The sequence below is a fragment of the Rhizobium sp. 62_C5_N11_2 genome, assembly GCF_051811185.1.
GTDB lineage: Bacteria > Pseudomonadota > Alphaproteobacteria > Rhizobiales > Rhizobiaceae > Rhizobium > Rhizobium leguminosarum.
Genome location: NZ_JBPWPW010000002.1, coordinates 632,034 through 687,060, shown reverse-complemented (window position 1 = coordinate 687,060; position 55,027 = coordinate 632,034). Strand labels below are relative to the sequence as shown.

Sequence of the window (55,027 nt, the reverse complement as noted above, 5' to 3'; positions counted from 1 at the left end):
TCATCTTACCCCTTGCGCCTTAAGGCGCATACTATCGGCGAAGACCCGGTGCCAGGCGAGTATACGTACGTCACGGCGAAGACCGGTTGGCCAGAAAGGATCATCTAGTACCAGTTGTTCAACGTGCTCACGACGGGCGACTTCCACCAGCCACAGCCCTCCGGCTGGAATGCCGTGGGTGGTACAGATGGCCTGCCTGCAATATAATTTAGATCGATAACAGGTAACCGCCTTGAATGGACTCGAACCTACGACCCTTACGTCTTTCGCGCGTAAGGCATCGAAAAGGCGAACTCCAAAGCGTGGCGTCGGCTTGGTTAGCAATGCGCGAACTCGTTGCCCTCTCCGCCGTTCGCTTGAACTGTTCGTCACGATCAGCAGAGCGGCCAAATCGCTTGACACCAGTCGAACAACTGCTGGGCAACAAGATGGACGACCTTCCCTTCCCGTTGGATCCGGCCATTGATCGCCATCATCGACGATCCGAGAACGATCCGCCGGCGTTTTTCGAAGAGTGTCGGCCCGCCCTGTCTCGTCCTCGATGGTGATGAACATGACGCCGTTGGCCGATCCCGGCTTTTGCCGCACGAGCACAAGTCCGGCGGTATAGACCCAATGCCCTTGCGTTCATTGCCTCTGCACAATCACCGCCCCTTCAGACAGTATCATTCCGGCGCGACCTTCTGCCCGGCGCCGATAGTAGTCAGCACTCGCTGACCCCGGCGGCGCAAAAAGGTGGGTCATCGGCGCCATAACTATGCGATTTTTGAGTTCAAGCGATCGGTTGGCGATGGGGCGGAAAAGACTGCTTGTATCGGGACTGGCCCTCAGTAGAACTCCGTTGCGTTTAACGGACCCACCGGTATATTAGGTAAACCTAGCGTCAATCAGGCACTTCAAGTCGCCTAGGTATATCGAAGGAAACCATCATGCTCGAACTTGAACCGCTCTGCTTTTCTTCTGAATGCCCGAGCCGGGCCTTGTTCGATCAGATTGCTGATAAGTGGTCAATGATGGTGCTTGCCGTACTCGACGACGAACCGCAGCGCTTCAACGCCATTCGCCGTCGGCTGCAAGGTGTCACGCAAAAGGCACTCACTCAGTGCCTCCGCCGGCTCGAACGCAACGGCCTAATAGCGAGAGAGGTGATTTCACTCTCGCCGGTCGCCGTTCAGTATCAGGTGACGCCGCTGGGCCGCACGTTACGGGAGCCACTCCAGGAACTTCACAAATGGACACTGGTAAAACTGCCGGAGGTCACCGCAGCAAGAGAGGCTTTCGACAGCATCGATGGCGGGCAGAAGGGCGCGGACAGATCGCTAATCCAGTTACGTCTTTAACGCGACGAGAGCGACTGCAGGAGGTCCGATACTGGCTCGCGGCGGTTCGGGAAAGAGAACTCGGACCAAGTATACTGTGCCCTACCAGGGCTACTTTAAGTGCCTAATTGACGCCAGGTGTACAAAATATACTTGTGTTTCCGTCAACAATGATGGAGCATTTTCATGCGCAACAATCTTCAATTCTATATCAACGGAGCCTGGGTACAGCCCAAAAGCACGGCCGTGATCGATGTTATCAACCCCGCGGACGAAAGCGTCGTTGGTCAAGTCGCGCTAGGCGATGCAAGTGATGTGGACGACGCGGTTTCAGCCGCGCGAAAGGCATTTGAACCGTATTCACTCACCTCGATTGAGGAGCGAATTTCGCTCTTCGACCGGATTATAGCTGCCTACGACAAGCGAGTGAGCGACCTAGCCCTCGCGGTAACGGATGAAATGGGCGCGCCGCAATGGCTTTCAGAGCAATTGCAGGTGACCGTCGGCGTTGCCCATTTCAAGATTGCACGAGCAGCGCTTGAGACCTACCGATTTGATGAGCCTCTTGGCACAAGTGAAGTCGTGCGCGAGCCGATCGGCGTTTGTGCGCTGATCACGCCATGGAATTGGCCCTTGATGCTGATGGCCGCAAAGGTGGCACCTGCACTTGCTGCGGGTTGCACCGTGGTGTTGAAGCCGTCTGAAATCGCGCCGTTCTCAGGTACGATCCTTGCCGAAATCCTCCATGACGCCGGAATACCCAAGGGCGTGTTCAACCTTGTTCATGGAAATGGCCGCGTTGTCGGCAATGCTTTGACGAGCCATCCCGAGGTGGACCTTGTCTCCTTCACCGGCTCAACTGCGGCTGGGATCGAGGTGGCTCGCACCGGTGCGCTCACAGTCAAAAGGGTACATCAGGAACTGGGGGGGAAGTCACCCAACATCGTTCTCCGTAGCGCGGACCTCGCTTCTGCTGTCGAAGGGGGCGTGGCCCAGATGATGCTGAACAGCGGACAGAACTGCAGCGCACCATCTCGGATGCTGGTCCATGTCGATCAGGTTGCCGAAGCAATCAGCTATGCCAAGGCGGCCGCCGAAACGTGGTCGGTCGGCCATCCTTCTTCTAATGCAAAGATGGGACCGGTGGCCTCGGAAGCGCAATGGAACAAAATCCAGCGTCTGATCCAGTCGGGTCTCGATGAAGGCGCCACGCTTGTGACTGGAGGGCTCGGCCGTCCCGACGGACTTGATGCTGGCGTTTACGTCCGGCCCACGATCTTCGCTGACGTTCGCAACGACATGACGATCGCGCGCGAAGAAATCTTCGGGCCAGTCCTGGTCATCATCGCCTATTCCGACGAGGAGGAAGCGGTGAGGATCGCCAACGACACGACCTACGGCCTTGCTGCCTATGTCCAGGGTGAGCGGGTTGCGGCCGAAGCTGTCGCGCGTCGCCTGCGTGCCGGCCAAGTCTACCTGAACAATGTTAATCTTGATCTGGCTGCGCCCTTCGGCGGCTACAAGCAGTCCGGCAACGGACGTGAATGGGGTCCGATGGCGATCGCTGAATTCCTTGAGACCAAGGCCATCATCGGTTTCCGTGAGGCAGCTTGACAGCCTAATCTGATTATGGATGCCCGGAACTCAATTGATCCGGGCATTCTGCTGTTTCTTCCCACCGCCGGCGGAGGAACCGTGATCTGTCAGTACTTCTCGAAAGCGCGATGCGTTCTTGCAGCCCCATCTGTTCTCGATCTTTCACCCCGGCGCGAAAGAAAATAGAAGGGGCGCTGGCGGATGGAGCGCCCTGCCGATTTCAGAACAGCATGAAGTAAGAACTCACCTGACGGAATCGCCGGGTTGCACGCACCTACCCGCAAAGACCGATTGGCAGGATCTCGAAAGCATTCGTACGGATTGTGCAATGGCATTGCCTGCGGATCCGATAGCTTACAAAAGCAAGCGGTCTCCTCGACAGCATCCCTTTTCATCTTCCGAAGTTTCCGCCCCAAGAGACTTCGCGAATGGCATCCGGAGATGTCCCTACAGTCCGGATGCTGCCCATAAAGGCTGCGCATTCTCCCGATCACCTTTGCGCGCAAATACGAAAATTGCCACCTTGGGAAACTTCATCTTATCGAACATTAGCTTCGGGGCCTTTCTGGCCCGCGCGTCGCCATTTCTAGCTGCATTCCGTGCTTCGTCGATCTCCTTGTCGTAAAGTTCGCCAGGAAACTCCGCCGATCAACGCCGATGGGGCCGCAGAAATCGCGGATCTTCAGCGATGACCAGCGGCAGTGCTGCAGAGATCTTCTCTTATTATCACACGAAGCTCGCCGAAACTTTGGAATCCAATGTGCCGGACAAGCCGATGGACCGTTGTTGGAGAAACGCGGCACCTGCGCGCCACCGCGGCAGCACTTTCAAAGGCCGTTATTTCCGGCCTTTCCAGGATCTCCCTTGCGACCCGTTCGAGACCGACGGGAAATACCAGCTGCCGGCTGGCGATCAGGCGCTTCAGCTCCTGCAGTGTTGAGGGAGGAGGAGAGTTCCGATCCTGTAGCATTGCGCTCACTTTCAAAAGAGCTGACTTCACGCAACTCAGCCGAAGCCCGCACACAGGCGGCGCCACACATAAGATATGCAAAGTGAAGTCGGGCGCGTTTCGCTCCGACTAGATCGCCTGCGGCTTGAAATCGCTGGCTTCGACCGGCATCACGCCCTGCAACAGAGCGACGGACTTCTCCAGCCCTTCGAGGCTGTTCAGAAGCACATCCTCATGCTCTATCGAGAGCCAGCCATCGTAACCGGCCATCTTCAGCCTGTAGCAGAACTGCCGCCACCATTCTTCGCCGTGGCCAAATCCCAGCGTTATATAGGACCAGCTACGCGCCGGGATATCCATTAGGCTGCCGTTCTCCAAAAGGCTGGTGACGGCCTGCTTCGGAGTGTTGAGGAGGGTATCTTTGGCATGAACGTGGTATACGGCTCCGCCGAGCGCTTCTGCGGCGACAAGAGGATCGGCACCCATCCAGAAGAGATGCGACGGGTCCAGGTTTGCTCCGACGACCGGGCCAACGGCTTCGCGAAGCTTCAGCAGCGAAGGGACGTTATAGACGCACTGATTGCCATGCAGTTCCAGCGCAATGCGTTCCACACCGTGCTCTCTCGCTAGTGCCACGATCCTGGTCCAGTACGGGAGGAGCTTCTCCTCCCACTGGTAGCGAAGGATAGCCTGCGTTTCCGGCGGCCATGAGGAGACCACCCAGTTCGGCATGGTGTCGGTGGCATTCCCGGCTGGAAGTCCCGACATCGCGCAGACGGTCTTGATACCCAGCTCGCCGGCTGCGCGGATCGTATCCTCAAGACCCTGCCCCTGGCCATGATCGGTCGGATGCAGGGGATTTCCGTTGGCGTTCAAGCCTACCACTTCCAGTTCCCGGTCGGCGAAAGCTCTGAGGAATGCCTTCTGCGCGTTCTTGTCCCGCAGGATCGTCGATAGATCGAAATGCGGCGCCGTCGACCAGCCACAGGTGTTGACCTCGACGCCAGAGACGCCCAGCCTTTGCGCGTGATCCAGCATTGCCTCGAAGGGCAGGCCGCCGAGGCTGTCTGATACGAATCCAAGCTTCATGCGTAAAACTCCGGTTTGGAAATCATTTCGACGGGAACCTTGCAGCCGTCGTTCAAGGCCGTGACGCCGGCTTCGGCGACCCTTGCGGCGCAGTATCCGTCCCAACTGCTCGACGCGATGTGCGGGAACACTCCGGTCTCCACGAACCGAATGAAAGCGCGGTTCTGGCGGCGATAGGCTTCGGCATAGCGGCCGCGCCAATCCGCTTCGTAGCTTGTGCTCTGGCCGAGCTCCCGGTCGACGCGGGTGTAGTTGACGGCGTTCATGGCGATGGTCGCCTTCTCGCCCACCAGTTCCGCGCGCACGTCGTATCCGTAGGCCGCGTTATTGTTGATCTCGATATTCACGAGTTGATCATCGGCGGTTTCGAGCACCATATAAACCGGTGCGACGAGCGCGTCGGAGCGCTTCGGCTGGAAGGCGGAGATCGATACGTATTCGGTGTCGAGAACATGTCGGACGACATCGAACTCGTGCGGGGCGGAATTGGTGATTGCCATCGCTCCGGTGAAGTCCGACGCGGGCGTCGCGACATTACGATGAAAGTTGTGCATCATCAGGGCGCGGCCAATCGCACCGTGCTCCAGAGCCTGCTTCATCTCCACATAGGATTGATCGAAGCGGCGCATGAAGCCGAGCATTATGAACTTCTTTCCCGCGGCTTCTTCCGCCTGCATGATCTCCAAGCATTCTTTGGAAGATTGCGACAGCGGCTTTTCGCAGAGAGCCCGTTTGCCGGCTCTTATGCAGGACAGCGACAAGGGCGCGTGCGTGAAATCGGGGCTTGCGATGATAACTGCGTCCACGTCCGGACGAGCGGACACCCGGTCGGGGTCTGAGTCGACGTCGTGAGCGCTGTAGGCGTCCGCCACCTTGCGGGCGCGATCCGCATCCATGTCGCAAACGACCTGGAGGCTCGCCCCCGGCAGATCTTCTGCGACGATTCTCGCATGATCGGCTCCCATCAACCCTGCCCCGATGACGGCGATCCTTATTGTCATTTCGATATTTCCTGTCGTTAGAGAACCAGCGATTTGCGGCAAGCATTGCGTCTGTCGTGCGAAATGCGTGCCGGGAACCCCATCCCGACACGCACCCTTGGGAGGGCTTTATTTCTTTGCGTATTGGTCAACGTTGTCCTTGGTGATCGAAGCAAACGGCACCAGCTTTTCGGCCGGCGCATCCTCGCCTTTTTTCAGGCCTTCCACGACCTCGAAGGCGGCCTTCGCCTGGCCTGCGGCGTCCTGGAAGATGGTCTGCGACATGGTGCCGGCCTTGATCGCATTAAGAGCATCGGCCGTACCATCGACACCGGAGATCATCACGCCCTTGAGGCGGTCGGCACCCTGAAGTGCTTCGAGCGCGCCCAGCGCCATCTGATCGTTGGCTGCGACGATTGCATCGAACTTCGGAAAGCTTTGGATCCAGTCTTCCGTGACCTTCATGCCTTCAGCGCGGTCGTAGTTTGCCGAAAGGCTGGCGAGGGTGGCCACGTCGGAACGGCCGAGCGCATCCTCGAATCCCTTCTTTCGCTCCTGCGTGTGCGAAAGCCCCGGCGTGCCTTCGAGGTAGAGGATCTTGGCGTCCTTGGGCAGGTGTTCTTTCATGTATTCGCCCTGAAGACGGCCGGCATCGATGTTCTTCGAGCCGACGAACGTGTATTTGCCGCCTGCCGATTGGATACCGAGAGCGATGACGGGAATGCCGGCCTGGTTCGCCTTCTCGACGCCCGGTACGATGCCCTGATAGTCGACCGGCACGACGACAATCGCATTGACTTTCTGCGCTATGAAGTTGTCGATCTGATCGAGTTGCTTGCTGACGTCGTTGTTGGCGTCGGAGAAGCTCACTTCGGCTGCCGGATCGGATTTCGACGCTTCGATGAAGGCGTTTTTGCGCGCCATGACGAAGACGTCCGTATCCGCCATATTGGCGTAACCGACGACGAATTTGTCCGCGGCGAATGCAGCGCCGGTGGAGATCCCGGCAAGGGATATGGCGCAGGCGAGAGCGAGTTTGGAAATGGCTTTCATTGGGTCCTCCCATAGAGTTTCAGATTCATTCCGGATGCGGGAAATCCCGCCGACAAAGAGGTGGTTCCTCAGCAGGCGCTAGCCCGCCGAAGAACATCGGTCATGCCTTCTTTTTGCTGCGGGCAGACTTCGTCCAGACATCGAGGATCACGGCGATCGCGATGATCAGACCCTTGATGATCTGCTGCCAGTACGAGCTGACATTCATGAGATTGAGCATGTTGTTGATGACGCCGATGATCAGCGATCCGATAATTGTGCCGGTAATGGTTCCGGTGCCGCCCATCAGGCTGGTGCCGCCAACGACCACCGCGGTGATCGCGTCGAACTCATAGCCGACGCCGCCGGCCGGTTGACCGGAATTGATGCGAGACATGAGGACGATGCCTGCGACGGCGCACAGAATGCCGTTGAAGATGAAAGCCTTCACGACGATGCTGTCTGGATTGATGCCGGAAGCGCGCGCGGCACGCTCATTGCCGCCTACCGCATAGACGTATCGGCCGAACTTGGTCTTGTTGAGAAGAATCCAGGAAATGACGATGACGATCGCGAGGATGAGCACGGAGATCGGTACTGGGCCAAGCGAGCCTTGCCCGATCACTTTGAAGTCGCCCAAGCCCGTCACGGGCGATCCACCCGTATAAAGGAGCACTGCGCCGCGTGCGACGGTCGTCATTGCCAATGTCATGATGAACGACGGGATGCGGAAGAAGGTGATGACGAAACCGTTTACGATGCCGGTCAGAATGCCGACTGCTACGCCCGCGACGACCGCGAGGATGACGCTGGCGGTGATGGCCATTACGCTCGCGGCGATGACCCCACAGAGCGCGAGAACAGATCCCAGCGATACGTCGATATGTCCCAGAATAATGATAAAGGTGACGCCGCATGCGAGAAGGCTAACCACCACAACCTGACGAAGGACGTTGGTCAGGTTGGCTTCCGTCAAGAACGTCGGGCTCAAAATCGACGCGAGGATGCAGATTCCGACGAAGATGAGAACCGTGCCGTACTGCCGGTAGATCTGGGAAAAGCTCATGTTTCGAGAGCCTGAAATCACCTGGCCTCCTCGTTTCACGGCCGCCTCTGCGCGTTCGATACTCATCAGTGTCCTCCCGTGGCGAGGCGCATGATGTTTTCCTGCGTGGCCTCGTTCCTTGTTAGTTCGCCGGTCACCCGGCCTTCGCTCATCACCACCACGCGGTCACTCATGCCTAGGATCTCGGGCAGTTCAGATGAGATCATGACGATCGCCAGCCCCTGACGAGCGAACTCGGTCATCAGTCTGTGAATTTCGGATTTCGACCCGACGTCGATGCCTCGTGTGGGTTCGTCGAGAATGAGCAGCTTCAGATCACCCAGCAGCCACTTGGCGAGAACGATTTTCTGTTGATTGCCGCCGCTGAGGTTTTCAACGATCATTGCCGTATCGGGCGTCTTGATCTGGAGCATCTTGATCATGCGCTGGGAAGCTGTCTCTTCCTGCCGCTCGCTGATGAAAAGGCCGGAAGCGAACTTCTTGAGGTTCGCAAGCGAGATGTTCTCGCCGACGGACCGGCAAAGCACCAGACCTTCCGCTTTGCGATCCTCTGAGACCATGGCGATGCCGTTGGCGATGGCATCCTTCGGGGACATGAGCTTTAACGGTTTTCCGTTCAGACGGATGACGCCCGCGTCCGCCGCGTCCAGGCCGAAGATCACCCGGGCGACCTCTGTCCGCCCTGCGCCGATCAGGCCGGAAAGGCCAATGATCTCGCCGGCGCGCACCTCGAAGCTGACATTTTCGAAGCTGCCGTCACGAGAGAGGTTCTCGACGGAAAGGACAATCTCGCCGATCGGCACTTCCTCTTTCGGAAAAATACTGGAGATCGTGCGGCCGACCATCTGGGAAATCAGCTTTGCGGGCTCATATTCGCTGGCCGGGGCGGCAGCGATGAACTGGCCATCACGCATCACCGTGATGTCGTCGGCGATCTGGAAGATCTCGTCCATCTTGTGTGTGATGTAGATGATCGCGACGCCTGCTGCTTTCAGGTCTGCGATCTGTCTGAAGAGCATCGCGACTTCCGTGTCGCTGATCGCCGACGTCGGTTCGTCCATAATCACCAGAGAGGCCTCGCGCGAAATCGCCTTGACGATCTCGATGAGTTGCATCGTCGCGATGGACAGGTCTCGCATCTTGGTTTGGGGGCTGTATTTCAGACCCAGCCGATCCAGGAGCGTCTGCGTATCTGAATTCATGCGATCGAAATCGACAAACCGGGACAAAATGCCTGTCCGGCCGTAAGTGGGTTCGCGGCCGAGAAAGATGTTTTCGGCGATGGTCATGTCGAGCACCGGGCTGAGTTCCTGATGGATCATCGAGATCCCTCGGTCCAGTGCGGCTGCGGCGCTTTGGTGGTCGAGCTTTTCGCCTCTGAAAAGGATTTCTCCGCCGTCGATCGCGTAGATACCGCTCAGAATCTTCATGAGCGTCGACTTGCCGGCGCCATTTTCCCCGACGAGGACATGGACGGTGCCGGGACGAACCTTCAGGCTCATGCCATCGAGCGCGAGAACACCAGGGAAGGCCTTGGTGATTGAACGCATTTCAAGAACGAAGCCGGCTCCGCTATCTATAGGCGTGCGATGGCCTTCGCCGCCTGAAAGCGGCGCCACCTTTTGCAAGGTCGCAGACATGAGAGTATTTCCTCCAAATGAGAGAGCTCTCCCAAGCCCTCCCGCCAAATTGGCTTTTGCTGAAAGATGAAATTGCGAAAATTCCGCCAGCTGTCAACGAAGCTGTGGATTTTTCTCCCAAAACCTCTCATAAATAGCGTCAGATTATGAGAGGCTTATTATGTCACGCCCAACGATCCCCGACTTGGCAAAAGCCGCGAATGTAAGCATTTCAACAGTCGACCGCGTGTTGAACGGTCGCGACCCCGTGCGCCCACAGACGGCGGAGCGGGTTCTTAACGCCGCCCGCCAGATTGGTTTCCATGGCGTGACGGCCATCGCCCGGCGACTCGAGCACGACAAGCCGGTGATCAAATTTGGCTTTCTTCTCAAGCAGTCTCACCGCAAGCTTTATCAAATGTGGGGCGATGTTCTCGTCGCGGCGACCGAAGCATTTCCCGACGCCCATGGAAGGGCCATCGTTAGATTCATGGACGATCTTGCGCCCGACAAGGCTGCCGAGGCGATCTACGCTCTCAGTCGCGAAGCCGACGTCATTGGAATGATCACCTCCGACCACCCGCAGGTGAACCACGCCGTCGATGGTCTTGCAGCAGAGAACATTCCGGTCGTGACCATGATTTCCGATATTTCCACTGCCTCCCGCGCAGCCTATGTCGGCAACGACTGCGTCAAAAAGGGCCGCACGGCCGCGTGGTTCATAGCCGGGCTGAATGGCAATGGCGGCAAGGTTTCCGTCTTCGTCGGAAATCACCGATATCTTGCGCAAGAACTAAACGAAATGGGGTTTCGATCATACTTCCGGGAGAGCGCGCCGGGCTTTCAGATGCTGGAGACGGTTGCAACCCTTGAAGAGCCCGAAATTGCTTATGAGGCCACGCGTCACCTTCTACAGACCGAACCAAATTGGGTCGGGCTTTACGTTGCCGGCGGCGGCATCACCGGTGTGATGCGAGCTCTGCGGGAGGATGGTGGACCGGCAGCCAAACGCCTTGTGGTCATAGCACACGAGCTCACGAATGAAACAAAAGCCGGTCTTGCTGAAGGATTGATCAAGGTCGTCCTATCTCACCCGGCAAAGCAGTTGGGGGAGACCTTGGTGCGCGCAATGGCGCAAGCTCTCGATACCGACCGATCACCGACCGTGTCGCAGCACATTGTACCCTTCGACTTCTACACAGCGACTAATATCTAAGAAAACTGCCTGGTGATACGTTGGCGGCCGTTGTGACATCGCCCCCTGGCCTTTTCTCAATACTCTGCGGGCACCTCATATACTTCTGCAGCTGGATCCTCGAGGAATGAGCGCACCGTCGGTGGTAGCTGGCGGGACGATAGCGGGACAGGTCCACAGCGCGCAAGTAGTTCACGCAAGTCTGGCTCGGTGCCGACATGCCGCCAGATCATCCGCGAGGCATAGGGGAGGTTTTCCCTTCGCCACGAAATTCCCATCGTCGTCCCACGCAGATAGACGCGCTGATACTCGTCGAATGGCAGGAGGATCGTCTGCGACAGCATGGCGTTCGGTCCGACGACACGTTGCGTGATGAAGATCCGGTTCCGATAGAAGGCCGCCAAGCCCAGATATTTCGAAAACTGCTGAATGCCGCTTCCGAGGTCTCGAAGCCGCTCCATCGATTTGGCCTGCACCAATCCACCCTGCTCGATAAGGCGGCTGCACGAACAGACAACCATCCCGGGCCAGGATGGCGAACGATAATAGGTCTGAAAATAGCCGATATGACGCCTGAGCGCGGTTAGGTTTCCGGGAAACGCTTTGAGAAGCTCTGAACCTCCGTTGATACCGAGGACGGGTTTGTGAAGTCGCTCGCGAAACTGTTTGGGAGCGAGGTCAAAGTCGGCTGCATCAAGATCGAAATAGTTGGCGATGCGAGCCAGATTATGGGCGGAAGGCCTCGTCTGGCCGTTGATGTATCGATTGAATTGTTGCCGGTTGATATCGATTGCACGGCACAGATGCGAAATTGAACGTTGCGTTGCGCAGGCGATTTTGAGGTTCTCGACCAGGTGAGGCATCCGTAACTCCGTCTTCTCGTGAACTAGCGTAAACTCGCTTAAGGATGCGTCAAGTCGCGAAATTGCGTGAGCCGACCCAGCCTCTACGTTCCCACTTACAAATGAAAAAGAGGGGACCGTTATGACGCATCAAAAGGATCGATCTTCGCAGCCGAGAATCGGCCGCCGCCACTTCCTCGGCGGTGCCGTCGCGCTCGGCGCCTTGCCGGCCCTCGCCTCGGGCCTCCTGATGCCGCGTGACGCACGGGGGCAGGAAGCCAAGCGTGGCGGCCATCTGAAGCTTGGCCTCAAGGGCGGCGCCACCAGCGACGCGCTCGACCCGGCAACATACAGTGCCTCGGTACTGTTCGTCATTGGCCGCCTCTGGGGCGACACACTTGTCGAATCCGACCCCAAGACTGGCGCACCCCTGCCCTCGCTGGCAACTTCCTGGACGCCGTCGACGGATGCTTCCATCTGGACCTTCAAGATCAGGAACGATGTACGGTTTCACGACGGCAGCAAGATGACCGTCGCCGACATTGTTGCGACGCTGAAGCGGCACGCGGACAAAAACTCGCAGTCGGGCGCTCTTGGGCTCATGGCGTCAATTGCAAGCATTGAAGAAAAGGCGGGCGACCTTGTCCTGACGCTTTCGGAAGGCAATGCGGATCTGCCTCTCCTTCTCACCGACTACCACCTGATTATCCAACCCAAGGGCGGCGTCGAAAATCCGGCAGCAGCAGTCGGCACCGGTCCTTACATTCTGAAAAGCTTCGAACCCGGGGTCCGCGCCACATTCGAGAAAAACCCAAAGGATTGGCGCTCCGACCGCGGCTTTGTCGACAGCGTCGAAATACTCGTCATCAACGACAACACCGCGCGCGTTGCGGCGCTTGCCTCCGGCCAGGTCCATTTCGTCAACAGCATCGACCCGAAGACAGTTCCCATGCTGCAGCGGGCACCGACTGTGAGTATCATCCGGAATGCAGGCAAGGGCTTCTACTGCTTCCTGATGCATTGCGACACGGCGCCCTTCGACAACAGCGACCTTCGTCTCGCGTTGAAATATGCCATCGATCGTCAGTCGATCCTGGACAAGGTTCTCGCCGGCTATGGAACGATCGGCAACGACTATCCGGTCAACTCCAACTACCCCCTGGCGCCGACCGATATCGAGCAACGGCCCTATGATCCCGACAAGGCCGCCTTCTACTTCAAGAAATCGGGTCTCGACCGTCCAATTCTGTTGCGCACCTCCGACGCAGCCTTCCCGGGCGCCGTGGATGCGGCGATCCTGTTCCAGCAAAGCGCGCGCAAGTCCGGGATCACGATCGACGTGAAGCGCGAACCGGAAGACGGCTACTGGACTAATGTCTGGAACAAGCAGCCCTTCTGCGCCTCCTTCTGGGGCGGTCGCCCGACACAGGATTCTCGCTATTCCACCTCCTATCTATCGACCGCCGAATGGAACGACACGCATTTCAAGCAGCCTGACTTCGACAAGTTGGTATTGCAGGCGCGGTCTGAGCTCGATGAAGCCAAGCGCAAGGTGCTTTATCGACAGCTGGCTTTGATGGTGCGAGACGATGGCGGTCTGATCCTGCCCGTCTTCAACGACAACATCATGGCCTCTTCGAAGACGCTGAAGGGCTATGTCGACGACATCGGCAACGATATGTCGAACGGCTACGTCGCGACGCGTGTCTGGCTGGACGCCTGATGCCCGAAGCCGGGCGAATAGGGCGCGCGCGGATTCTAACCAATCTGTCCCGCATTGGCGGAAATTGATCTTCACTCTGGCAGTGCATAGCGCGTCAGCAGAGCCTCGCCCTCTTCGATGGCGATCTCGATCACCTCGTTCACCAGATCCGGAGATCCGGCGAGTTCCCGCAGAACGAGCGTGAACAATTCCCGCTGCTGCATCGGCAGAACCTGCGGCACGATGATCACCAAGCCAGCATGCAGATCCTCTCGCGCATGGAGTTTCCTGAAGTCGCGGGCATTGTTCGTCACGAAGGTAAAATCTTCCGCGACGATCCGAGGCATCAGATCCCAATCGGTCTCGCCGCTCAGGCCCAGCCAATTGACGTGGAAGCAATCGTGGCCGTGATGTTGAGCCACGGCCACGAGCGATGTGTGCAAGCATTCATCGACGAGAAACTTCACGTAGCCGTGCCCGAGGGCTTTTCGGTACCGGCCTTTCCGAGAGGCAAGCGCTTCACCGACTTCACTTTCAGTCCCTGCTCCGACAACTTTCGTGGCCGCCCACGGGCAGGATGAGCCGCTACCCAGATTTCGGCGAGGTCCACCATGCGCGCAGTGAGAGCCGGATAGCCCTCGACGATCTCGTCCGTGGGAGCGCCTTGCAATTTCATCGCAGCGATTGTTCGGACAGGAACGCGCGTTCCTTTGAAGACCGGCTCACCGCCAACCACACCTTTCACGCTGTGGATGATCTTGTCCGCTTCCCTGAGCGCTTCGCCACGCGCGGCCAAGTGCTCCCTCGCTCTCGCGACGTCGACGATCAGATAGTCGTCTGCTCTGACCGTGTCGGCTTCAGGATTTTCGTCGATGGCGGCAAAGAGGCGCTTCCGGCGCTCGGCGGAAAGGATTGAGCCGACGCCGAACCAGAGTTTCAGGCGCAGCAGATCGTCGTCAGTGATCGCTCGGCTTCGGTGGCCGGTAGAGGGGCTTCCAATGATTCGTTTGTCGATCGCGTTGTGTACCGACTTAATGCCGATCTCACTCACGGCAGCCGCCTCAGTGGGTGTGTATTCGCGAAGTCCTGCAGCCATAATTAATATTCTCCTTCGAAAGAATATATATGATTCACGGGTAATTCGCAATGTGGCTGCTCAACGACATCGATCCGCAGACTTGGCTTGCTGACGTCCTGGCCCGCATCGCCGACACGCCAATCAGTAAGCTGGTGCAATTGCTTCCGTGGAATTGGCAGCTACACGGACTGAACGCTCAAGCAGCCTAATCTGCGGCCTTCACCGGATGCTTACGATAAATCCGATCCATCGAAACAGAATCTCACCATGCACATATGCTGCCCGAGTTGCTTTGTGCATTCCATTAGCGACTTCCGATAAATACTGACAAATTTCACTGGAAATCAACGACCCGGTCTACTGGACAATGAGGTTTGAAAAATCCAACGTGAAGCGTTTCTGCTGAAGAACGGCGTTCATGATGGCAGACGCCAGAGGGAAATAAGCGAGCGGATCTTCATCGGTATGTTGCTTCTCAAGCGCCATATTCGCCAGAACCCGCGCTGTATCCACACCTTCGACCGTTTCGCCAAACAGTTCGCTCGACAACATTTCAACGACTGTGCGGCCAGTTCCCAATCCCTGGCCGAGGCGGCTGTTACGCCCTCCGCCAACAGTGACGTGCAGATCGCCCAGTCCGGCCAGCCCGAATGCCGTTGTGGTTTGCCCGCCCAGGGTGCAGGATGGGGATAACGGCAGTGGTGCCACCTTCAGCTATGGCTGGTGAGGCGGTTCACAACAGTCCAAAAAGGCGATGTCACGTCGTTTCGGCAGCGCATGTTCGCCGCTTTCCCCGAGGCGACCCCAATGGTGATCACCTACACAATCGCGTCGAACATCCGGACATCTTTTTGGCCGTTGCCTCAGAGGAAGTCGCGCACAACACTGGCACCGCCCCCAATCCTGACCGGCTTTCCATCAGCTATGGCAACAGCCTGCCGGAGTGGCTCGGCCGGGGTCGTGTTGATGAAGTGGGATGTTGTCCCGCCTGCCGCGCAGACGATCATCGACGTCCAGATCGAGAAGATTCAGAAGATGTCGAAATAGGTCGAAGCAAGCGAGCGCTAGTGACCTGATCGGCTACGGTAGCCGCCACGCGGTCGCGCAGCTCCCGCTCTCACTCGGCGGTCCTCAGGTATCGATGTGGGAACTAGGCGTAGATTTTATCACCAAATGGTGCTAGTTAAAGCGCCTGAACAGGATAAGAAACGATGCGATCGACTATCAATCTAGACGACACTCTCATGGAAAGGGCCAGGTCCCTGACCGGCACAAAAGAAACCGCTGCTATAGTCCGCCAGGCGTTGGAGACGCTTGTTCGAGTAGAGTCCGGAAAACGCCTCATCGCGCTCGGCGGAACTATGCCCGATGCAGAGGCAGCTCCACGTCGCCGGAGCGCAGCTGCCAAGTGATACTGGCAGACACTTCTATATGGATCGATCATTTCCGCCATGTTGATGCGGAACTTCGGACGATCATTGAGGACGATCGTCTACTCTGCCATCCGGCTGTAGTTGGCGAACTGGCGCTTGGCAGCCTTCGAGATCGCGGGCGCGTGATAGCGTTTCTGGCAGCCCAGCGCCAAGCGTTCGTCGCAACGCATGACGAAGTGATGACAATGATTGATCGTCACGGCATTTTCAGTATGGGCATCGGCTATACAGATGCCCACTTGCTCGCCTCGATACTGCTTGATCGGCGAGCGGCGTTATGGACCAGGGACAAGCGTCTTCAGGCGGCGGCCAAAAAGGCAGGCGCTTCATTGCATAAGCCGGCCAATGCTCGCAACTAAACACCTAAATAGTTCTGCCGATCTTTCGCATTTATCCGATCGTTCGCCTTGAGCAGGTTCGAACCGGAGACCCGTGGTTCGCGCACAGATTTGAGAATGCGTTTTCAATCGTTTTCGCCGGTGAACAGGTTGGCGCAATGGTGCGTCCTTTCGGTATCAACCTTGAGAAGGCCGGCCACCTGCTTTATATGATGCGTGATGAGGCGGATATGAGAACGACCTTGGCAATCGACGACGATGTCCTGATCGCCGCAAAGGCGATGGCAACCCAGCAGCACCGGAGCGTCGGCGAGGTCATTTTTGAGCTGGCGAGACGTTCTCTGCGCCGACCGCCCAGCAGCCGCGAGCGCAATGGCATTCCTCTCCTGTCAGCTCGGCCGGATGCGCCTCCAGTGACCCTCGAAATCGTGAACGCCTTGCGTGACGAACTGCAGTGACTTTCCTGCTCGACGTCAATGTGCTGATTGCCTTAATCGATCCGGGCCATGTAGCCCATGATGATGCGCACGAATGGTTCGCGGCGATGGGTCAGACCGCGTGGGCTACCTGCCCCATTACCGAAAATGGTGTCATCCGGATTGTCGGCAACCCCAAATATCCCAACTCTCCCGGTTCACCGTCACTCGTGATGGAGATCGTCCGCAAATTGCGGTCGCTCCCCGGTCACAGTTTTTGGCCGGACGATGTGAGCCCTGTCGGGTCAGGTGATATCGCTGCCACGAAAATTCTAACATCGGGGCAGGTAACTGTTTCATTCAGTTTTGTAACGGCTTCTTCCGTGCGTTGGGTTCGCAGGCGTTCCACCTGCTCCTTGGCTTCCGCGATTTGCGAGCCGGTTGTTGCCTGTTCAGAGGCGATGGCAGCGCTTGCCCCAACAGATCGGCGTCGATGCCCAGAAGCTCCGTGTAATCTGATCGATTGATCAGCCCCCGTTCGACCGGCGACTGCTTGCCTTGCAGCTCGTCCTTTACGACCTCGGCCTGCTTCTGAACTGCAGCTTCCTGCTCGCGTAAGCCAGATAAGGTTTGATCTAGCTGTTCAAGGCGCCATTTGAGAATGGTCTGTTCCGACCGGAAACGGGCCATGCGGGCGTTGAATTCCTTCTCTTCCTCCAGGATGAGCTCGCTTCATTAAATAATCGACATTCGCCTTGAACAGGATCGACCCGGCGTTGGCTAATCGTGAAGCACCTGATAGGACCGCCGAGTATGAGGTCTTGGCACCATCTTCAGAGAGCCTCGGACCGGATCGGAGAGCTTTGATGGGCTGGAAAACACCGAAGATCGAATACGTGAATGGCTATAAGATCGTTGAAGTTGAAGGGCCCAGCTTCAAAGTCTACGATGGCGACCGTCAGCTCGGGGACGATTTCCCCTACCCCGGCGAAGCTGCTGCTTACGCAACCTCGTTGCCAAAACGGGATCATCCACGCAGCTAGGCGAGAAGCCGCGGAAGATCATTGAAAACCCTTTATGGCAGCCTTAACGAATGTGGAACAGGATTTGACCAGCTCCCAACTTTCTCCGCCGCTGGAACTGCTTGGGTGGTCAGAATTCTTCGCGGACCAGGTCCAGCCCAGCGAAGCTGACTTGATCCCCAGACGCATTGCTTCCGTTCACCGGGCACGCATCGAGGCAATCGATGTCACCGGGCCGGTCGGACTGGAATTTCCAGCCAATACCAATACTGGTGACTACGCGGTCGGCGACTGGGTTCTTGCCGATCCACTGACCGACATGCTCATCAGACGTCTCGACCGAAAAAGCGTCTTTCAGCGACGACCGGAAGGCGGGCGTGGCCAGCAACTTGTTGCCGCCAACGTCGACACCCTGTTGATCGTGACCTCGTGCAATGCCGATTTTAATCTTGCTCGGCTGGAACGTTACCTGATCATGGCCAACCAGGCCGGGAGCAATCCGGTGATTGTGCTGACAAAGGCCGACACCGCGGAAGATGCCGGCATGTTCCAGGCGCAAGCCGAGGCTTTGCAGCGTGACCTGCCTGTCATTGCCTTGAATGGGCGCTCCGCGGACGCAGTTTCCCTGTTGAGGCCCTGGTGCGGCATCGGCCAAACAGTTGCGTTGGTGGGGTCTTCTGGTGTCGGAAAATCAACACTGGTGAACACCATGACCGGGCCCGAATCTGACACAAAGCAAAAGACAGGCACCATCCGCGAATATGACGCGCAGGGCCGACACACAACCACCGCACGATCCCTGCATGCAATTTCAGGCGGCGGCTGGGTCATCGATACCCCGGGAATAAGGACGCTTTACGTGAGTGATGTTACCGACGGTATCGACACCCTCTTTGCTGAAATAACCGAACTGGCGCCGCTTTGCCGCTTTCGCGACTGCACCCATGCCCATGAACCGGGGTGCGCCGTTCAGGCAGCTGTCGCAAGCGGTGCCCTGGTCGCCGATCGCCTGGAACGCTGGCGGAACCTGCTTACAGAAAATCGCGACCGGACACCGGTCGTGAGCGGACCCCGCGGCAACAAGATCGTCCGCAAGAAGAAATATTGAAAGTGTTGAACGTTTGCGACGGTGCTCATCGGCGTCAGCCACGATCCGCCACCTGAATTGGCTGGGCTGGGGATAGCGTCAGCGCTCAATGATTGGGATTGCGGTCAAGAAGAAGACCCTGCAAACGGCCGCTCCCCGCTTGTGCGGGATATGTCTTTGAACAAACGAGATGCGGACGTGCTTTCTCTAGCTGTCCCGCTCGTGCAAATCGCCTTGGGCCTCGAACTCTCGGCACCATATTTGTCTTCGGCTCTTCGAATCAAATCAACAGCTTGGCTGTCGAAGCTGAAGACAGCCTATACTCCAAGCGGAAGTTCAATTTCTTCGCGGTTTCTTTTTGCGCCCTCGATCAGGACCGTGTTGAATCGCTCGGCATCTTGTGCCGGCAGCATTCCCGCCCCGGTTCGAATACCTTCTTGCCAGGCAGGCCCGCGCTCCCATGCTTCGTTGTAGACGAGCGCCAAGTCGGCAGATCGCCTTGTCTGCTGCAGGGCTTCAAAGAGCAGCGCAGCTTGACGAACGTCCTTTTCTCGCTTCGCCAGTCCCTGCCGGTCAGTGTGTCGGCGGCTGGCGACTATGAGCTTGTGGACCGCATACCGGGACGGATCAGGGACGACGACTGAGACACCGCTTCGGTGGAGCAGCATTGTCCTGACGGGTTCCCTTATGAGGAAGTCGAGAAAGCGTAGTGGATCCGCGCTGGCGCCACCAAGGGCGGGCATCTTCGCCGGCTGGTCGATGTAGTCATCAGAACCACGGTTCGACGTCAGGAACTCAACCCTGTAGCCGTTGGCGTTCTGAAACGCCGACGAGGCCGCGGACCCCGATCGATGTGGAACTGGCCGGAAGCTGGGGTCGACGCCCTGCAGCAGCTCAACGATCGGAGGCAGACTGTCTTCAACCTCGCGACTGATGGCGTGGTCCTGGGCGATGTCCGCATCGCCGGTCAGGATCGCAGCCATGGGGAGGCGGACGCCCAGCAGTCCTGCATAGCATTGAAAGGCCACCGTGCCGATGAGAACACCTCGGAGCCGAAAGAGACCGCCATCGGCAAGAGCCTCGACGATGTCGCCCGACATGGCATCAGGGGCGATCATCCCGCCTTCGCGGGTCAGGGTATTTACCAAGCGCCTGCGAGCGCGTAGATCGTCCTTGTCCCGCTTATGATCAGCTACGCGCCGCGCGATATCCGGATCTTCAGCAGAACCGACATAACGACGTTTCGTACCACCATGTCCATCTGGGATGTCGAAGTACCAGTACTTGCGCCCCTTGATGTTCGCCGGAGTGAACCGACCCTCTGGAGGGAAATCGGCCGTCCAGGCGGCGTCGAGCGAGCGCTGACCGAGCTCGGCGAGCATCGTCTGATACATGAGGTCGATGGACTTCATAAGTTCGACTCCGGCGTTATACTGTTTTTCAAAAACAGTATAACCGTCGAGAGGATAGGTCGCAAGATAGGATGCTCACCTTCGCGCAGGGCGCCAACAATCTCCGCAGCAAAGCGCGAGCGCTCTTTAATCGTCGGCCCGCCATACCGGTCGCAAGGCGCTCCCACGGAGGAGATCGTCGAGGGCTATCCGGCTCTCACTGCGCGCATGGTGGACCTGGCCGAAATCTGGGTAGCGGCTCATCCTGCCCGTGGGCGGCCACGAAAATTGTCGGAGCAGGGACTGAAAGTGAAGTCGGTGAAGCGATTGCCTCTCGGAAAGGCCGGCACCGAAAAGCCCTCGGCACGGCTACGTGAAGTTTCTCGTCGATGAATGCTTGCACACATCGCTCGTGGTTCTGCCGATGCAGCAGCGGATCTGCCGGGGGCGAGCCTCCAGGTCGTTTGCGACATGGATGCAGATCGCGCCCGCAAGGTGGCGGACGCCTACGGCGCTCACGACGTCGACTCAGACCCGACCGGGTGTCCGCTCGTCTGGACGTGGACGCAGTTATCATCGCAAGCCCCGATTTCACGCACGCGCCCTTGTCGCTGTCCTGGATAAGAGCCGGCAAACGGGCTCTCTGCGAAAAGCCGCAGATTTCACTGGAAATCAACGACCCGGTTTACTGGACAATGAGGTTTGAAAAATCCAACGAGAAGCGTTTCTGCTGAAGAACGGCGTCCATGATGGCAGACGCCAGAGGGAAATAAGCGAGCGGACCTTCATCGGTATGTTGCTTCTCAAGCGCCATATTCGCCAGAACCCGCGCTGTATCCACACCTTCGACCGTTTCGCCAAACAGGTCGCTCGACAACATTTCAACGACTGTGCGGCCAGTTCCCAATCCTTGGCCTAGGCGGCTGTTACGCCCTCCGCCAACAGTGACATGCAGATCGCCCAATCCGGCCAGCCCGAATGCCGTGGTGGTTTGCCCGCCCAGCCTCTCGCATAGTCTGGCCATTTCCAAAGTTGCCTGGGTGAAGACTGCAGCCGTCGGATTCTTAGATTGGCCGTCCGCACGTCTTTGATCGGGATACCGCGTCTGCATGGCGCTCACGCCGATCGCGTAGAAATTCTTGAGCGCGGCACAAGCTTCGACGCCCGTGACGTCCGTCGTCACCGACAGACGGTAATAGTCCGTTTGCATGATCGCGGCGAGCTGTTCGGCGACCGAAATATCCTCACAGGCGTAGATGCATGCCGTCGGCAGACGGTTGGCGAGTTCGCGGGCGATACACGGTCCGCCGATCCCGATGAAAGCGCTCATCAGCGGAATACGGGAGGGAAGCGTTTGGGCATAGGTCGATACGGCGGAACCCGCAGACTCAAGCCCTTTTGTCACAAAGGCTATGGGACAGGCCTCCGTCATGACCCGGTTAAGAATGTCGGTCACCCAGCCAATGCCTGGGCTACTCACTCCGACAACAATGATATCCGCGTTCGCGAGGTGCTCCGATCGCAGTTCGTCGAAGCGGATCGCCTCGACGCCGGCGGGCGGGGCAGCGTCGAGTTTGGGATGGATCCCGCCCGGACGCCGCATGGTAACGACGATGTCCTGATCGAGCGGCGTGCCGACGAGCAGCACCTTGTGGCCGTTGTCTGCAGCGGGTACGCAAAGCGCGGTGCCCATGACACCCGCACCGAGTACAACGATTTTTGCCACGGTAATCCTCCTCTTGGTGTGGTTCGAAACGGAAAGCCGACCCGCTACCGCATCATAGCAGCGACATTGCCGCCATCGACCGTGATAACCGCGCCGGTGCTTGAGCGCGCCTTAGCGAGATGCACGAAGGCGGCTGCCACATCGGCACCCGTTACCTCGCGGCCAACAAGGTTGCCGCGCATATAGGCTTCGGGTGTCAGGCCGCGCGCGCGGCTTCTTTCAGTGACCATCTCGTCCGTCATTAGACCCGTGCGGATCCGGTCAGCATTGACGGCATTGGATGTGATGCCGGATGCGCCGTGCTCGACTGCATATTGGCGCATCAGCGCCATCAGCGCGGCCTTGGAGGTGCCGTAGGGGCCGAAATCCGCACCTGGATTGACAGCCTGCTTGGAAACATTGAAGACGATGGCGCCGCCGGTCTTCTGCTTCTCCATCACACGCACGGCGGCTCGGGCCATGTAATGATGGCTCCAGAAATTCAATTCGAACGCCTTCCTGAACGTCTCCTCTGGCACGTCGATTAGCGAGCCCTGAAAGGCTGCTCCTGCGTTGGAGATCAGGATGTCCACCCCGCCGAAATGGCTCGCCACCTTGGCAATGGCGGCATCCACTGCGGCCGGGTCGGTCACGTCGCAGGCGACGCCGAACCCTCCTAGCCGCTTTGCCTGGTGAGTTACGGCGTCCTGTGCAATGTCGATCAGCGCAACCTCGGCGCCCTCGGAGCGAAGTGCTTCGGCGATGGCGAGGCCTAGTCCGCCGGCGGCACCTGTCACGACTGCTATCTGCCGGGTCAGGGGCTTTTCCACCTGCTTGGTCAGCTTGACCTGTTCGAGTGACCAGTATTCAATATCGAATAGGTCAGCCTCGGAGAGCGCTTCAAAGGATTCGATGCCCTCCGCCTTGGTGATAACATCGACCGTTGCTTCTGCCACATCTGCACCGACGAGTGCGTTCTTGCGCGTGGCGCCCGCGGCGAACAATCCAACACCCGCAACGTAAAAGACACGCGGCATAGGATCGAGCATCGTTTTTCCGCCGCCGACGCGACCATTGTTGCGTTCGAAATAAGCCCGGTAGTCCGCCTGATAAGCATCAACGGCGACCTGGGCCATGTCCTTCCAGGTATCGAGTTCGCCTGCCACCGGTGCCGGCAGCGCAACACCGTGGCGCTTGATATGGATGACATGCTCCGGCGTCGCATTGCCGCGCCTGACCAGGCTCTCCACATTTTCCGCATTGCAGAAGTCGAGCACGCTCTCTGTGCAGCGGTGTTCCAGTATCAAACGTTTCGGTGCGCCCTCTAAGCCGGTATCGATGGCGATGGCGCCGCGCAAGATCGGTGCGATTTCCGCCACACTGGCGAGCGATTTTGGCACTTTGGCGGAAGTAAACGGCTTTGCCCGACCTTTCGCCAGCCTGTGTTGCGCGCGGTCGATCTTAGCGATCATGTCCTCATAGGCCGCGCGCGGATCGTCAGACCAAGTGAAAATTCCGTGTTTCAGGAGAACCATGCCGTCGCCTTTGGGATTGGCGCGGAAGGCTGCATCACAAGCCTTCGCGAGAAGGAAGCCAGGCATCACATAGGGCACGACGATCGTATCAGGGAACAGTTCTCGGATAAGGTCTTCGCCATGCGGCTGGTTTGTCAGAGAGACTATCGCGTTGGCATGGGTGTGGTCGATATGCCGGAATGGCAACAGGGCGTGCAGGATGGCTTCGACCGAAGGGTTAGGCGCGTTCGGATCCATCAGCAGCCGCCGCTGCAGCATCACCATCTCATCATCGCTCAGCTCATCGAAACCGACCATCGCTTTCAGCGGGTCCAACCGCACGGCCGGCAAGCCCTGTGGCTCTATAGTGCCCATGTCCCAACCGCTGCCCTTGACACAAAGCACATCAACCGAGGTGCCGTCCCGATCAGTCCATGCAGTCTTGACCGATGTATTACCGCCGCCGTGCAGCACTAGTTCCGGATCCTGTCCGAGCAGTCGCGTTGTATAGGTTCGGATCGCTAGATCGCGGTTGATGCCCTTTCCGACATAAGCCTCGACCACGGATGTAAACTCGCTGTCGTTCCATCTCGATTTCATGACTATCACCTCTCTTCCCGAGTTGTTGGCGAACCGGGTTACAAACGTTAGATATCTAGATGCGTATGTGTCAGACCCGGTTTTCCGTTGCGGCGTCGAAGACGTGGACCTTTTCGGGCGCAATCGAGAAACGGACATCCATCCGCTCGTCAAAATGCGCAGACTTGTCGACGATCGCTAGGAACTGACCTTCCGGCCCCTCGCAGCAGAGCTGAGCTTCATGCCCCATGCGCTCGATTAGCAGCGACCGGGCTACAATGGATCCCTGCGGATCGACCGTGACATCTGTCGGGCGGACGCCGCAGATCACCCGCTGGCCTGCAGATAGTTTGAGGGACGGCTCGAGCCGGATAAGGCCGGCCTTGGTCTCCGCAGCTGGCGCTCCCTGGTCCGCGACAATCGTGCCCGTCAGGAAATTGATCGCCGATGAACCGATGAAATCGGCGACATATTTGCTTGCGGGTCTATCATAGACATCGTCGGGCGTGCCCATCTGCTCGATCTTCCCGGCTCGCATGACGACGATCTTGTCGGCCATCGTCATCGCCTCGATCTGGTCGTGGGTCACATAGATCGTTGTCGTCTTGAGACGATTGTGCAACTGCCGGATTTCGGTGCGCATGTGCGCACGGAGCTTGGCATCGAGATTGGAGAGCGGCTCGTCGAACAGGAAGACCGCCGCCTCGCGCACCATGGCGCGGCCCATGGCGACCCGCTGGCGCTGGCCGCCGGAAAGTTCTTTCGGATAGCGCTGGAGATACGGCGTCAGATTGAGGATTTCGGCGGCATGCTCGACCCGCCGCTTGATTTCGGCCGGTGGCTGCTTTGCCACTTCGAGACTGAAGGCAATGTTTTCGTAGACCTTCATTGTCGGGTAGAGCGCATAGTTCTGAAACACCATGGCAATATCACGGTCGCGCGGATGCATATCGTTCACCCGTTTGCCGCCGATGAAAAGATCACCTTCGCTGACGGTTTCGAGCCCGGCTGTCATGCGCAGCAAGGTGGTCTTGCCGCAACCCGAAGGCCCGAGCAGCACGACGAACTGGTGATCCTCGATCAGGAACGAGATATCCCGCATGATGTTGAAGGCACCAAACGACTTGCCGATGCTCTTGTATTCCACGGTTGCCATAAATTTCTGCTCCACTCGTCTTCTAGTATTGCTGACGGTCGCGTGCCGGTCAGTATTTCTGCCGGGTCGGGGTGATGACGATTTCCTGCACGATCGCCTTTTGAGGCAGATTGTAGGCATTGAGGATCAACTCGGCGACGATATCGGCGGAAATGCCGCCGCCGATCGCCTCCTTGTTGGCCTTGTAATTGGCGAGCGTAGTCTCGTCCTTCACATGGTCGAGCACCTCGGTGTCGATGATGCCAGGCGACAGAACGATGACGCGCACATCGTGCGGTGCCAGATACTCGCGGAAGCTTTCCGAGACCGCATGGACGAAATATTTGGTGCCGCAGTAGACGGTGTGATCCGGATAGACCTTGCGGCCGGCGATCGAACTCATCATCATCAGCGTGCCATGGCGGCGAGCGATCATGCCGTTCATCACCGCATGGACGGAATTCATTACGCCCTTGGTATTGATGTCGATCATCTCGTCCCATTCTTCCGGCGGCTGCTTGGCGATGTCGCCGAGACGGGCGATGCCGGCATTGGCGAACATCATGTCCACCGGGCCAAATTGACTTTCGGCGTCGACGACGGCTGCGGTCAGTGCGGCGCGGTCACGGACATCGACTTGTTTCAGCACGGCGTTCGGCAGCCTCAGTGCCTCCAGGCGATCGAGACGGCGTGCCATCAGCAGCACCGGGTGGCCGGCGGCCGAAAAGGCCCGCGCCGTCGCCTCGCCGATGCCGGAGCTCGCACCTGTAATTGCAATCAGCGGCTTGTCCGCCATGTTTCAGCCTCCCGGTTTTGTTTTTGTCGATCCCCGGGATGCGAATGCCACTGGAAGAGGGCAAGATGGCATCGCAACCCCAGGAACCGTTTGTTTGGCAGACGGCGGAAAACCGCCGCCCGTCCAATCAACCCTTCATCACGGTGCCAACCTGGGCAGCGATGTCGTCGAGGGCTTCCTTTGGCGAGCCGTAGCTGCCGGCGAAATACTTGCCCAGCCCAACGGGGATCGTGTCGCTCGACAGCTGTGCCCATTCTGGCAGGTCCGGTTCGGAGCCCATGTATTTCGCAATCGTCTCGCGCACGATCGGCAAGTGACGGGTGGTGCCGGCACCGACGCGAGCATTGGCGAGAACGCGCGGATCGTCATAGACGCTGGTGCGGGTCGGACCCGTACCGCCACCAAGCGTGGTGATGAGGGCCTGTGTATCGGCGCAAGTCGCCCACTGCATGAACAGCCAGGCTGCATCCGGGCTCTTTGAGTATTTCGACACGGCAAGAGACGACCCGCCCTGGTGACCGACGCCGGGGATTTCGCCGTAACCGGTTTCCTTGACGGTGCGAAGGGCAATCGGCTGCGGCGGCACTGCAACTTCGCAAAGGCCCGAAACCTTGGTCTGGGTCGGATCGTCGAAATAGGGAAAGAATTCGCCCCAAGACAGCATCGACGCGGCAACACCCTGTGCCACCGACTGGCCCTGACCATCCCAGGTCCAGCCATCGACGCCTGGAGGCATGGTTGCCTTGAGCTTCGTCCAGTATTCCAGCGCCGCAACGCCCTTTTCGTCGTTACCGGTGAACTTGCCGTCCGGTCCGAAGATCGAGCCACCGTGACCCCAGAGCCATGCGGTCCAGTCGCATTCCAGGCTGTAATGACCGGATTTCATCTGGCCGCTGGTGCCGTAGACGTTCGGGCCCATCTCGTCGGTAATGGTTTTGGAATTGGTGTACAGTTCCTCGAGTGTCGCCGGTGCCTTGAGGCCGAGCTTCTCGTAGATATCCTTGCGATAGATCATGATGAAGATCGGGATGTCGTAGGGAACGCCGACCCAGCGGTCCTCATACTTGGCGATACCGTCAACCAGTGCCGGCAGGAAGTCATCGATATTGTAGTTCGGCATCGCCAGGTCGGCTTTGGCCTCGATCTGCTCGCGTGGATCGAAGACGTCCTTGCTGAAGGATGCCGCCCAGCTCTGGTCAATATAATAGAGGTCATAGGTGCCGAGCGATGAGGCCACGTCGAGTGTCAGCTTCTGCAGAACTTGCTCCAGCGGCAGAACCTCGATCTCGACCTTGATGCCGGTGGCTTCCTCGAAATATTTCTTCAGCTGCGAGTTGATGGCGTTTGACGGGGGTGTCGATTCCGTGGCGAGTTTGAGCGTGGTGCCGGCAAACGGCTTGCCGACGTCCTGCAGCCACTTGATCACTTCCGGCGACGGCTGCAGTGCTTCCTGTGCATTGGCCTGCGAGAACCCGCCAAACGGCCGGCGACCCAAACCCATGCCGAGTGCGCCTGCACCCAGGCCCAGCTTGCCGGCGGCCATCAGGAAGTCGCGGCGGGCCATCTGGCCCTTGACGAACCTATCGGTGATCGATGCGAGATGCATCTTTCTAATACTGTCCTTCATCCTCTTCTCCTCCACTTTTAAACGGACGACAGAATTGCCGGCCGGATATTCAAGCGCCTCCGCGCCGAATTACTGTTTCAGCGACCCCATCGTCAGGCCACGCACCAGATGGCGCTGGACCAGCAGGATCACGATAAAGGCCGGTACGATGGCCGCTGCACCCAGCGCCGCCATGTTGCCCCAGGCCGTTCCAATCGATGTCACGAAGGTCGACGACACCACCGGTACGGTCTTTAGGCCGGTCTGCGTCAGCGTCAGTACGAACAGGAATTCCGTCCAGCTGAAGATGAAGCAGAGAACCGCGGTCGCGGCGATGCCGCCCTTGGCCATCGGCAGGACGATGCGCCGGAAGATCGTCCAGCGCGACGCGCCGTCAAGCAGCGCGCTTTCGTCGATCTCGGCCGGGATATCGTCGAAGAAACTCTTCAAGAGCAGCACCGCCAGCGGCAGGTTCATCAGGCCGTGGATCAGGATGACGCCGATATAGGTGTCGAGCAGGCTGAACTGCTTGAAGATGAAGAACATCGGGATGGCGACGGCGACCGGCGGCATCATGCGGGTCGACAACACCCAGTTGACGAACTCGTGCCGGCCCCGAAAATTCATCCGTGACAACGAATAGGAGGCGAGCGTCGCGACGATGATGGCGAGCACCGTCGACATCGAGGCGACGACGATCGAATCCCAAAGCCGGGGCGCCATGTAGAAATTGCCGCCACCGGGATTGACCGTTTCCTGCGTCCCGAAACCGAAGCCGAGCGAAATGCCGAATACCTGCTCGAAATTCTTGACCGTCGGTTCGAAGACGAAAAATTTCGGCGGCCAGTTGAAGATGTCCTTGGCGTTGCGGAAAGCAACCGACGTCCAGAAGTAGATCGGGAAGAAGAAGGCTCCCACGACGATCCAGCCGGCGATCGTGCGAAGTGTTCGTGTGCCAGCGCTCTGGTGCATGTTACCACCTCACCTTGAAGACTTTGATGAAGACGTTGGCCATGATCATCACCATTGCCAGGCTGACGAGGCTCAGCGTTGCGCCATACCCCCATTTCAGGAACGAGAAGGTCTGCTGCCAGGCGTAAAGGCTGACGGTATAGGTGGCCGTTCCAGGGCCGCCCGAGGTCATGACGAAGACATAGTCGAACACCCGGAAGAGATCGATGCCGCGCAGGAGCACGGCGACCGCGATGACCTTCGACATCATCGGCAGCGTCAGCCGGCGGAACATCTGGAAGGACGAGGCGCCATCGATCATCGCTGCTTCATAGGGCTCGGCCGGCAGCGAGCGGAGACCGGCCATGAAGATCAGCACCATGAAGGGCGTCCACTGCCAGATTTCAGCGACAAGCACGCCGGCCAAAGCAAGGGATGACGTGGCAAGGATTGGAGTCGATTTGTCGAGCAGACCCATCGTGCTGAGCAGATAGGGGAGCACGCCGAATTGCGGATCCTCCATCAACAGGAACATCATACCGGCGATGGCGGGGGGGATGACCAATGTCATCGACAGTGTGGCTCGCAGTACGCTGAAGCCCGGCAGTTCGGCATCCAACAGCATCGCGATTGCCATGCCGAGGATGATTTCGAACACCAGCGCGACAATGAAATAGAGGAAGGTGACGCCCAGCGCGCTCCAGAAACGCGTGTCGTTCCAGAGCTGAACCCAATTCGCCATGCCGACGAATTTCAACGCGCGCTTTGTCGGCACGAATTCATGAAAGCTCAGCCAGACGTTGTAGATCAGCGGATAGATTGTGAATACCACGAGCAAGCAAACCAGTGGCAGGAGCCACGGGATCGGCGAGTCCGATATTGCAATGCGTTTCACCTGTGCGACGGACATTCCGTACCCTCCAGCGGACTGCGGCTATTGCGCCCGGCATGAGCGCGCGTCACCGTTGCCAAACCCGCACTCCTCTGCCGGTTCAGCTCTGCTCGATCCTGTTTCTCTACGCCGGCGCAAGCCGGCATGCGTCTTCAAAGCTGCGGCCGGTCAGTGTGCCGCTGCTTTCTTCTCACTGTGCATGCTTGTCGCGGAGCGTTGCTCTGCCATCCAGGCATCCAGTTCGGTAATCTCGTTCAAGCCCATGCGTATGCCGGCTTTTGTCCGGCGAAACACCACATCCTCGGCCGTGCGCGCATACTCGCGGGTCATCAGGAAACGGACCTCCGCCTCCGTCAGGTCGGCGCCGAAGGACCGGCCCAGGTCAGCTCGTGTGCGGGAACCGGCCAGAATGGCGCGCGCCTCGGAACCATAGTGCCTGACAAGGCGCCGCGCCGCGCGTATGTCCAGAAATCCATAGTCCCGCGTAAGATCCTGAGCCAGGAACTCTGCTGAACCTGCGGGAAAGTCGCCGCCGGGCAAGGCATGCTTGCCCGTCCAGTGCGCCCTTACACCCCACTCTGGGAACCGCGTTGCCAACTTCTGCATCGCATTCTCGGCAAGGCAGCGATAGGTTGTAATCTTTCCACCGAAGATACTCAGAAGCGGTGCTTCGTCTTCCGCGCCGTCGACTTCCAGCACATAGTCGCGCGTGGTTTCCTGCGCATTGGCAGCACCGTCGTCGTAAAGTGGCCGAACGCCGGAATAAGTCCAGACGACCTCTTCTCGCGTCACCCCGGCCTTAAAATAGGAAGAGGCTGCCTGGCACAGATAGTCGATCTCGTCATCCGAAATACGGACGTTTTCGGGTTGATCCTTATGATCGACATCGGTTGTGCCGATCAGTGTGAAGTCGTCCTCGTACGGGATGGAGAAGACGATACGTCCATCGGGATTCTGGAAAATGTAGCAGCGATCATGTGCGTACAGGCGCGGTACGACAATGTGAGAGCCCCTGACGAGCCGGATTTTTGCTTGCGTCTTCCGGTTCAAAACGATGGCCAGAACCTGGTCCACCCACGGACCGGCGGCATTGACAAGCGCCCGGGCAGAAATTGTCTCGCATCGCCCGGTTTCAGCATCCTCCACGGTCACATGCCACAGCCCGTTCTCGCGGCTTGCCTGCACGCAACGTGTGCGCGTGCGAATGTCGGCGCCCCGTTTTTCCGCGTCGCGCGCATTGAGGACGACGAGGCGGTTGTCCTGTACCCAGCAATCGGAATATTCGAACGCGATGGCGGACACGTCGCGAAGGGGTGCGCCGACGGGATCACGCGAAAGCTTGAGTGTCCGTGTTCCCGGAAGCTTTTTCCGACCGCCGAGATGATCGTAGATGAACAATCCGAGCCGCAACAGGCACGCCGGCCGCAGCCCCTTGCGATGCGGCAGCACGAAACGGAGCGGCCAGATGATATGCGGCGCTACGTGCCACAGAACCTCCCGCTCGCGCAGCGCATGGCGCACGAGCCCGAATTCATAGTGTTCGAGGTAACGAAGGCCACCATGAATGAGCTTGGTCGACGCCGATGACGTGGCGGAGCCAAGATCCGACTGTTCGCACAGAAAGACGCGGAGCCCGCGACCGGCCGCGTCGCGCGCCAGACCAGCGCCGTTGATTCCGCCACCGATGATCGCCAAGTCGTACGTCGCCATCGTCATGCAGTCGGTCTCCCCTTGCGGGCTTCCAGAAGACGGTCTGCAACCTCGACGAAACCTTGTCCGCCTTCAGCGGCCGTTACATAAGTCGGTTCAGCCTCGATGCGGCCTTGAAAATGCAGGACATTGGCAACGCCGCAGGCGTTGGGAAAGAAGTGGAACATCGGCGCATCGTTCGGACTATCGCCGACGAACACGACCTTGTCCTTATCCCGGTCGATATCGAGCCCGAGCACGTCGGCCGCGAAACGGCGCGTCATCGTCAACTTGTCATAGGCACCATACCAGCCGTTGACATGGATGGACGAAACCTTTGCAACCGCACCCTCCTCCTCGAAGATCCGCTTGATGCGGTCCACTGCGCTGGCCGGCAAGGATGGCACATCCTCAGAAAAGTCGATGGCGAGGTCGGCCTCGCGATAAAGCTGGTCGGCCGAAATGGCGGTACCGGGCACTTCGGCCAGGATGCGAGCGCGCACTGTTTCCAACCGTTTACGATCATCGGCGCGCTGATCGCTACTGATCGCGAAAACACGGCGCATGCGCCGGCTGTGTTGATCATAGGAAAAATAGAATGCGCCGTTTTCACCTACAACGCCTGAAACGGGCCACATCCGCGCAATCATATCGCACCAGCCAGCGGGTCGGCCGGTGATGGGAGCTACAGCAATGCCGGCGTCCAGAAGTCGCTCCAACGCCTGATAGGCGCAGGCCGGCAGACGTCCGTCCGTGGTCAGCGTGTCGTCTATATCGGCAAACAGCGTATGGATCCTGCCTGCATCTTCCAACGGCATTTCGACGATCGCGCGCATGAGATCACACCTCCCCGCGCGAGAAGTCTTCGAGAATGCCTTCGTCGGCGGCGATATCGAGAAACGAATACCGGTTGCGCATCTCGCGGCAGTGAACCACTGCCTCACGGTAAAAGTCGACCGGCACGCCGAGTTCCTGTGCCGTCGTGGGACCACCTGCTGCCTTGAGCAGCCGCGTCATTTCTTCGACCGGAATGACGAAGGCTTTCAGTTCCTCCCGCAGTACCGGCCAGATCTCGGCGATCTTTTCATTGAGCGCGCCGATTTCTTTTTCATCGAAGATCTTGGGCTGAATCTCATTGAAGCATTGTTGGGCAATATCTGCGCCCATGCGACGCGACATTCCCTGAAGATCGATCCTGGTTGCCTTCATTTTCGGCGGTGACGCGTTTTCCAGGTAGTGCCGCTGTAAGCGGCCCATGGTCAGCACGCCGACGCCAACCTGCTGGCCATGAAGCGTCCCCGGATGGCGGTCTCCCGCGAAGCAATCGATGTAGTGGGAGATCTGGTGTTCGCCCATGGAGCCATGGTTCGACATGCCGGTAAAGGAGACACCGAGACCGCACATCGTCAGAACACGGTAGAGGTAGCCGTTTGCGGAGACATCGCCGCGGTTGATCCCCTCGGCGCGCCGGTTTAGCTCCGCCTCGTCCTCATGCTGAATGATATAAGGCGCGTTATCGTAGGCCGTCCCGAAGAGGCGATGCGACAGCCACCAGTCCACCTGCGCCACAGACCGAACGAGGCAATCGGCGAAGCCGGCAGCCGATAGATAGGTGGGCGCCGCAGCGGCGACAGAAAGGTCGACAAAGAAACCCGCCGGCGCATGCGATGGCAAAGACACTTTGAGACCGTTGTCGAGGGTTATAGACGCGGTGGTCGAGGTATAGCCGTTCATCGAGGCGGCGGTGCCGAATACACAATACCGCCGTCCATCGAGGCCGGTCACGTATTTCACCAGATCGTTGATCGTGCCCGACCCCACGGCGACCACACCTTCGGCGCCTTTCAGTTTTTCGGTCAACACAGCCACATTCGCCATATCGGCATGCGGATGGTCGAGAAGAACGGTCTTGACGGGGCCGAGCGATTGGAGAGCATGGGCGATGCGTTCACCCATCGCATCCCAGGTGGCGTGATCGGCCACGACTGTGAATGTGTTGCCTAGCCCTAGTCCGGCAACCAGTTCGGCTTCCCGTCCCTCAAGGGTATCTGCGATGACGATCGATTCGTAAGGCACAGTTGCTGGTTTGCGGGTCTCCGGATCCACCCAGCGCCCGGCGACGATATCATCAATCAACGCGGTCCAGCCGCCCTGGGGAGCGCTTGCGGCGCCGCCCTGGTTCCCTGTCGTTTCCATTCCTGATGTCCAGTCTTATTGTGATGAAAACAAAAGACACCAGCTACTGACACTTGTCAATACATAAATCAAACTGCCTTGACATTTGCCATCCGGTATCATCAGATAAGGTGGAAACAAGGAAACACCGAGGAAACACATGCTGGACGCAGGCGTCACCCTGCCCACGGAGTTCGACGACGCCGTCAATTGGGCCGCATGGCTCTATTACGCCGACGAGATGACCCAGAGCGAAATCGCCAAAACGCTCAACGTCTCCCGCGCGACAGTCGTCAATTACCTTCAAGAGGCGCGCAGCCGTGGCATTGTCTCCATCCGGATCAGCACCTATGCGAGCGGACGGACAAAGATCGCCCGTGCATTGAAGGAAAAATTTGGCCTTGAAGGCGCGCTGGTCATCCCCTCGACCGGAAATGGAGACCTCGTGCGTCGGTTGGGGGACGCCGGAGCCCGTGTTCTGGCCGACCAGGTGACGACGGGAGATGTAATTGGGGTGGCTTGGGGGCGCACCGTGCTTTCGGTCGCCGATCAGATTTCACTTCCTGAACCGGTCTCCAATCTCACCGTGGTCCAGGTCTCGGGAAGTTCTACGGGCGAACCGGATTTCTCGCCCGAATTGTGCACCTCGCTTCTGTCGAGCCGTATTGGCGCGCGTTGCGTCAACCTTCTGGCACCGGCCATTCTATCGACCAAGGAACTCAGGGCGATGCTGCTCGACGAACCAGTCCTGAAAAAGCAGTTCGACCTCATACACTCGACAAACCGCATTTTGTTTGGTGTCGGCGATGTCGGCCCTAAAAGCACCGTGCGAGCGTCCGGGATCGCAAGCCAAAGGGAAATCGACACATATGTCGAACATGGTGCGGTCGCGGTTATCATCGGTCGGTTTATCGATGCGCACGGTCGCGCGGTAGGCGGCGAGCACGATGAACGAATGGTCGGAATCGCACTCGAAGAGCTTATTCAGACGCCCAATAGGATTTGCGTGGCAGGTGGGGCCGGCAAGATAGAGGCCATTACCGCAACACTCGAAGGCGGTTACGCGACGCATTTCGTCACAGACATGGCCACGGGAGAGGCCTTGTTGGGGGTTTGACAATCACAAGCAGTGGCGAAGGGCCGCTGCCTGTGGAGGTATTCAATGGACCCACCCGCATCACATCGGTTCGTACCGAGGTATCGCGGATCACTCAGCGGAGAGGAGCCGCTTTAATGCAGTCGGAGGAACGTTATGTCATAGGGATCGATTCATCGACGCAATCGGTGAAGGCCATTGCCTGGTCGAAAGACGGTCAGCCTTGTTTCGAAGGGCGTGCGCCGCACACGCTTATAACGCCTGACGCCCACCGGGCAGAACAGGATCCCGACGAATGGTGGAGCGCAGCGATCACTGCCTTGAAAGCTGTAGCCGGAGCTACCGATCCCGACCGCATAGATGGCATAGCGATTTCCAATCAGCGCGAGACAATGGCATTGCTGGACGACCAGCGACGTCCGCTGGCGCCCGCCACGGTTTGGCTCGACCGGCGTGCGCGGGACATGCCCGCCCTCCTTGCTGACGAATTGGGCGCGGATGTTCTGCACGGCATATCCGGAAAGCCGGTCGATGTTATTCCTTGCGTCTATCGCCTGCGCTGGATGCGTGCCAATCAGCCGGAGTTGCTCGATAAGGCGGCTTATATTCTGTCCGTGCATGACTACTTGACGATGCAGCTGAGCGGCACACCGCAGGCGACATGGACAAGCGCCGATCCGTTCGGAATTTTCGATATCGTCAGTAAAACCTGGTCGAAGACGATCCTCGGCCACCTCATGATCGACGAGGCCAAGCTTCCGTCGCTCAATCCGCCCGCCTCCAGAATCGGCTCCATCTCCCAGGAAGCCGCTGCGCAGACGGGCCTGAAACCAGGCACGCCAATCTTTGCTGCCGGCGGAGATGGTCATTGCGCCGCTCTTGGCGTAGGCGCGATCGAACCGGGGACAGTCTATCTTAATCTCGGAACAGCGGTCGTGGGTGGCCTCTGGTCGGCCACGCCGGAATTGAGCGGACATTGGCGCACGCTGGTATCTCCCACTGGCGACGGCTATGTTCTGGAAAGCGTACAGCGGGGCGGTGCTTTTTTCGTGAACTGGCTGCTCGATAATTTCGCTGGCGGACGCACGGATGTGGCGGTTTTTCAACGACTAGAGGCGGAAGCCATGCGCCTGCCTGTCGGCTCTGACGGGCTGACGGTGTGCCCATATCTGATGGGCTGTATGGATCCCTACTGGGATGAAAATGCGCGGGCGAGTTTTACTGGCTTCGGGCCGGATCACGGAATGGGTCATCTCTATCGCGCATCCCTTGAAGCGATCACGCTCGAATTTGCAAGGAGCTTGCAGGAGATGAGGGCCACGGGGCTCGTAGCCGAGCGAATTTTCGTGATCGGCGGCGGAGCTTCGAGTGTGCTGTGGAGAAAAATGGTTTCAGATGCTACAGGGCTTCCTGTCCATCGCAGCCTCTCCAATGAGGCATCGGCACTTGGTGCAGGCATTGCGGCAGCGGTGGGTGCCGGGTGGTACAGCAATTTCCACGAAGCGAAAAATGCCATGGCGCGGACGACCGAAGCCCTTGCGCCTGATCCTGCCGCTTACGAGGATTGGCTTACCCTCTCGGAAAGACAGGCCCAAGTTTACATCAACAATCGCGAGCAAGGGCGGACGTGAGCCCGGCTCTGTGAACGAGCATGAAGTGGCGCGAACGTTTCAGTGTGCGGTGCCTGGTTTCTCGTTTGCCCTCACAATGGCGTCCGCTTCCTTGCCGTATAGTTCCTCGAAGTGATCGAAGGTCTTGGAAAAATAACCAATGCCCTGCGTCGCCGAGCGCAGCGCCCGCGCCAGATCGTTAAGCGCGCCGCCCGGAACGAGCGCCCGGAAGATGTCCCATCCCTTGGCGGTTTCATCACGGTCGAAACCGAGAACCTGACCGTTGAGAGCGGCGACGATCTGGACAAGGCTGCCTGAATAGACCGACGGGATGTGGAACTCGCTGCGAAAGACCGGCTGCATCAAGACGGTCGACCCTTCGGAAAGCGCCTGTCGCACTCCCATTTTCGATGCAGTCCGGAAGGCGTGTTCCGAACTGTCGACGGTATGGTGCTGACCATCTAACAGCGTTACGCCGACATCGATGACTTCGAAGCCTAGCGGTCCTTTCTCCATCGCTTCGCGCGCGCCCGCTTCGACGGCGGGGATGTAATTGCGCGGAACGGCGCCGCCCTTGATGGTTTCGCCAAAGGTGAAGCCCTGGCCGCGCTCGTTGGGGTGAATGCTCAACTTCACATCCGCGAATTGCCCGGCACCGCCGGTCTGTTTGCGATGGCGGTAGTGAACCTCCGACGGTTTCGTGATCGTCTCGCGGTAGACTGGGCTGGGCGTTCGGTCGGTCACGGAGATATGAAAGACATCGGACAGCGTTCGGCAGAGATCACGCAGATGGACCGGCCCTTGGGCGCGCACGAGTTGAGCGCCCGTGCCTTCCTCCTGCAAGACTTTCAGACCGCGATCCGTCTGGGAAAGCTTCGCCAGCGTTTCGGAAAGTTTGTTTTCATCGCGCTCGCTGCCCGGAATTAGGATCCTTTCAAGCATCGGCGTGGGTGGATCCGTCCACTCGGGCGGGGCGACCACCGCGCCGGAGGTCAGTAGCGAAGGGACGGGCAGGTGGTCGGACTTGACCGTCGCGAAGACATCCCCCGGCGCAGGCAGAACCGCCGAATTGGACCGCCCGTTTGCGAGATTTTGTACGGCGCCGAGGTTGGAGCCGCCCAGTGATGCGCCTTGCCGCAGTCCCTCGCCAAGTGCGCGCACGAGCACCGTCTTGCCGACATTCTGGCGATGATAGGCATGGAAGCTCACGGCCACCAGCTTGCCTTCATCGACAGTTCCCGTATGAGCGAGACGCTGCCGAAGAACCCCTAACGGCGGCGCCTCGTGGCGCAGCGCCTTCATCAGCCTCGTCATGCCGTTGCCGTGACTTGCAGCACCGATCAGGACCGGGATAATTCTGTTTTCCCTGAGAACCCGTGATGAAATGGCATAGAGCGCGTCGCTGGGCGGCTCGCGATCCTCGATCAGTTCCTCGAGAAGCCAGTCATCAAATTCGGACAGGTGTTCCAGGAGCTCGCTGCGCGCTTCGTGCTCGCGCTCGGCGGCGCTTTCGGGGATTGCGATCAGCGCCGAAGTCTGGCCTTCCCGGTAGCGCCACGCCCGTTCCGAAATCAGATCGCAACTGCCTATGATCCTGTCTCCCTCGCGGATCGGGATCTGGCGAAGCAAAAGCGTGTGGTTGGCGTAGTCTTGAAGCGCGGCGATCACGTCCCTCAGCCGCCCTCTCGGTTCGTCCATCCGGTTGACGAAGAGGATGCACGGCGTCTCCGAGGCTTCGACTATCCGCAGATAGGGCGCGGCGAGCACAGCCTCCTCGGGTGCCGATGAAACGCACAGGATGCAGGCGTCGCTGGCAAGAAGCGCGTGCTGCGCATGCGCCAACGCTTCGTTGGGTCCTGGCGCATCCAGCGCACACCACGCCTCGTTTCCGAAGGTGAATTCCGTTAGGTTCAATCCATAGGGGGAGCTGGATTTTTTCGGCGCCCCCTCCAAGGAGCCGAGCTTTTCCACGACTGTCGATTTTCCGGTCTGCGAGGGTCCAAGCACGGTAAAGCAGCGCATCGGTCTTCCTCCAACTGCCATAAACACAATTTTCAGCCATCATAGGATGCCCTGAACCGCTGCAAGGCGCCAGAGGTGTTCAGTTTCACAACGCTTTGACTTAGACTTGCATTTGAGGCTGATCCATTGAGCTTACGGTTCGATACTAAATCCGAGAAAGTCTCGTTTGATCTTGAAGCCAACCCGACGGGCTGGCAGGACAATTGCTTCTTCCGCCTTTATCGACCCAGGCTTCGGGTGCTGATTACGGCCAAGGGCTGGAAGCCGTCGACGGCGGAGGGCGTCAGCTTCAGTTCCTCCGCAGTTGCATGAAAACTCTCCGCCCGCGCCGCTGCTTGTGCCAGGGACGTAGGAACGTCCTGCGCCGAGGCGGATGTTAACTGACCGCTAGAGCCAATATCGGTTCCTCGGGGGAAGCTTCATGCCTGCGCTCCCTCATTCTTTTGGATAGCTTTTCGCGCATCGTAAAAGCGTAATACTATCTTGGCGGGAAATCCGGAGAGGGGCATGCAATATCGCCAAAGGTCGGTGCTGTTCGCAGCACCTTGGCTGATCATCGGAGCTGCCGCAGTCGGCGCTTCGAGCGGTATAACGATTGCGGACTTCGAAAAGCCGGAACTGTTAGTCGCCGCACTGTTTGTCGGCATTATCATCGGAATGGCCGTTGAGCAGTTCCTCGCCACGATGAGCAAACAGGCGTGGCGGCAGAGAGGCAGATCACGCTGGGAGAACCGGCGCCGGAACGAGCGCATCGTACCGAGGCCCTGGCTTCAGACGCCAGTTGCGGAGCGATTGCGACCGGTCGACGCTGCGGATCAACTGCGTATCGTGATGCGCTCGAATTTCACGATTCAACCATTGCTGAACCAAAGCGAAGCCCGGGTGTTTTGGGAGCTCGACAGCGTCGTGATCGGCTGCAATTCCTCCTGGCAGGTGATGGCGCAGGTTTCATTGGGCGAGATCCTCCGAAGTGCCGATCCGGAGGCCTACAGTTGCATCAACTCCAAACGTGTCGACCTGCTCCTCGTGGACGGTAACTGCCAACCGCGGCACGTCATCGAATACCAGGGCGGAGCGCACCATCAAGGAGCCACGGCCGCGCGTGACGCGGTAAAGAAGGAGGCGCTACGACGCGCCGGGATCGGCTATTATGAAGTGGTGGCTGGTCAAACGACGCCGTCGGAACTCAGGCGATTGGTCGAGAAGCTGGTGGACAAGCCGAGTGTCACTTAAAGCGATCTCAACACGCATGACTGCACGCTCGTGCCTCTCTGAGTGGATAAGCAGATTGCCGTGCCTTAATGGAATTGAGGCGCACCCGAGATGATCTCCGACTTCGAGGCAGTTCGCGAAAATCTGTTTCCGGCGAGTCACGGAGCGATCGAGGACTGGAGCAAGTTCCCCTGGCATCGTGATCGAACCAATCAAATTCAGGCTTATAAGGCGCATTCGTCGCAAGCCATCGCAATCGATGTCTTCGGCACACTGAAGATGAGCAGAGATCGCGATCGCATTTTCGACGCCATCGCTGAGTGCGTGGGGGTGGCACGGGGTGGCCCATGGGCAGTAATACTCGAGTGGACTGATACCGATCGGCTTCTGGGAGAACCTAGGCCGACGCAAGTGGATGCACTTGCCGTCGGCTCTGCGGCCGCACTTGTCATCGAGTGCAAGTTCACCGAGCCCGCAGGACAATGTAGCCAAACGGCCGTTTCTCGCTCGGGCGAACGCCAATGCAACGGAAACTACGAAGACCAAATCAACCCAGGCAATGGCGTGCGATCGCGATGCGCTCTGACAGGCAAGAGCATCCGGTACTGGGAATACATCCCAAAGATCTTCGAGCTCGATCCAGGTGTGGACCATACGCCCTGCCCCTTTAAGGGAGACGCCTATCAGTGGATGCGCAACGCCGTGTTGGCGGCTGCGCTAGGCAAACACCGCAATCTTCAAGCGGCTGCCCTAGCAGCCTTTGCCGATCATCCAAGTTTTCCAACAGCGCGAAAAGTGAAACGAGGCCTGGTGGATCCTAGCCTCGCCGGCCAAGGGGCGATAACGCCTGTCTCATACCAGCAGATCATTGCGATCGCCTGCCAAGTCGGCCGTGACCGAGCGCTCTGGAACGAGCTTAATGCATGGATAGATCATAAGATCGCACGGGCAGCGTCGCGAAAATTGGACTTCCAAGAGGTTCGAAATGGATGCTGATATCTGGAATGGAGCCTTCTATGACGATGGCGAGTGGGTTTCCTGGTCCGACGTGGAAGAACAACTCCAATATCAAGAGTGGCGTGCCAAGTATCCCAAAGCGATTAGACCTCTGATCCCATATTTTCAGGACCTCTTGGCACTGGCCGAAAGCTACCACCGTGAGACAGGTCGTCATCTTGATGTGTACGGCGTCATTGGTGAACTGTTCGGAGCAATCACCTACGGAATAAAGCTGAATAAGAACTACGCGCAGGGTGCCGACGGGCGGCTGGGCAACGACCACGTGGAGATCAAAACCATCACGCCGTTCAAGTCCAAGGACGAGGTTTCCGTCAAGGTGTCGAGTAATTTCAGCAAGCTGCTCGTCGTGAAAATCAACGGCGACTTTGAAGTGTCGTCGCGGATGGTTGACCGCTCGAAGCTTCCGAAAACGACCAAACCTCTCCTGAGGATAAGGTGGAGCGATCTGCCCAAAGGCCAATGACGACTTCATGCGTGATCGCGCCAAGTGGCGGCCTACCCCTCAGGCCCTCGAGCGCCCTCTCCTCTCGTGCGGCAAACTTTGGTTGCACGACGTAGCAGCCAAAAATCATTAATTCAGAATTTTAGATGCACGCGTATAGTCCGCTTGGCATCACAGCATCCGTGCCTTGAGGGGTCGAGGGCAATGAACTGGAACACATCGTCGACATTCACGGCCGCTTTGGGCGCCGCTTGCGGTGATTGCGGCATTGGCCAGTGGCGGCAGGGCGCGGCGTTAGCACATCGAGATCCGACAATCTCTGAAGTCCAAATTCAATATCATCCGACCGCAAAGAGGCAGGCTCCGAAAGGTGCTGGGGCTTATCAGGTGTTTGGCCGCTCGCGATGAGCAGCGTGACAAGTGTACTATCCCAGTCTGCACAACCGGCGAAAATCCTCAGAAAACTCGACGCTTCGGGCTCCATCCCTCGGACCATGAATAGGAACGCAACTTGACCGGCCATTTGCTGCGCGCCGGCCTTGCCCTCCTCGGGCGATGTCGAGGAGCGCTATGTTGAAAAACAGCAGGGGCACACTTCGGCTGAGTTGACGCGCAAACGTCAGCGGCGGCGCGGCCGCTTCCGCAGCAACCTCACCAAGCGTCTGGGCTTTAAGGGCCCTCCCCAAGCGGTCAAAATTGCCGGCTGGGTGTTCAGCTTAGCGCTTCAATTGAAATCAGGGAGTAAAAGCTACAGGGCTGTAGGGACCTTATCGGGCCAGCATACGTGCGAGCATATTTCTGATGTAGTCCTGCGCGCTGTAGAAAATTGCCGCGGCAATGATTTTGCGGCTATCTTCTACCGGTAGAAACCAAATAGCTGCCTTGTCCCGCTGAAGAAACCGGATCCCGGGATGAATATCGGGCCGCAGAGTCCCGATATAAGGCGTATCGGCGAGACGATCGATTTTGACACGCAGTTTGTGGATCCGTTCAGCGGTACGCTCCACCGCCTCGTCAGGCGAGTCCCCGAGTTCGACATAGGCGCCGAACAGATGATCGAAGATCAACTCGAAATCGCGTTCGGCATCCTCAGAATATTCAAGAGTCCACACGAACCCGTCGCTTCCGCTCAATCATTGCCGAGACGCGGCTTTCCATTTCCGTCGCAGTAATCATAGGTCCATTCAATCGCCGCTGAACCAATTCGCGAAGCGCTGCCGTTTCGACGGTCTCGGTTTCCGTCTTTTGGCGAAGCAGTTCTAGGCCCTGCTGAAGAACGGAGCTCAGGCTGGCATACCGGCCGCTCTCCACCAACGAACGGGCAAACGCATCCTGCTGGTCGGTCAGCGAGATCGACGATTTGACACTCATAGGTTTAACTCCTTTGAACCTAATTTGCTACTCAGTAGCACATTTGTCAGTATGACGAGATGTCCGTCAGGGCGGCAAAGGATGGCCGCGCAATGTCAATCCAGGATCAACGCTGGATCAATAGCTTTTTGCTGGTTCGCGGTCCGCGTCACGATGTGCGCCGCCCAGCGCCCCGCCGGGGCCGAGTGTCCCAAGCGATTCATGAATATCCGGTTCTCGGACTCTCAGCACTAGCTGTGATCGTGGAAAGGTCCTCGGACATATGCTCGACAGCTACCCGATCACCATGTTTCTACCCGAGGCTTTAGCCTGATAAAGGTTTTCGTCCGCGGCTTTCAAACAAGAGTGTGGATGAAACCCCGGCGGGCAATGAAACACACCGATACTCGCCGAGATTAGCACTTTCGAACCCGAAGGAGATCGCAGATCAATACGCGCGACCTCGTCCCGGATTTCCTCGCTACGTATAAGCATCTCGGCAGGAGTCAAATTGCGTTGAAACAGACCGAACTCTTCGCCCCCGAGGCGTCCTGCGAACCCTGACTGCCCTTGGTAGCGGGCGAGGATAAGACCGGTGCAGTGGAGTGCTTCATCGCCCGTTGCATGACCATATCGGTCGTTGATCGACTTGAAATAGTCGAGGTCCAGAAACAGCAAGGCGCCGGATACACCGTGTTGACTGGTCGCGTCTAGCTCTTCAAGGAAGGCGCTGCGAGTGAGGGTGCCCGTCAGGCCATCCGTGCGAGATTGGACGCGAAGGGCGTCATAAGCGTCCGCGAGCTTGTTCAAAGCCTCTTTTGTCGCAGCTTCAGCGCGTCGGACTTTTTCCGACTGAGTAAAATGCAGCGCCGAAGCCGGGATCGATATCGCCAGCGGGCAAAAAATCGTCATGAATAGGCCAGCGCCTGCCACTTGTCCGCCCAACAGTGGAACAATGATGAACGAAAGTGCCAGCGAGGCGAACACTGAAAGCAGTCCAGTTAAAATAGACTTTTCGACAATACGACGCATCAATACCACCGTGACGAAGTGAAACTGCTATGAGCTCATCAATTTAAAATGGGTTGAAACACATCGATAAAACTTGATTCATGCGTCTCTCTCACCGACGATTTGCCTCGAATGGCCACCCCCCTCATCTGGCCGCCAGATCGTCGCAGCTATCCTTGTTCTGTTTTTAACTATGCGAGAAAGCGCGGCTGCGCGGTCGGTCATCGTGGCCGTCTTGAATGGTCGTGGAACATCGAGAGGTTTATCCCATGATTGCCGCCCGGCGGATTTGCGCGTCTAAGCCTGCCGGCAGAAGACGGGAAGGCTCGCCGGACGGCCTGTCGTCAGGCAACTTTCCTCGCCATCCCGACCGAGCGCGGCGCGGTTTCAGCGAAACCGAACTGTCGGTACAGGCGGTTCGCCGGGACGTCGGCGATCAGACTGACATAGGCCGTCTTTGGCAACTGGTTCTCGATATGGTTCGTCAGCGCAGCCATGATCATCTTGCCAAGCCCCCTGCCCTGGTGTTCGGGCATGATCGCGACGTCGGTGACTTGAAAGAAGCAGCCTCCGTCGCCGATGATGCGACCCATGCCAATTACCGCGTCGCCGCTCATCAGGCAGACACCAAAGATCGAGTTGGGCAGCCCCCTTTCGGCCGCCTCTTTCGAAAAGGGGCTGAGGCCCGACAGGTATCGCAGGCGCAGGTAATCGTCGATGCCCGGGACGCGGGGCTCGATGCGGTAATCGTCATGCTGGGTCATGTGATGCCTTTCAATGTACGTCTCCTAAAAAATCTCTCTCGCCACCGTTATCGCGGTGCTGGCGATTGATGGGCCAAGTTATCGCGCTATGAACTGGCCCTAAAAAGATAACAGAACGTCTCTCCAGGCCATGTTTCCTCCGAACCACTCTCTGATCATCCGCAAACGGCTGCGATCACTTCGCCAATAACCGCGGCCGACAATCGCGCTTAAAATGGAACTCGCGGCAAGCCAAAGGTCCCGAAGACCGTGGCGATGGAAGTTTCATCCAGAGCTCTGTCCCTAAGCGGGAAAAAATCCGTGCGCTTAACCATGTTGATTAGCCTTTGATTCATCCTCCCAGAGCAGTTTGCGGCCGGGATGGCTGGGAACCAACCTCAAAGGATCAAAAGCTATGACCTATGCACTCGTGCTTTTCTCGGCGGTAACGGCGATCGTGGTGTCCATTTCGGCGATTGGCACTGCACCGGCGCCGAATAGCAAGTGGCCGGAAATCCATTCGGAAAAGACCTCCAGACTGGCGCCGGCGCACCGGCCCTGAGCCGCCATATTGGATGAATAGCGGATTCGCGAAGCGGCGTCGGTTGCACCGCTTGCATTGGACAAAGCCACCTCAACAGACGCTACTAAGGCGGATTACGCCTGCGGCCGCGGCTGCGATACCGGTCAGGCCCTCATCAACGCTAATTTCCACGTCGATATCGGGATACTGCGCCAAAAACAACGTGGACTTCCTGGAGAGCGCACGACGGAAGCGTGGTGGTACCCTCAATAACGCCACGGTGCCGTGCGTTCGATCCATTCGCGTGTCCGCGCTTCGGGATCGGCGTTCAACGTGATGTCGGTGACCACGGCCACGGTGTCAGCGCTCGCGTCGAATACGCCCTGTAGCCTGTCGACATTCAACCCTCCGATCACTACCAGCGGCAAGGGTGCTACACGCTTCTTCCAATCCGTGATCCGTTCCAGACCTTGGGGCGCCCATTTCATCTGCTTGAGAATGGTGGGATAGATCGGGCCGAGTGCCACATAGTCAGGTTTCGCAGCCAAAGCCGTGTCGAGCTCCGCCTCGTCGTGTGTGGAAAGACCGAGTTTCAGGCCGGCTCTGTGAATAGCATCGAGGTCAGCTTCCACCAGATCCTCCTGGCCCAGATGGATGAAATTGCATCCCTCGTCGATCGCCAGTTTCCAGTAGTCGTTGACAACCAGCTGGCAATTCGCCGCTGCGCAAACGGCCGTCGAACGGCGGATTTCCTGGCGCAGGATCTCGTCCGGGCGATCCTTCACGCGCAGTTGCACCAGTTTGACGCCCAGCGGCACGAGACGTTCGATCCATTCGGAACTGTCGACGATGAGATAGAAAGGATCGAGTCTCATGCGAAAACGCCCTTTCCGATAACCGGGGTGGACGGTACCGCCATGTCGCGCGGCTCCAGCATGCCGGAAAGATAAGCGAGCCGTCCGGCCTCGATCGCCTTGCCAAACGCCTCGGCCATGGCAGGCGGATCGCCCGCGACGGCGACCGCCGTATTGAGCAGCACCGCGTCGTAACCGAATTCCATCACCGTTGTCGCATGCGACGGTCTCCCGATACCCGCATCCACGATCAGCGGGATGTCCGGAAAGGCGCTCCGCATGGCGGTGAGCGCGGACGGGTTGCGCGGACCTGCCGCAGAACCGATCGGCGAGCACCAGGGCATCAAGACCTGGCATCCGACGGAGACCAGCTTTTCACCGACCACCAGATCGTCCGTCGTATAGGGAAATACGCAAAACCCTTCCGCGCAAAGAATGCGTGCGGCTTCGACCAGTTCGAACACATCCGGCTGGAGACTGTCGTGATGACCGATCACCTCGAGCTTGATCCAGTCGGTACCAAATATTTCGCGTGCCATCTTGGCGGTCAGAATCGCCTCCGATGCGCTGTGACATCCCGCGGTGTTGGGCAGGACGTGCACCGCGAGCTGGCGGATGAGTTCGAAGAAGGCTCCACCCATCTTTCCGCCGGCCGTTTCGCGGCGAAGCGAGACCGTGACGATCTCGGCACCGGACCGGTTTACCGCCTCGGCAAGGACGGCCGGTGACGGATAACGCGCCGTACCGAGCAGAAGCCGCGAAGACAACTCAGCATCATAAAGAGAAAGCATGGATCAACCTCCCTGCATCGGGGACAGGATTTCGATACGATCACCGTCGTCGAGTCGGTGGCCGGCTCGGTCCTCGCGATGCACGAGATCTCCGTTGACGGCGGTTGCCAACCAGTCGCCCTCGTATTCGAGAACATGAAGAAGTTCGGCCAGGGTTACGGCCTCGCAGACCTGGGTTTCGCCATTGATGATCAGTTTCACGGGGTTAGCCCTTCAGACGTGAATGTCGCGAGAGGAGAATATCGGCGGCCCGCACAGCCATGGCGGGTGCCAACAGGAAGCCATGCCGATGCATGCCGGCGATGGCGAGCCCCTCCTCCGTTTCGATTACTTGCGGAATGTTGTTGGCAAACGCCGGACGTATGCCAGTCCCGGTCTCGATAACGCGTGCCTCGCCAAACGCCGGATGCAGCGTGTAGGCCGTGTTCAGGAATTCCATGAGCGAACGCGCGGTAATCGGTCCGTCATCTTCGGCCTCGATCATCGTCGCCCCGACCATGAAACGGTGATCGTCGCGGGGCACGATATAGATCGGATGGCGTGGATGCAGCATCCTGATCGGCCTGGAAAGCGTCACATCCGCAGTTTCCAGATAGAGCATTTCGCCTCGCACGCCGCGCAGGCCGGAAAATCGCGGTATCGCCGCTGGCCCGGTGCAGTCGAGCACGCCGACAAATCGCCGGTCTTGCGGCTCTTGTCCGCCGAAATGGAAGAACACGCCGCGCTCGCGGAGTCTGTCGGCTAGCCCGGCCAGTGCGCGCCGTGGATCGAGATGCGCTTCCTGCTCGAAGAAAAGAGCCTTTTCGAAGCGGCCGGCAAGGGCAGGTTCCAGGTCGGTTACGCCCTTGCGATCAATCCAGACATGACCGGTCGTGCGCGTGGCAAACCGGGCGAGATCCGGAAGGTCGCGTGGCTGCGCCACGACAAGAGTACCGCGGCGGCGAACTTCGCCGGGCACGGCCTCCTCCCACCACCCGGCCGCGCCCAGGCCCAATGTCAGGACAACCTCTTCGGCCGCCTCCCGTTCGCAATAGGGTGCCAGCATTCCTCCAGCAAAATGCGAGGCGCCAAGCCCCTCCGCGCCGGCCTTCTCGATCACCTCAACCGAAAAGCCCCGCTTGACGAGTTCATGGGCCGCCGCCAGGCCGGCAACGCCGGCCCCCTTGACGAGAAACGCAGACACTATGCGTTACCCGGAAGGTTTTCGACCGGCATGTAAAGATCGCCGCCATCGCGATATTTGGCGGCCATGGCTTCCAACCCCTCCCTCTGCGCTTCGGCGCGGATATCGTGCGAAATCCGCATGGAGCAGAATTTCGGGCCGCACATGGAGCAGAAATGCGCCACCTTATGCGCCTCCTTCGGCAGCGTTTCGTCGTGGAAGGAACGGGCGGTTTCCGGATCGAGAGAGAGGTTGAACTGGTCCTCCCATCGGAACTCGAAACGGGCGCGCGACAGCGCATCGTCGCGCACCTGCGCCGCCGGATGGCCCTTGGCGAGATCGGCGGCATGCGCCGCGATCTTATAGGTGATGACGCCCACCTTGACGTCGTTGCGGTCCGGCAGGCCGAGATGTTCCTTGGGCGTCACGTAGCAGAGCATGGCGGTACCGAACCAGCCGATCATCGCAGCCCCGATGCCGGACGTGATGTGGTCGTAGCCCGGCGCGATATCGGTGGTTAACGGTCCGAGCGTATAAAAGGGCGCCTCGCCGCAGACCGCAAGCTGCTTGTCCATGTTTTCCTTGATCTTGTGCATCGGCACATGGCCGGGACCTTCGATCATCACCTGGCAATCCTTCGCCCAGGCGATTTTCGTTAACTCGCCGAGCGTTTCCAGTTCCGCGAACTGCGCCGCATCATTGGCATCAGCGATCGATCCCGGGCGCAGGCCATCACCGAGCGAGAAGGAAACGTCGTAAGCGCGGCAGATGTCGCAGATCTCCTCGAAATGCTCGTAGAGAAAACTCTCCCTGTGGTGGTGCAGACACCACTTGGCCATGATCGAGCCGCCGCGGGAAACGATGCCGGTGACGCGATTGACGGTCAGCGGGATATAGGCGAGCCGCACGCCGGCATGGATGGTGAAATAGTCGACGCCCTGCTCGGCCTGTTCGATCAGCGTATCGCGATAGACCTCCCAGGTGAGGTCCTCGGCAATGCCGTTCACCTTTTCGAGTGCCTGGTAGAGTGGCACTGTACCGATCGGCACCGGCGAATTGCGGATGATCCATTCGCGGATATTGTGGATGTTTCGGCCTGTCGACAGGTCCATGACCGTATCGGCGCCCCAGCGGATGGCCCAGACCATCTTTTCGACTTCCTCCTCCATCGACGAGGTGACAGCCGAATTGCCGATATTGGCATTGATCTTTACCAGAAAATTGCGACCGATGATCATCGGCTCCAGTTCCGGGTGGTTGATATTGGCGGGAATGATTGCCCGACCGGCAGCGATTTCCTGGCGGACGAATTCGGGCGTGACATAGTCAGGGATATGGGCCCCAAAACTTTCGCCGTCGCGGATGAGAGCATCCTTGGCCGCCTCTCGGCCGAGGTTTTCGCGAATGGCGATGAATTCCATCTCCGGCGTTACGATGCCGGCCCGCGCATAGGCGAGCTGGGTAACGGCCCTCCCCGCCTTCGCCTTGAAAGGCTGGTTGCGAACGGGGAATTCCGGCGTCAGCCGGTCGCCGGAAACAAAGCCGTTATCCTCCGGCCTGACGATGCGGCCGGCATAGGATTCCACATCGCCGCGAGCAAGAACCCAGCTTTCGCGCATGCGTGGCAAGCCTGCATCGATGCGGATTGCAGCGCCTTCTGCTGTGTAGGGACCGGAAGAATCGTAGACAGTGACCGGCGGTTCGCCAGAGGTCGGATGCAATGCGATCTGACGCATCGGTACGCGGATATCCGGATGAATGGTGCCTGCTTTCAGGACTTTCGCGGAGGCGGGAAGCGGACCTGTGGTGACGACCGGAGTGAGTTTGGTGGCTGCAATATTCATGGTTCGAGGCTCCAAGTTTTGACGTTTGGAGACCCAGTTCCAGTGTTGGAATGATGAAAAAACGCCGTGGATTCCGAAGGACGGATACCCGCCCTCGCTGCCGCAGCGCCCGCACCGTCCCTACGCCAGTATGAACTGGATCAGGTTCAACGGGTCACTGCGCCTCGGGCGGCCAAAGCCGATCCGACCAGCAGTATCTCAGCCCCTTGGCGGGACCCCCCTGGTGAATAGGGCTAAGCTATTGTGAGAAATGCCGCTCCGTCAAGCCCTTAGGGCACCATTCAGAACCCATATCCCGACCGCTTGAGTTCTGTTCATCGCGCCGCTGGGCTGACTGGCTTCATGGAGTTTAGCGAATGTGGCATGCTCAGCGCCGGCCCAATTCCCCGCCAGAACCTCCAGGAACGCAAAGCAGTCGCCAACGGCTCGGTGCCCATCCGCTGTCACCCGACCACCCCTAGCGGCACCACTTTCGCCGGCGACAATAGAATGCCCTCGAAAAGCCAACTTGCGCATGGCGTCCCTCGCCAAAGCTGCGCAAACCAGACTGTTTTTCATGCCCATCCTGTCAATGATCGGGAAAGGGGCAATAAGATCAATAATTAGACGGTATGATCAGTTTTTAATCAAAAATCAAAAAGCTCATCATTTTGGCAGAATCTGCGGTTTATTTGGCCGAATATGAAACATCAGGTCTCTTGCCTCGTGACGGTATTGCAAGTGTAATTCTCCTCGTCTGATCGGCGCTTCCGGCGTAATCAGACCAGCAAACAGCAGCGGAGCCGCCTTTTCAGCCCGGTCATTTGGCCGAGACGGCGGAGGCGTGCTCGGACGGCAAGGGGATGAGGCATGGCAAAGCTTGCGACGACAATTCTGACCGGGTTTCTCGGGACCGGCAAGACCACGCTTCTCAATCACCTGCTCACCTCAATCGAAAACGAGAGCGTAGCGGTGATCGTCAACGAATATGGGGAGGTCGGCATCGATGGAAAGCTCGTGGTGCCGACGGCGGACGAGGTCATCGAGCTGAACAATGGCTGCATCTGCTGCACTGTCAGGGGCGATCTCATCGCCGCGATCGGCGAACTGCTGCGCTCCGGACGGCCAATCGACCGCATCATCATCGAGACTTCGGGTCTTGCCGATCCGGCGCCGGTTATCCAGTCCTTCCTGCTCGACGAAACGCTCGCCAGGCGGCTGCAGCTTGATGCGATCGTGACCGTCGTCGATGCCCGCCATATGAAGCAACAGCTCTCTCAGGACGAGGCGAGGGAGCAGATCAGCTTTGCCGACGTGCTGCTGCTCAACAAGATCGACCTGGAGAGCGCCGAGGACCTTGCCGCCACCGAGCAGCAATTGCGCGGGATCAATCCGCTTGCCCGGATCATCCGGACGAGGGATTGCAAGGTCGAGCTCTCCGCGGTGCTCGACGTCGGCGCCTTCGACCTCAAGAACATCCTGTCTATCGACCCCGATATTCTCAAGGACCATGAACACGAGCACGACCAGAGCATCGGTTGCGTGGCGATCCAGGACTTCGGCCCGCTCGATCCAGCGGCGCTGAACGTCTGGCTCAATCGCCTGGCTCAGGAGATCGGCACGGACCTCTTCCGCATGAAGGGCGTGCTGAATCTCCACGGCGAGCAGCGCCGCTATGTCTTTCACGGCGTGCACATGACGCTTGAAGGACGCCCCGGAAAGGCCTGGGGGCCATCGGAAAAGCGGCTCAACGAAATCGTCTTCATCGGCAGGAACCTCGACGACGCGATGCTTCGAGACGGCTTCATGAGCTGCCTCAGCCAGCAGCGCGCGCTGGCATCCTGATGCGCATCCGCCCAACCCCTCAACAAGGAGACAGACCCATGCCCCCGCTCGTTGCCGCAATGATCAGCCTCGGTGTGCTCGGCGCCATCGACACCTATATCACCGCGACGATATTTCCCGTTCCCGTGTGGGTCACCTTCATCGCCTGGGCGTCGTTCTTCGCCTGCGGCGGCGGAAACCAGGGTCTGGTCAAATCGATCGTTTCCAACTGGACCGGCATCGGCATCGCCTCGATCACGCTGCTGATCATCCAGTATGGCCCGGCCCACCCGATCTTTGCGGCGATCCTGGTCGGCGCCGGCACCTCAGCAATGATCCTGGCCTCGGCCATCCCGATCTTGAACTTTCCGCCGGCGATCGTCTTCGGCTTCGCTTCTCTCGTCGGCACCAGCGCGGCGACGGACACGACGATCGTCACCTCAGGTCTCAATCATCCGACCCTCGTCGCCATGGCCGCCATGCTGCTCGGCGGCGTCTTCGGCCTGCTCTCGGAAATCGGAACCCAGCTTCTGGCGGGCAAGAAATCCGCGACCGCCTGAGCGTCATCGTCATCATTCACCATAAAGGAACGATCCCATGAAACTTCAGCATTATCTTGGCGGCCTTGAGGGGCTGGGGCCCGTGAGCACCGAAACGCGCGTTTTCGTCGATGTCTGGGAAACCAGGATCTTCGGCATCCATACGGCGATGATGGCGCTGTCGCCGCAGCTTCCGCTTCCCGAGACGCCATCGACGTTCAAGACCATCTGGACCTGGGCGGACCTCAGGAAAGGGGCGGAGTCCCTCAATCCCTTCGATTATTTCAGGTTTCGCTATTACGAGAAGTGGCTCGGCGGAATATCGGGATACTTCATCGACAACGGCTATATCACGGCAGAAGAGCTCGATGCGCTGACGGAGGAATATTACAACGAGCCGTCGAAGCCGCTGCACGAGGCCGGCGATGAGGCGATCGACCGGCGCGTCGTGCAATATCTAGTCGAAGGCGACAGCCCCAAGCGCGACGTCGGCGTGAACTTCGAATTCAAAGTCGGCGATACGGTGGCGATCCGCGATGTGCCGACCGTCGAGCATACGAGGCTGCCCGGTTTCCTCCGCAACAAGTTCGGAACGATCGAGACCGTCTATGACGGGGCTTACACCTATCTCTGCGACACCGGCCCCGACGGCGTCGGCGCGGCGATGCCGGTCTACTGCGTTCGCTTCGAACCGAGTGACCTCTGGCCCGATAATGCCGAGAAGAATTTCAGCCTCTATGCCGATCTCTACGCCCACTATGTCGAGGCACCGGAAGCCGGCGAAGCCTCCAAGGCCGCCTGAGACGCACACCAGTCGCCGCCATTCCAGTCAAGGAGCCACAACAATGATGGACCGTTTTCACTATCGCCAGGACCGGGAAGCCTACAGCACCGCCCGCGTCAAAGCCCTGGAAGCCCTGCTGATCAAAAAGGGCGTGATCACCGACAAAACCGTCGATACAGTCCTCGATTTCTTCGAGACAAAGATGGGGCCGTTCAACGGCGCCAAGATCGTCGCGCGCGCCTGGGTCGACCCGGCGTTCAAGGACAGGCTCGTCGCCGACACGCCGAAGGCCATCGCCGAACTTCAGTTGCCCGAGGGCATGGCGGGTGCCGAGGGCGAACACATGCGCGCGGTGGCCAACGCCCCCCATGTCCATAACCTCATCATCTGCACGCTTTGCTCCTGCTATCCGTGGCCGGTGCTCGGCCTGCCGCCCTACTGGTACAAGGACCCGACCTTCCGCAGCCGTGCCGCCCGCGAGCCGCGCGCCGTGCTGACGGAGTTCGGGCTGGCGGTTCCCGATGCGGTCGAGATCAAGGTCTGGGATTCCAGCGCCCAGATCCGCTGGTTCGTCGTGCCGGAACGCCCGGCCGGCACGGACGGGCTTTCCGAAGCGGAACTCGAGGCCCTGGTCACGCCCGAAGCGATGATGGGTGTCGCCGTCGCCAGGGCAGCGTGAGGAGGGGACATGCTGACGCAATTCGAGCATTTCGCCGTCACCGAGATGATGGGCAGCACCGACAACCCGCCGCGGGCGAACGGCTCGCTCTGCTTCGGCAGCGAGTGGGAGCGAAAGGCCTTCGGCATGGCGCTTGCGCTCGCCAAGGACGGCTTCTTCGAATGGGACGACTTCCGCGACGAGCTGATCAGCACGATCAGCGCATGGGAAGCGGCCCATCCAGTCGATCGATCCTCCTGGAATTATTATGACCAGTTCCTGGCCGCCCTCGAAAAGGCCGTGGCGAAATCCGGCGTCATCGACGCAGACGAGATCAAGGCCGCCTTCGCGGCCTGATCACCATAGAGCGCCGCGCGTCCCGCAGGACGCGCCAAGGACGTTCTATCACTTTGAATTGGCGCATGATCCTTTCCGAAATCGATTCCGATTTTCGGGGTTATGCGCTGGCCCTTCAGTCAACATGTTATCGGCGCCAAAGGCGCCATGTCGAAAGGTTTTCCGATGTCCACGCCCTATATCGTCTCATCCTCGGCACCTGTTGCCACCGCTTCCGCCACGAGGCTGCTTCAGTCGGCGATTGCCGCCTGCCTTGGCCTCATGATCGTCGGCTTTGTCGGCTTCTCGCATATCGAAATCGTCCACAATGCTGCGCATGACACGCGCCACGCCAACGCGTTTCCGTGCCACTGAGAGGAGAATGACAATGTCGCTGTTTCGCTCGATCGTCTTCACCGCGGTGCTCGTCGGCAGTATCGTCGGAACCGCTGTCACGGCCGTCCAGTTCTTCGGCACGAGCCAGCTCATCGCCAAGGCTGAAGTCTACGAGAAAGCGGGTGAGGCACTGCCGGCGGCAGGCGCCGCAGGCGCTATTCCCGCCGGACACGATCATGCGGCGATGGCCGCTCATGACCATGAAGAGGGAGGTTGGGAGCCGGCCGACGGCGTCGAGCGGACGGCCTTCACGCTGGCCGCCAATATTCTCACTGCCATCGGCTATGCGCTGGCGCTGACCGGGCTGATCTCGATGCGCGGCAAGTCGCTCGGCTGGCGCGAAGGGCTGATGTGGGGGCTGGCGGGTTTTGCCTGCGTGATGATCGCGCCGTTGCTGGGATTGCCGCCCGAACTGCCGGGCACGCCATCCGCGCCGCTTGCCGACCGGCAGGTCTGGTGGATAGCGACGGCGGCTGCGACGGCTTGCGGCCTCGCCCTGATCGCCTTTCACAGGAAGCCGTGGACGGCGGTCGCCGCCATCGTGCTGATCGCGGCTCCGCATGTGATCGGTGCGCCAGCCGCGCCAGAGGGCCGGCATGCGCTGGCTCCGGAAGCGCTCGAACATCAGTTCATCGCCGCCGCAGCCATGACCAGCCTCGTCTTCTGGGCGCTGCTCGGATCGCTGACGGGCACGTTCTTCCGGCGTTTCGAGGCATAGGGTGGAAGAGTTGCACCTGACATGGCGCGAGGATATCGACGCGCTGCAGTTTGACGCCGGCAACGGCGGCCACTGTTTCGTCCACCGGTTTGCGCTGCGGACATTGCTCGGCGCCAGGCCTTCGCCGGACGAATGCCTCGCCTTCGCCAGGCGGAACGCCCCTGCGTTGCTCAGTGCCGCCCGGCAGAGGATCGAGGCCGGCGAGGCACCGGCACAGCGGAATTTTCATCTCGACAGCCGGCAGATCCGCCGCAGCCTTTCGTAAGCTGGCAGGCTAATTGCATGGATTGAACATGCGGGCGTTTCCGGATCCGCATCGCAACAGGGGTCAAGGCAATGCGCATTGTTATTCTTTCCCCGCCCGGGGTCCAGTCTCTAGATATCGTCGGCCCCGCCGAGGTCTTCTGGGAAGCCGCCCAAAGGCTTGGCGACACGGATGCATACGACATACAGATCATGTCGACAGGAGCGGCGTCCGTCAACGGAACGGGCAAACTCCGGTTCCTCGCCGACCGGACGATCTTCGACCCGGACGAGCCGATCGACACGCTGCTTGTCGCTGGCGATCCGTCGTTCCAGACGATCGATCCCGAGGTTATCGCGTGGCTGCAGCGGCGGGTGCCGACGGTCCGGCGCTTCGGGTCGATCTGTACCGGCGTGTTCCTGTTGGCGGCTGCGGGGCTGCTCGACGGAAAGAACGTAACGACGCATTGGGAATGTGCCGGCAAGTTCGCCAGGGACTTTCCGGCAATCGATCTCGATCCCGATGCGATCTATATTCGCGACGGTGCACTCATAACGGCTGCGGGCGTCACATCGGGCATCGATCTGGCGCTCTCGCTGGTCGAAGAAGATCACGGGCGCGATGTCGCGATGATCGTTGCCCGCTACATGGTGATGTTCATGAAGCGTCCAGG

57 protein-coding genes, 7 pseudogenes and 1 riboswitch (1 of these 65 running past the window's edge) are annotated in these 55,027 nt (G+C 58.9%); of the genes and pseudogenes, 30 read left to right on the top strand and 34 right to left on the bottom strand.

Annotated elements, in window-relative coordinates; all coding sequences use genetic code 11:
• Positions 1–317: 317 nt before the first annotated feature.
• Both AB8B31_RS26880 and AB8B31_RS26875 read right to left on the bottom strand, forming a co-directional pair.
• Positions 318–621: pseudogene (locus tag AB8B31_RS26880) on the bottom strand (hypothetical protein); the annotation flags it as partial.
• 21 nt (positions 622–642) lie between these two features.
• Positions 643–831 (bottom strand): annotated as a pseudogene (locus AB8B31_RS26875) (12-oxophytodienoate reductase); the annotation flags it as partial.
• 98 nt (positions 832–929) lie between these two features.
• On the opposite strand from AB8B31_RS26875, the gene AB8B31_RS26870 reads away from it, so the two are divergent.
• Both AB8B31_RS26870 and AB8B31_RS26865 read left to right on the top strand, forming a co-directional pair.
• The gene (locus tag AB8B31_RS26870) at positions 930–1,340 is read left to right on the top strand and encodes a winged helix-turn-helix transcriptional regulator (RefSeq protein WP_018245306.1); all 411 of its coding nucleotides are present in this window, start codon (positions 930–932) and stop codon (positions 1,338–1,340) included.
• Positions 1,341–1,505: 165 nt separating this feature from the next.
• A complete protein-coding gene (locus AB8B31_RS26865; RefSeq protein ID WP_439007576.1) occupies positions 1,506–2,933 on the top strand; it encodes an aldehyde dehydrogenase family protein in 1,428 nt (475 codons plus the stop codon).
• Positions 2,934–3,597: 664 nt separating this feature from the next.
• Here the strand turns inward: AB8B31_RS26865 and AB8B31_RS26860 are convergent.
• The 6 genes from AB8B31_RS26860 to AB8B31_RS26835 all read right to left on the bottom strand — a co-directional run bounded on the left by AB8B31_RS26860 (position 3,598) and on the right by AB8B31_RS26835 (position 9,671).
• The gene (locus AB8B31_RS26860; protein WP_439007592.1) at positions 3,598–3,885 is read right to left on the bottom strand and encodes a MurR/RpiR family transcriptional regulator; all 288 of its coding nucleotides are present in this window, start codon (positions 3,883–3,885) and stop codon (positions 3,598–3,600) included.
• Between the two features lie 108 nt (positions 3,886–3,993).
• Positions 3,994–4,953, bottom strand: a complete 960-nt coding sequence (locus AB8B31_RS26855; protein ID WP_131703272.1) for a sugar phosphate isomerase/epimerase family protein — start codon at positions 4,951–4,953, stop codon at positions 3,994–3,996.
• The gene (locus AB8B31_RS26850) at positions 4,950–5,954 is read right to left on the bottom strand and encodes a Gfo/Idh/MocA family oxidoreductase (protein WP_018245310.1); all 1,005 of its coding nucleotides are present in this window, start codon (positions 5,952–5,954) and stop codon (positions 4,950–4,952) included. The genes AB8B31_RS26855 and AB8B31_RS26850 overlap by 4 nt, the downstream gene beginning before the upstream one ends.
• 108 nt (positions 5,955–6,062) lie before the next feature.
• Positions 6,063–6,986, bottom strand: coding sequence for a sugar ABC transporter substrate-binding protein (locus AB8B31_RS26845; protein WP_131703271.1), 924 nt, complete (start codon positions 6,984–6,986; stop codon positions 6,063–6,065).
• A 100-nt stretch (positions 6,987–7,086) separates the two neighbouring features.
• Positions 7,087–8,097, bottom strand: a complete 1,011-nt coding sequence (locus AB8B31_RS26840; RefSeq protein WP_018517231.1) for an ABC transporter permease — start codon at positions 8,095–8,097, stop codon at positions 7,087–7,089.
• Complete coding sequence (locus tag AB8B31_RS26835) at positions 8,097–9,671, bottom strand: sugar ABC transporter ATP-binding protein (RefSeq protein ID WP_018245314.1); 1,575 nt, start codon at positions 9,669–9,671, stop codon at positions 8,097–8,099. The genes AB8B31_RS26840 and AB8B31_RS26835 overlap by 1 nt, the downstream gene beginning before the upstream one ends.
• Before the next feature lie 160 nt (positions 9,672–9,831).
• Between AB8B31_RS26835 and AB8B31_RS26830 the strand changes: the two genes are divergently transcribed.
• Positions 9,832–10,866 carry a LacI family DNA-binding transcriptional regulator gene (locus AB8B31_RS26830; RefSeq protein WP_018245315.1) on the top strand — a complete coding sequence of 345 codons (1,035 nt, stop codon included), beginning with the start codon at positions 9,832–9,834 and terminating at the stop codon, positions 10,864–10,866.
• Positions 10,867–10,922: 56 nt separating this feature from the next.
• Here the strand turns inward: AB8B31_RS26830 and AB8B31_RS26825 are convergent, their stop codons facing one another.
• Complete coding sequence (locus AB8B31_RS26825) at positions 10,923–11,708, bottom strand: helix-turn-helix domain-containing protein (protein WP_065275917.1); 786 nt, start codon at positions 11,706–11,708, stop codon at positions 10,923–10,925.
• Between the two features lie 121 nt (positions 11,709–11,829).
• Between AB8B31_RS26825 and AB8B31_RS26820 the strand changes: the two genes are divergently transcribed.
• Complete coding sequence (locus AB8B31_RS26820) at positions 11,830–13,410, top strand: ABC transporter substrate-binding protein (protein WP_018245317.1); 1,581 nt, start codon at positions 11,830–11,832, stop codon at positions 13,408–13,410.
• Between the two features lie 71 nt (positions 13,411–13,481).
• Here the strand turns inward: AB8B31_RS26820 and AB8B31_RS26815 are convergent, their stop codons facing one another.
• Positions 13,482–13,856, bottom strand: a complete 375-nt coding sequence (locus AB8B31_RS26815; RefSeq protein ID WP_018245318.1) for a DUF5615 family PIN-like protein — start codon at positions 13,854–13,856, stop codon at positions 13,482–13,484.
• Positions 13,853–14,485: a DUF433 domain-containing protein gene (locus AB8B31_RS26810; protein WP_018444521.1), complete on the bottom strand. Its 633-nt coding sequence runs from the start codon at positions 14,483–14,485 to the stop codon at positions 13,853–13,855. Before AB8B31_RS26810 ends, AB8B31_RS26815 begins: the two co-directional genes overlap by 4 nt.
• A 59-nt stretch (positions 14,486–14,544) precedes the next feature.
• Between AB8B31_RS26810 and AB8B31_RS26805 the strand changes: the two are divergent.
• Positions 14,545–14,676, top strand: a pseudogene (locus tag AB8B31_RS26805) (transposase domain-containing protein); the annotation flags it as partial.
• Positions 14,677–14,824: 148 nt separating this feature from the next.
• Here AB8B31_RS26805 and AB8B31_RS26800 read toward each other — a convergent pair.
• The gene (locus AB8B31_RS26800; RefSeq protein ID WP_245484585.1) at positions 14,825–15,175 is read right to left on the bottom strand and encodes an NAD(P)H-dependent glycerol-3-phosphate dehydrogenase; all 351 of its coding nucleotides are present in this window, start codon (positions 15,173–15,175) and stop codon (positions 14,825–14,827) included.
• Positions 15,176–15,274: 99 nt separating this feature from the next.
• On the opposite strand from AB8B31_RS26800, the gene AB8B31_RS26795 reads away from it, so the two are divergent.
• The 5 genes and pseudogenes from AB8B31_RS26795 to AB8B31_RS26775 all read left to right on the top strand — a co-directional run.
• Positions 15,275–15,514, top strand: a complete 240-nt coding sequence (locus tag AB8B31_RS26795; RefSeq protein ID WP_155256963.1) for a hypothetical protein — start codon at positions 15,275–15,277, stop codon at positions 15,512–15,514.
• Between the two features lie 164 nt (positions 15,515–15,678).
• Positions 15,679–15,879 (top strand): type II toxin-antitoxin system VapB family antitoxin, encoded by a 201-nt coding sequence (locus AB8B31_RS26790; protein WP_018245323.1) that lies wholly within the window; start codon positions 15,679–15,681, stop codon positions 15,877–15,879.
• Positions 15,876–16,259, top strand: a complete 384-nt coding sequence (locus tag AB8B31_RS26785) for a type II toxin-antitoxin system VapC family toxin (protein WP_018245324.1) — start codon at positions 15,876–15,878, stop codon at positions 16,257–16,259. Before AB8B31_RS26790 ends, AB8B31_RS26785 begins: the two co-directional genes overlap by 4 nt.
• 209 nt (positions 16,260–16,468) lie before the next feature.
• Entirely contained in the window at positions 16,469–16,696 is a 228-nt protein-coding gene (locus AB8B31_RS26780; RefSeq protein WP_085990123.1) for a CopG family transcriptional regulator, read from the top strand.
• Positions 16,693–17,031: pseudogene (locus AB8B31_RS26775) on the top strand (TA system VapC family ribonuclease toxin); the annotation flags it as partial. The gene AB8B31_RS26780 and the pseudogene AB8B31_RS26775, both read left to right, overlap by 4 nt.
• On the opposite strand, the gene AB8B31_RS26770 reads toward AB8B31_RS26775, so the two are convergent.
• Positions 17,015–17,344: a hypothetical protein gene (locus AB8B31_RS26770; RefSeq protein ID WP_018517229.1), complete on the bottom strand. Its 330-nt coding sequence runs from the start codon at positions 17,342–17,344 to the stop codon at positions 17,015–17,017. The pseudogene AB8B31_RS26775 and the gene AB8B31_RS26770 overlap by 17 nt on opposite strands.
• A gap of 176 nt (positions 17,345–17,520) precedes the next feature.
• On the opposite strand from AB8B31_RS26770, the gene AB8B31_RS26765 reads away from it, so the two are divergent.
• On the top strand, positions 17,521–17,697 hold the full coding sequence (locus tag AB8B31_RS26765; RefSeq protein ID WP_018071841.1) for a hypothetical protein: 177 nt from the start codon (positions 17,521–17,523) through the stop codon (positions 17,695–17,697).
• A gap of 34 nt (positions 17,698–17,731) precedes the next feature.
• Entirely contained in the window at positions 17,732–18,784 is a 1,053-nt protein-coding gene (gene rsgA / locus AB8B31_RS26760) for a ribosome small subunit-dependent GTPase A (RefSeq protein WP_130729681.1), read from the top strand.
• A 296-nt stretch (positions 18,785–19,080) separates the two neighbouring features.
• On the opposite strand, the gene AB8B31_RS26755 is transcribed toward rsgA, so the two are convergent.
• Complete coding sequence (locus tag AB8B31_RS26755) at positions 19,081–20,175, bottom strand: nucleotidyltransferase family protein (protein WP_018245327.1); 1,095 nt, start codon at positions 20,173–20,175, stop codon at positions 19,081–19,083.
• A gap of 153 nt (positions 20,176–20,328) precedes the next feature.
• Between AB8B31_RS26755 and AB8B31_RS26750 the strand changes: the two are divergent.
• Both AB8B31_RS26750 and AB8B31_RS26745 read left to right on the top strand, forming a co-directional pair.
• Positions 20,329–20,547, top strand: a pseudogene (locus AB8B31_RS26750) (hypothetical protein); the annotation flags it as partial.
• Positions 20,548–20,810 (top strand): annotated as a pseudogene (locus tag AB8B31_RS26745) (Gfo/Idh/MocA family oxidoreductase); the annotation flags it as partial. It lies immediately after the preceding pseudogene.
• Positions 20,811–20,839: 29 nt separating this feature from the next.
• Here the strand turns inward: AB8B31_RS26745 and AB8B31_RS26740 are convergent.
• From AB8B31_RS26740 to AB8B31_RS26695, 10 genes are all read right to left on the bottom strand, one after another.
• On the bottom strand, positions 20,840–21,880 hold the full coding sequence (locus AB8B31_RS26740) for an NAD(P)H-dependent glycerol-3-phosphate dehydrogenase (RefSeq protein WP_130729680.1): 1,041 nt from the start codon (positions 21,878–21,880) through the stop codon (positions 20,840–20,842).
• Positions 21,881–21,924: 44 nt separating this feature from the next.
• Positions 21,925–23,973 carry a bifunctional aldolase/short-chain dehydrogenase gene (locus AB8B31_RS26735; RefSeq protein ID WP_130729697.1) on the bottom strand — a complete coding sequence of 683 codons (2,049 nt, stop codon included), beginning with the start codon at positions 23,971–23,973 and terminating at the stop codon, positions 21,925–21,927.
• 70 nt (positions 23,974–24,043) lie between these two features.
• On the bottom strand, positions 24,044–25,108 hold the full coding sequence (locus AB8B31_RS26730) for an ABC transporter ATP-binding protein (protein WP_018444524.1): 1,065 nt from the start codon (positions 25,106–25,108) through the stop codon (positions 24,044–24,046).
• A gap of 49 nt (positions 25,109–25,157) precedes the next feature.
• Positions 25,158–25,883, bottom strand: a complete 726-nt coding sequence (locus tag AB8B31_RS26725) for an SDR family oxidoreductase (RefSeq protein WP_065275910.1) — start codon at positions 25,881–25,883, stop codon at positions 25,158–25,160.
• Positions 25,884–26,010: 127 nt separating this feature from the next.
• Positions 26,011–27,510, bottom strand: a complete 1,500-nt coding sequence (locus tag AB8B31_RS26720) for an ABC transporter substrate-binding protein (protein WP_065275909.1) — start codon at positions 27,508–27,510, stop codon at positions 26,011–26,013.
• A gap of 69 nt (positions 27,511–27,579) precedes the next feature.
• Positions 27,580–28,461 (bottom strand): carbohydrate ABC transporter permease, encoded by an 882-nt coding sequence (locus AB8B31_RS26715; RefSeq protein ID WP_130729678.1) that lies wholly within the window; start codon positions 28,459–28,461, stop codon positions 27,580–27,582.
• Between the two features lies 1 nt (position 28,462).
• Positions 28,463–29,350, bottom strand: a complete 888-nt coding sequence (locus tag AB8B31_RS26710) for a carbohydrate ABC transporter permease (RefSeq protein ID WP_027686776.1) — start codon at positions 29,348–29,350, stop codon at positions 28,463–28,465.
• Positions 29,351–29,500: 150 nt separating this feature from the next.
• On the bottom strand, positions 29,501–31,048 hold the full coding sequence (gene glpD / locus AB8B31_RS26705) for a glycerol-3-phosphate dehydrogenase (protein ID WP_065275906.1): 1,548 nt from the start codon (positions 31,046–31,048) through the stop codon (positions 29,501–29,503).
• Positions 31,045–31,857 (bottom strand): HAD-IIB family hydrolase, encoded by an 813-nt coding sequence (locus AB8B31_RS26700; RefSeq protein ID WP_018245336.1) that lies wholly within the window; start codon positions 31,855–31,857, stop codon positions 31,045–31,047. The genes glpD and AB8B31_RS26700 overlap by 4 nt, the downstream gene beginning before the upstream one ends.
• Positions 31,858–31,861: 4 nt before the next feature.
• Complete coding sequence (locus tag AB8B31_RS26695) at positions 31,862–33,217, bottom strand: sn-glycerol-1-phosphate dehydrogenase (protein WP_131705721.1); 1,356 nt, start codon at positions 33,215–33,217, stop codon at positions 31,862–31,864.
• Between the two features lie 139 nt (positions 33,218–33,356).
• Between AB8B31_RS26695 and AB8B31_RS26690 the strand changes: the two genes are divergently transcribed.
• Both AB8B31_RS26690 and AB8B31_RS26685 read left to right on the top strand, forming a co-directional pair.
• Positions 33,357–34,313: a sugar-binding transcriptional regulator gene (locus AB8B31_RS26690; RefSeq protein WP_018444532.1), complete on the top strand. Its 957-nt coding sequence runs from the start codon at positions 33,357–33,359 to the stop codon at positions 34,311–34,313.
• Between the two features lie 116 nt (positions 34,314–34,429).
• Entirely contained in the window at positions 34,430–35,923 is a 1,494-nt protein-coding gene (locus AB8B31_RS26685) for a xylulokinase (RefSeq protein ID WP_018517449.1), read from the top strand.
• A gap of 39 nt (positions 35,924–35,962) precedes the next feature.
• Here the strand turns inward: AB8B31_RS26685 and AB8B31_RS26680 are convergent, their stop codons facing one another.
• Positions 35,963–37,924: an elongation factor G gene (locus AB8B31_RS26680; RefSeq protein ID WP_018517448.1), complete on the bottom strand. Its 1,962-nt coding sequence runs from the start codon at positions 37,922–37,924 to the stop codon at positions 35,963–35,965.
• A gap of 507 nt (positions 37,925–38,431) precedes the next feature.
• Between AB8B31_RS26680 and AB8B31_RS26675 the strand changes: the two genes are divergently transcribed.
• The 4 genes and pseudogenes from AB8B31_RS26675 to AB8B31_RS26660 form a co-directional block, all read left to right on the top strand.
• Positions 38,432–39,157 carry a DUF2726 domain-containing protein gene (locus tag AB8B31_RS26675; protein ID WP_018517447.1) on the top strand — a complete coding sequence of 242 codons (726 nt, stop codon included), beginning with the start codon at positions 38,432–38,434 and terminating at the stop codon, positions 39,155–39,157.
• 90 nt (positions 39,158–39,247) lie between these two features.
• Positions 39,248–40,132, top strand: a complete 885-nt coding sequence (locus AB8B31_RS26670) for a PGN_0703 family putative restriction endonuclease (RefSeq protein WP_018517446.1) — start codon at positions 39,248–39,250, stop codon at positions 40,130–40,132.
• Complete coding sequence (locus AB8B31_RS26665) at positions 40,122–40,619, top strand: hypothetical protein (RefSeq protein WP_018517445.1); 498 nt, start codon at positions 40,122–40,124, stop codon at positions 40,617–40,619. The genes AB8B31_RS26670 and AB8B31_RS26665 overlap by 11 nt, the downstream gene beginning before the upstream one ends.
• A 493-nt stretch (positions 40,620–41,112) precedes the next feature.
• Positions 41,113–41,266 (top strand): annotated as a pseudogene (locus AB8B31_RS26660) (integrase); the annotation flags it as partial.
• Between the two features lie 99 nt (positions 41,267–41,365).
• Here AB8B31_RS26660 and AB8B31_RS26655 read toward each other — a convergent pair.
• From AB8B31_RS26655 to AB8B31_RS26640, 4 genes are all read right to left on the bottom strand, one after another.
• On the bottom strand, positions 41,366–41,710 hold the full coding sequence (locus AB8B31_RS26655) for a type II toxin-antitoxin system RelE/ParE family toxin (RefSeq protein ID WP_018245341.1): 345 nt from the start codon (positions 41,708–41,710) through the stop codon (positions 41,366–41,368).
• Positions 41,697–41,969, bottom strand: coding sequence for a type II toxin-antitoxin system ParD family antitoxin (locus AB8B31_RS26650; RefSeq protein WP_018245342.1), 273 nt, complete (start codon positions 41,967–41,969; stop codon positions 41,697–41,699). The genes AB8B31_RS26655 and AB8B31_RS26650 overlap by 14 nt, the downstream gene beginning before the upstream one ends.
• A gap of 273 nt (positions 41,970–42,242) precedes the next feature.
• Positions 42,243–42,980 (bottom strand): GGDEF domain-containing protein, encoded by a 738-nt coding sequence (locus AB8B31_RS26645; protein WP_439007575.1) that lies wholly within the window; start codon positions 42,978–42,980, stop codon positions 42,243–42,245.
• 323 nt (positions 42,981–43,303) lie between these two features.
• Positions 43,304–43,723 (bottom strand): GNAT family N-acetyltransferase, encoded by a 420-nt coding sequence (locus tag AB8B31_RS26640; protein ID WP_018245344.1) that lies wholly within the window; start codon positions 43,721–43,723, stop codon positions 43,304–43,306.
• Positions 43,724–44,117: 394 nt separating this feature from the next.
• Between AB8B31_RS26640 and AB8B31_RS26635 the strand changes: the two genes are divergently transcribed.
• Positions 44,118–44,264 (top strand): hypothetical protein, encoded by a 147-nt coding sequence (locus tag AB8B31_RS26635; protein ID WP_155256962.1) that lies wholly within the window; start codon positions 44,118–44,120, stop codon positions 44,262–44,264.
• A 227-nt stretch (positions 44,265–44,491) separates the two neighbouring features.
• Here AB8B31_RS26635 and AB8B31_RS26630 read toward each other — a convergent pair whose 3' ends face one another.
• From AB8B31_RS26630 to thiC, 5 genes are read right to left on the bottom strand one after another with little or no spacing between them, the layout of a single operon-like run.
• Entirely contained in the window at positions 44,492–45,100 is a 609-nt protein-coding gene (locus AB8B31_RS26630; protein WP_168339282.1) for a thiamine phosphate synthase, read from the bottom strand.
• Complete coding sequence (locus AB8B31_RS26625; RefSeq protein WP_168339281.1) at positions 45,097–45,870, bottom strand: thiazole synthase; 774 nt, start codon at positions 45,868–45,870, stop codon at positions 45,097–45,099. Before AB8B31_RS26625 ends, AB8B31_RS26630 begins: the two co-directional genes overlap by 4 nt.
• A 3-nt stretch (positions 45,871–45,873) precedes the next feature.
• Positions 45,874–46,071 (bottom strand): sulfur carrier protein ThiS, encoded by a 198-nt coding sequence (gene thiS / locus AB8B31_RS26620; protein WP_105008713.1) that lies wholly within the window; start codon positions 46,069–46,071, stop codon positions 45,874–45,876.
• Positions 46,072–46,075: 4 nt separating this feature from the next.
• On the bottom strand, positions 46,076–47,053 hold the full coding sequence (gene thiO / locus AB8B31_RS26615) for a glycine oxidase ThiO (RefSeq protein WP_168339280.1): 978 nt from the start codon (positions 47,051–47,053) through the stop codon (positions 46,076–46,078).
• Positions 47,053–48,876: a phosphomethylpyrimidine synthase ThiC gene (thiC, locus tag AB8B31_RS26610; protein ID WP_439007574.1), complete on the bottom strand. Its 1,824-nt coding sequence runs from the start codon at positions 48,874–48,876 to the stop codon at positions 47,053–47,055. Before thiC ends, thiO begins: the two co-directional genes overlap by 1 nt.
• 99 nt (positions 48,877–48,975) lie before the next feature.
• Positions 48,976–49,108, bottom strand: a riboswitch (TPP riboswitch).
• Between the two features lie 617 nt (positions 49,109–49,725).
• On the opposite strand from thiC, the gene AB8B31_RS26605 reads away from it, so the two are divergent.
• The 9 genes from AB8B31_RS26605 to AB8B31_RS26565 form a co-directional block, all read left to right on the top strand.
• Positions 49,726–50,700, top strand: coding sequence for a CobW family GTP-binding protein (locus AB8B31_RS26605; protein ID WP_018245353.1), 975 nt, complete (start codon positions 49,726–49,728; stop codon positions 50,698–50,700).
• Between the two features lie 38 nt (positions 50,701–50,738).
• On the top strand, positions 50,739–51,239 hold the full coding sequence (locus tag AB8B31_RS26600) for a DUF1097 domain-containing protein (RefSeq protein ID WP_018245354.1): 501 nt from the start codon (positions 50,739–50,741) through the stop codon (positions 51,237–51,239).
• Between the two features lie 37 nt (positions 51,240–51,276).
• Positions 51,277–52,020 carry a nitrile hydratase subunit beta gene (gene nthB / locus AB8B31_RS26595; RefSeq protein WP_131591459.1) on the top strand — a complete coding sequence of 248 codons (744 nt, stop codon included), beginning with the start codon at positions 51,277–51,279 and terminating at the stop codon, positions 52,018–52,020.
• 43 nt (positions 52,021–52,063) lie between these two features.
• Positions 52,064–52,681, top strand: coding sequence for a nitrile hydratase subunit alpha (gene nthA / locus AB8B31_RS26590; RefSeq protein ID WP_131591460.1), 618 nt, complete (start codon positions 52,064–52,066; stop codon positions 52,679–52,681).
• Between the two features lie 9 nt (positions 52,682–52,690).
• Positions 52,691–53,017 (top strand): nitrile hydratase accessory protein, encoded by a 327-nt coding sequence (locus AB8B31_RS26585; RefSeq protein WP_018245357.1) that lies wholly within the window; start codon positions 52,691–52,693, stop codon positions 53,015–53,017.
• A 165-nt stretch (positions 53,018–53,182) separates the two neighbouring features.
• Positions 53,183–53,371: a CbtB domain-containing protein gene (locus AB8B31_RS26580; RefSeq protein ID WP_027686794.1), complete on the top strand. Its 189-nt coding sequence runs from the start codon at positions 53,183–53,185 to the stop codon at positions 53,369–53,371.
• Between the two features lie 13 nt (positions 53,372–53,384).
• The gene (locus AB8B31_RS26575) at positions 53,385–54,110 is read left to right on the top strand and encodes a CbtA family protein (protein ID WP_131591462.1); all 726 of its coding nucleotides are present in this window, start codon (positions 53,385–53,387) and stop codon (positions 54,108–54,110) included.
• 1 nt (position 54,111) lies between these two features.
• A complete protein-coding gene (locus tag AB8B31_RS26570) occupies positions 54,112–54,375 on the top strand; it encodes a hypothetical protein (RefSeq protein ID WP_042954725.1) in 264 nt (87 codons plus the stop codon).
• Between the two features lie 71 nt (positions 54,376–54,446).
• A protein-coding gene (locus tag AB8B31_RS26565) for a GlxA family transcriptional regulator (RefSeq protein ID WP_027686797.1) crosses the window boundary here: on the top strand, positions 54,447–55,027 show its 5' portion. The gene runs 445 nt beyond the window's last position; the window shows 581 of its 1,026 coding nt (coding positions 1–581); its start codon is at positions 54,447–54,449; the stop codon falls past the right edge of the window.

Bases quoted from the DNA above. Each gene is read 5' to 3' on its own strand.
- AB8B31_RS26810 (WP_018444521.1), bottom strand. From the start codon at position 14,485: ATGGCTGCAGGACTTCGCGAATACACACCCACTGAGGCGGCTGCCGTG.
- glpD (WP_065275906.1), bottom strand. From the start codon at position 31,048: ATGACGATGGCGACGTACGACTTGGCGATCATCGGTGGCGGAATCAAC.
- AB8B31_RS26575 (WP_131591462.1), top strand. From the start codon at position 53,385: ATGTCGCTGTTTCGCTCGATCGTCTTCACCGCGGTGCTCGTCGGCAGT.
- AB8B31_RS26665 (WP_018517445.1), top strand. From the start codon at position 40,122: ATGGATGCTGATATCTGGAATGGAGCCTTCTATGACGATGGCGAGTGG.
- AB8B31_RS26790 (WP_018245323.1), top strand. From the start codon at position 15,679: ATGCGATCGACTATCAATCTAGACGACACTCTCATGGAAAGGGCCAGG.
- AB8B31_RS26680 (WP_018517448.1), bottom strand. From the start codon at position 37,924: ATGCGCTGCTTTACCGTGCTTGGACCCTCGCAGACCGGAAAATCGACA.
- AB8B31_RS26580 (WP_027686794.1), top strand. From the start codon at position 53,183: ATGTCCACGCCCTATATCGTCTCATCCTCGGCACCTGTTGCCACCGCT.
- AB8B31_RS26840 (WP_018517231.1), bottom strand. From the start codon at position 8,097: ATGAGTATCGAACGCGCAGAGGCGGCCGTGAAACGAGGAGGCCAGGTG.
- thiC (WP_439007574.1), bottom strand. From the start codon at position 48,876: ATGAATATTGCAGCCACCAAACTCACTCCGGTCGTCACCACAGGTCCG.
- AB8B31_RS26860 (WP_439007592.1), bottom strand. From the start codon at position 3,885: ATGCTACAGGATCGGAACTCTCCTCCTCCCTCAACACTGCAGGAGCTG.
- AB8B31_RS26720 (WP_065275909.1), bottom strand. From the start codon at position 27,510: ATGAAGGACAGTATTAGAAAGATGCATCTCGCATCGATCACCGATAGG.
- AB8B31_RS26795 (WP_155256963.1), top strand. From the start codon at position 15,275: ATGGTGATCACCTACACAATCGCGTCGAACATCCGGACATCTTTTTGG.
- nthA (WP_131591460.1), top strand. From the start codon at position 52,064: ATGATGGACCGTTTTCACTATCGCCAGGACCGGGAAGCCTACAGCACC.
- rsgA (WP_130729681.1), top strand. From the start codon at position 17,732: ATGGCAGCCTTAACGAATGTGGAACAGGATTTGACCAGCTCCCAACTT.
- AB8B31_RS26695 (WP_131705721.1), bottom strand. From the start codon at position 33,217: ATGGAAACGACAGGGAACCAGGGCGGCGCCGCAAGCGCTCCCCAGGGC.
- AB8B31_RS26675 (WP_018517447.1), top strand. From the start codon at position 38,432: ATGCAATATCGCCAAAGGTCGGTGCTGTTCGCAGCACCTTGGCTGATC.
- AB8B31_RS26670 (WP_018517446.1), top strand. From the start codon at position 39,248: ATGATCTCCGACTTCGAGGCAGTTCGCGAAAATCTGTTTCCGGCGAGT.
- AB8B31_RS26730 (WP_018444524.1), bottom strand. From the start codon at position 25,108: ATGGCAACCGTGGAATACAAGAGCATCGGCAAGTCGTTTGGTGCCTTC.
- AB8B31_RS26635 (WP_155256962.1), top strand. From the start codon at position 44,118: ATGACCTATGCACTCGTGCTTTTCTCGGCGGTAACGGCGATCGTGGTG.
- AB8B31_RS26710 (WP_027686776.1), bottom strand. From the start codon at position 29,350: ATGTCCGTCGCACAGGTGAAACGCATTGCAATATCGGACTCGCCGATC.
- AB8B31_RS26780 (WP_085990123.1), top strand. From the start codon at position 16,469: ATGAGAACGACCTTGGCAATCGACGACGATGTCCTGATCGCCGCAAAG.
- AB8B31_RS26585 (WP_018245357.1), top strand. From the start codon at position 52,691: ATGCTGACGCAATTCGAGCATTTCGCCGTCACCGAGATGATGGGCAGC.
- AB8B31_RS26645 (WP_439007575.1), bottom strand. From the start codon at position 42,980: ATGCGTCGTATTGTCGAAAAGTCTATTTTAACTGGACTGCTTTCAGTG.
- AB8B31_RS26605 (WP_018245353.1), top strand. From the start codon at position 49,726: ATGGCAAAGCTTGCGACGACAATTCTGACCGGGTTTCTCGGGACCGGC.
- AB8B31_RS26845 (WP_131703271.1), bottom strand. From the start codon at position 6,986: ATGAAAGCCATTTCCAAACTCGCTCTCGCCTGCGCCATATCCCTTGCC.
- AB8B31_RS26825 (WP_065275917.1), bottom strand. From the start codon at position 11,708: ATGCCTCACCTGGTCGAGAACCTCAAAATCGCCTGCGCAACGCAACGT.
- AB8B31_RS26735 (WP_130729697.1), bottom strand. From the start codon at position 23,973: ATGAAATCGAGATGGAACGACAGCGAGTTTACATCCGTGGTCGAGGCT.
- AB8B31_RS26625 (WP_168339281.1), bottom strand. From the start codon at position 45,870: ATGCTTTCTCTTTATGATGCTGAGTTGTCTTCGCGGCTTCTGCTCGGT.
- AB8B31_RS26600 (WP_018245354.1), top strand. From the start codon at position 50,739: ATGCCCCCGCTCGTTGCCGCAATGATCAGCCTCGGTGTGCTCGGCGCC.
- AB8B31_RS26835 (WP_018245314.1), bottom strand. From the start codon at position 9,671: ATGTCTGCGACCTTGCAAAAGGTGGCGCCGCTTTCAGGCGGCGAAGGC.
- AB8B31_RS26820 (WP_018245317.1), top strand. From the start codon at position 11,830: ATGACGCATCAAAAGGATCGATCTTCGCAGCCGAGAATCGGCCGCCGC.
- AB8B31_RS26850 (WP_018245310.1), bottom strand. From the start codon at position 5,954: ATGACAATAAGGATCGCCGTCATCGGGGCAGGGTTGATGGGAGCCGAT.
- AB8B31_RS26725 (WP_065275910.1), bottom strand. From the start codon at position 25,883: ATGGCGGACAAGCCGCTGATTGCAATTACAGGTGCGAGCTCCGGCATC.
- AB8B31_RS26650 (WP_018245342.1), bottom strand. From the start codon at position 41,969: ATGAGTGTCAAATCGTCGATCTCGCTGACCGACCAGCAGGATGCGTTT.
- AB8B31_RS26755 (WP_018245327.1), bottom strand. From the start codon at position 20,175: ATGAAGTCCATCGACCTCATGTATCAGACGATGCTCGCCGAGCTCGGT.
- AB8B31_RS26715 (WP_130729678.1), bottom strand. From the start codon at position 28,461: ATGCACCAGAGCGCTGGCACACGAACACTTCGCACGATCGCCGGCTGG.
- AB8B31_RS26700 (WP_018245336.1), bottom strand. From the start codon at position 31,857: ATGCGCGCGATCGTCGAAATGCCGTTGGAAGATGCAGGCAGGATCCAT.
- AB8B31_RS26690 (WP_018444532.1), top strand. From the start codon at position 33,357: ATGCTGGACGCAGGCGTCACCCTGCCCACGGAGTTCGACGACGCCGTC.
- AB8B31_RS26830 (WP_018245315.1), top strand. From the start codon at position 9,832: ATGTCACGCCCAACGATCCCCGACTTGGCAAAAGCCGCGAATGTAAGC.
- nthB (WP_131591459.1), top strand. From the start codon at position 51,277: ATGAAACTTCAGCATTATCTTGGCGGCCTTGAGGGGCTGGGGCCCGTG.
- AB8B31_RS26640 (WP_018245344.1), bottom strand. From the start codon at position 43,723: ATGACCCAGCATGACGATTACCGCATCGAGCCCCGCGTCCCGGGCATC.
- AB8B31_RS26865 (WP_439007576.1), top strand. From the start codon at position 1,506: ATGCGCAACAATCTTCAATTCTATATCAACGGAGCCTGGGTACAGCCC.
- AB8B31_RS26685 (WP_018517449.1), top strand. From the start codon at position 34,430: ATGCAGTCGGAGGAACGTTATGTCATAGGGATCGATTCATCGACGCAA.
- AB8B31_RS26630 (WP_168339282.1), bottom strand. From the start codon at position 45,100: ATGAGACTCGATCCTTTCTATCTCATCGTCGACAGTTCCGAATGGATC.
- AB8B31_RS26855 (WP_131703272.1), bottom strand. From the start codon at position 4,953: ATGAAGCTTGGATTCGTATCAGACAGCCTCGGCGGCCTGCCCTTCGAG.
- AB8B31_RS26870 (WP_018245306.1), top strand. From the start codon at position 930: ATGCTCGAACTTGAACCGCTCTGCTTTTCTTCTGAATGCCCGAGCCGG.
- AB8B31_RS26770 (WP_018517229.1), bottom strand. From the start codon at position 17,344: ATGGCCCGTTTCCGGTCGGAACAGACCATTCTCAAATGGCGCCTTGAA.
- AB8B31_RS26765 (WP_018071841.1), top strand. From the start codon at position 17,521: ATGGGCTGGAAAACACCGAAGATCGAATACGTGAATGGCTATAAGATC.